The organism is Leucobacter chromiireducens, assembly GCF_003917135.1.
GTDB classification, from domain to species: domain Bacteria; phylum Actinomycetota; class Actinomycetes; order Actinomycetales; family Microbacteriaceae; genus Leucobacter; species Leucobacter chromiireducens_A.
Genome location: NZ_RPDI01000012.1, coordinates 1 through 57,671, shown reverse-complemented (window position 1 = coordinate 57,671; position 57,671 = coordinate 1). Strand labels below are relative to the sequence as shown.

49 protein-coding genes (1 of these 49 running past the window's edge) are annotated in these 57,671 nt (G+C 70.8%); 40 read left to right on the top strand and 9 right to left on the bottom strand.

Annotation, left to right across the window (positions count from 1 at the left end):
* Positions 1-1,196, top strand: partial view of an anthranilate synthase component I family protein gene (locus tag EGM46_RS07675; RefSeq protein ID WP_241156236.1) — the 3' portion only. 241 nt of this gene lie to the left of the window's left edge; 1,196 of the gene's 1,437 nt are visible here — the last part of the coding sequence; its start codon lies off the left edge, out of view; its stop codon occupies positions 1,194-1,196.
* A gap of 86 nt (positions 1,197-1,282) precedes the next feature.
* Entirely contained in the window at positions 1,283-3,805 is a 2,523-nt protein-coding gene (gene leuS / locus EGM46_RS07670; protein WP_125099572.1) for a leucine--tRNA ligase, read from the top strand.
* Positions 3,806-3,887: 82 nt separating this feature from the next.
* Here the strand turns inward: leuS and EGM46_RS07665 are convergent, their stop codons facing one another.
* The 4 genes from EGM46_RS07665 to EGM46_RS07650 all read right to left on the bottom strand — a co-directional run bounded on the left by EGM46_RS07665 (position 3,888) and on the right by EGM46_RS07650 (position 8,138).
* Positions 3,888-4,955, bottom strand: coding sequence for an ABC transporter substrate-binding protein (locus EGM46_RS07665; protein ID WP_125099571.1), 1,068 nt, complete (start codon positions 4,953-4,955; stop codon positions 3,888-3,890).
* Between the two features lie 163 nt (positions 4,956-5,118).
* Positions 5,119-6,156 carry a FecCD family ABC transporter permease gene (locus EGM46_RS07660; protein WP_125099570.1) on the bottom strand — a complete coding sequence of 346 codons (1,038 nt, stop codon included), beginning with the start codon at positions 6,154-6,156 and terminating at the stop codon, positions 5,119-5,121.
* Positions 6,153-7,262 carry an iron chelate uptake ABC transporter family permease subunit gene (locus tag EGM46_RS07655; protein WP_125099569.1) on the bottom strand — a complete coding sequence of 370 codons (1,110 nt, stop codon included), beginning with the start codon at positions 7,260-7,262 and terminating at the stop codon, positions 6,153-6,155. The genes EGM46_RS07660 and EGM46_RS07655 overlap by 4 nt, the downstream gene beginning before the upstream one ends.
* A 69-nt stretch (positions 7,263-7,331) precedes the next feature.
* Positions 7,332-8,138: a helix-turn-helix transcriptional regulator gene (locus tag EGM46_RS07650; RefSeq protein WP_125099568.1), complete on the bottom strand. Its 807-nt coding sequence runs from the start codon at positions 8,136-8,138 to the stop codon at positions 7,332-7,334.
* A gap of 190 nt (positions 8,139-8,328) precedes the next feature.
* Between EGM46_RS07650 and EGM46_RS07645 the strand changes: the two genes are divergently transcribed.
* The 3 genes from EGM46_RS07645 to holA all read left to right on the top strand — a co-directional run bounded on the left by EGM46_RS07645 (position 8,329) and on the right by holA (position 12,898).
* The gene (locus tag EGM46_RS07645) at positions 8,329-9,330 is read left to right on the top strand and encodes a ComEA family DNA-binding protein (RefSeq protein WP_125099567.1); all 1,002 of its coding nucleotides are present in this window, start codon (positions 8,329-8,331) and stop codon (positions 9,328-9,330) included.
* Complete coding sequence (locus tag EGM46_RS07640; protein WP_241156235.1) at positions 9,327-11,819, top strand: ComEC/Rec2 family competence protein; 2,493 nt, start codon at positions 9,327-9,329, stop codon at positions 11,817-11,819. The genes EGM46_RS07645 and EGM46_RS07640 overlap by 4 nt, the downstream gene beginning before the upstream one ends.
* Positions 11,820-11,884: 65 nt before the next feature.
* Positions 11,885-12,898: a DNA polymerase III subunit delta gene (holA, locus tag EGM46_RS07635; RefSeq protein ID WP_125099566.1), complete on the top strand. Its 1,014-nt coding sequence runs from the start codon at positions 11,885-11,887 to the stop codon at positions 12,896-12,898.
* Positions 12,899-13,024: 126 nt separating this feature from the next.
* Here holA and rpsT read toward each other — a convergent pair whose 3' ends face one another.
* Positions 13,025-13,285 (bottom strand): 30S ribosomal protein S20, encoded by a 261-nt coding sequence (gene rpsT / locus EGM46_RS07630; protein ID WP_125099565.1) that lies wholly within the window; start codon positions 13,283-13,285, stop codon positions 13,025-13,027.
* 239 nt (positions 13,286-13,524) lie between these two features.
* Between rpsT and lepA the strand changes: the two genes are divergently transcribed.
* The 12 genes from lepA (at position 13,525) to EGM46_RS07570 (ending at position 25,201) form a co-directional block, all read left to right on the top strand.
* Positions 13,525-15,378, top strand: coding sequence for a translation elongation factor 4 (gene lepA / locus EGM46_RS07625; protein ID WP_125099564.1), 1,854 nt, complete (start codon positions 13,525-13,527; stop codon positions 15,376-15,378).
* Complete coding sequence (locus tag EGM46_RS07620; RefSeq protein ID WP_241156234.1) at positions 15,375-16,364, top strand: DUF1990 family protein; 990 nt, start codon at positions 15,375-15,377, stop codon at positions 16,362-16,364. The genes lepA and EGM46_RS07620 overlap by 4 nt, the downstream gene beginning before the upstream one ends.
* A gap of 21 nt (positions 16,365-16,385) precedes the next feature.
* Positions 16,386-17,612, top strand: coding sequence for a radical SAM family heme chaperone HemW (gene hemW, locus EGM46_RS07615; RefSeq protein ID WP_125099563.1), 1,227 nt, complete (start codon positions 16,386-16,388; stop codon positions 17,610-17,612).
* Between the two features lie 133 nt (positions 17,613-17,745).
* Positions 17,746-18,783 carry a heat-inducible transcriptional repressor HrcA gene (hrcA, locus tag EGM46_RS07610; RefSeq protein WP_125099562.1) on the top strand — a complete coding sequence of 346 codons (1,038 nt, stop codon included), beginning with the start codon at positions 17,746-17,748 and terminating at the stop codon, positions 18,781-18,783.
* A gap of 53 nt (positions 18,784-18,836) precedes the next feature.
* Positions 18,837-19,937: a molecular chaperone DnaJ gene (gene dnaJ, locus EGM46_RS07605; protein WP_125099561.1), complete on the top strand. Its 1,101-nt coding sequence runs from the start codon at positions 18,837-18,839 to the stop codon at positions 19,935-19,937.
* Between the two features lie 3 nt (positions 19,938-19,940).
* Complete coding sequence (locus tag EGM46_RS07600; RefSeq protein WP_125099560.1) at positions 19,941-20,699, top strand: 16S rRNA (uracil(1498)-N(3))-methyltransferase; 759 nt, start codon at positions 19,941-19,943, stop codon at positions 20,697-20,699.
* A gap of 22 nt (positions 20,700-20,721) precedes the next feature.
* On the top strand, positions 20,722-21,072 hold the full coding sequence (locus EGM46_RS07595; protein WP_125099559.1) for an HIT domain-containing protein: 351 nt from the start codon (positions 20,722-20,724) through the stop codon (positions 21,070-21,072).
* 49 nt (positions 21,073-21,121) lie between these two features.
* Positions 21,122-22,117, top strand: coding sequence for a PhoH family protein (locus EGM46_RS07590; protein WP_125099597.1), 996 nt, complete (start codon positions 21,122-21,124; stop codon positions 22,115-22,117).
* Positions 22,114-22,575, top strand: a complete 462-nt coding sequence (gene ybeY / locus EGM46_RS07585; protein ID WP_125099558.1) for an rRNA maturation RNase YbeY — start codon at positions 22,114-22,116, stop codon at positions 22,573-22,575. Before EGM46_RS07590 ends, ybeY begins: the two co-directional genes overlap by 4 nt.
* On the top strand, positions 22,572-23,864 hold the full coding sequence (locus EGM46_RS07580) for a hemolysin family protein (protein WP_125099557.1): 1,293 nt from the start codon (positions 22,572-22,574) through the stop codon (positions 23,862-23,864). Before ybeY ends, EGM46_RS07580 begins: the two co-directional genes overlap by 4 nt.
* Entirely contained in the window at positions 23,861-24,796 is a 936-nt protein-coding gene (gene era, locus EGM46_RS07575) for a GTPase Era (RefSeq protein WP_125099556.1), read from the top strand. Before EGM46_RS07580 ends, era begins: the two co-directional genes overlap by 4 nt.
* Positions 24,797-24,826: 30 nt before the next feature.
* Positions 24,827-25,201 (top strand): DUF5684 domain-containing protein, encoded by a 375-nt coding sequence (locus EGM46_RS07570; RefSeq protein WP_125099555.1) that lies wholly within the window; start codon positions 24,827-24,829, stop codon positions 25,199-25,201.
* Between the two features lie 17 nt (positions 25,202-25,218).
* Here EGM46_RS07570 and EGM46_RS07565 read toward each other — a convergent pair whose 3' ends face one another.
* Positions 25,219-27,051 (bottom strand): DUF2207 family protein, encoded by a 1,833-nt coding sequence (locus tag EGM46_RS07565; protein WP_125099554.1) that lies wholly within the window; start codon positions 27,049-27,051, stop codon positions 25,219-25,221.
* Between the two features lie 193 nt (positions 27,052-27,244).
* On the opposite strand from EGM46_RS07565, the gene leuA reads away from it, so the two are divergent.
* The 7 genes from leuA (at position 27,245) to EGM46_RS07530 (ending at position 36,657) form a co-directional block, all read left to right on the top strand.
* Positions 27,245-29,011, top strand: a complete 1,767-nt coding sequence (leuA, locus tag EGM46_RS07560) for a 2-isopropylmalate synthase (protein WP_125099553.1) — start codon at positions 27,245-27,247, stop codon at positions 29,009-29,011.
* Between the two features lie 123 nt (positions 29,012-29,134).
* The gene (ruvA, locus tag EGM46_RS07555) at positions 29,135-29,770 is read left to right on the top strand and encodes a Holliday junction branch migration protein RuvA (RefSeq protein ID WP_125099552.1); all 636 of its coding nucleotides are present in this window, start codon (positions 29,135-29,137) and stop codon (positions 29,768-29,770) included.
* Positions 29,767-30,759 (top strand): Holliday junction branch migration DNA helicase RuvB, encoded by a 993-nt coding sequence (ruvB, locus tag EGM46_RS07550; RefSeq protein ID WP_125099551.1) that lies wholly within the window; start codon positions 29,767-29,769, stop codon positions 30,757-30,759. The genes ruvA and ruvB overlap by 4 nt, the downstream gene beginning before the upstream one ends.
* Positions 30,760-30,871: 112 nt before the next feature.
* Positions 30,872-31,369: a preprotein translocase subunit YajC gene (yajC, locus tag EGM46_RS07545; RefSeq protein WP_125099550.1), complete on the top strand. Its 498-nt coding sequence runs from the start codon at positions 30,872-30,874 to the stop codon at positions 31,367-31,369.
* A 74-nt stretch (positions 31,370-31,443) separates the two neighbouring features.
* A complete protein-coding gene (gene secD, locus EGM46_RS07540) occupies positions 31,444-33,255 on the top strand; it encodes a protein translocase subunit SecD (protein ID WP_125099549.1) in 1,812 nt (603 codons plus the stop codon).
* 1 nt (position 33,256) lies between these two features.
* Positions 33,257-34,330 carry a protein translocase subunit SecF gene (secF, locus tag EGM46_RS07535; protein ID WP_125099548.1) on the top strand — a complete coding sequence of 358 codons (1,074 nt, stop codon included), beginning with the start codon at positions 33,257-33,259 and terminating at the stop codon, positions 34,328-34,330.
* 77 nt (positions 34,331-34,407) lie between these two features.
* Positions 34,408-36,657, top strand: coding sequence for a RelA/SpoT family protein (locus tag EGM46_RS07530; RefSeq protein WP_125099547.1), 2,250 nt, complete (start codon positions 34,408-34,410; stop codon positions 36,655-36,657).
* 72 nt (positions 36,658-36,729) lie between these two features.
* On the opposite strand, the gene EGM46_RS07525 is transcribed toward EGM46_RS07530, so the two are convergent.
* The gene (locus tag EGM46_RS07525) at positions 36,730-37,323 is read right to left on the bottom strand and encodes a hypothetical protein (protein ID WP_125099546.1); all 594 of its coding nucleotides are present in this window, start codon (positions 37,321-37,323) and stop codon (positions 36,730-36,732) included.
* Positions 37,324-37,502: 179 nt separating this feature from the next.
* Positions 37,503-38,738 (bottom strand): DUF349 domain-containing protein, encoded by a 1,236-nt coding sequence (locus EGM46_RS07520; RefSeq protein ID WP_241156233.1) that lies wholly within the window; start codon positions 38,736-38,738, stop codon positions 37,503-37,505.
* Positions 38,739-38,969: 231 nt separating this feature from the next.
* Here EGM46_RS07520 and EGM46_RS07515 point away from each other — a divergent pair, with 231 nt between their 5' ends.
* From EGM46_RS07515 to EGM46_RS07440, 16 genes are all read left to right on the top strand, one after another.
* Entirely contained in the window at positions 38,970-40,298 is a 1,329-nt protein-coding gene (locus EGM46_RS07515) for a replication-associated recombination protein A (RefSeq protein WP_125099596.1), read from the top strand.
* Positions 40,299-40,584: 286 nt separating this feature from the next.
* Entirely contained in the window at positions 40,585-41,214 is a 630-nt protein-coding gene (gene rpsD / locus EGM46_RS07510; protein WP_125099544.1) for a 30S ribosomal protein S4, read from the top strand.
* 181 nt (positions 41,215-41,395) lie between these two features.
* Positions 41,396-41,617 (top strand): hypothetical protein, encoded by a 222-nt coding sequence (locus tag EGM46_RS07505; protein WP_125099543.1) that lies wholly within the window; start codon positions 41,396-41,398, stop codon positions 41,615-41,617.
* Positions 41,618-41,687: 70 nt separating this feature from the next.
* Positions 41,688-44,342, top strand: coding sequence for an alanine--tRNA ligase (alaS, locus tag EGM46_RS07500; RefSeq protein ID WP_125099542.1), 2,655 nt, complete (start codon positions 41,688-41,690; stop codon positions 44,340-44,342).
* Positions 44,343-44,347: 5 nt separating this feature from the next.
* Positions 44,348-44,845, top strand: coding sequence for a Holliday junction resolvase RuvX (gene ruvX / locus EGM46_RS07495; RefSeq protein ID WP_125099541.1), 498 nt, complete (start codon positions 44,348-44,350; stop codon positions 44,843-44,845).
* Complete coding sequence (mltG, locus tag EGM46_RS07490; protein WP_125099540.1) at positions 44,842-45,939, top strand: endolytic transglycosylase MltG; 1,098 nt, start codon at positions 44,842-44,844, stop codon at positions 45,937-45,939. The genes ruvX and mltG overlap by 4 nt, the downstream gene beginning before the upstream one ends.
* A complete protein-coding gene (locus EGM46_RS07485) occupies positions 45,940-46,785 on the top strand; it encodes a shikimate dehydrogenase family protein (RefSeq protein ID WP_125099539.1) in 846 nt (281 codons plus the stop codon). It begins immediately after the preceding gene.
* Between the two features lie 5 nt (positions 46,786-46,790).
* Entirely contained in the window at positions 46,791-47,987 is a 1,197-nt protein-coding gene (gene aroC, locus EGM46_RS07480) for a chorismate synthase (RefSeq protein ID WP_125099538.1), read from the top strand.
* The gene (locus EGM46_RS07475) at positions 47,984-48,739 is read left to right on the top strand and encodes a shikimate kinase (protein WP_125099537.1); all 756 of its coding nucleotides are present in this window, start codon (positions 47,984-47,986) and stop codon (positions 48,737-48,739) included. The genes aroC and EGM46_RS07475 overlap by 4 nt, the downstream gene beginning before the upstream one ends.
* Positions 48,736-49,848, top strand: coding sequence for a 3-dehydroquinate synthase (gene aroB, locus EGM46_RS07470; RefSeq protein WP_125099536.1), 1,113 nt, complete (start codon positions 48,736-48,738; stop codon positions 49,846-49,848). The genes EGM46_RS07475 and aroB overlap by 4 nt, the downstream gene beginning before the upstream one ends.
* Positions 49,849-50,176: 328 nt before the next feature.
* Positions 50,177-51,223, top strand: a complete 1,047-nt coding sequence (locus tag EGM46_RS07465) for an ABC transporter substrate-binding protein (RefSeq protein ID WP_125099535.1) — start codon at positions 50,177-50,179, stop codon at positions 51,221-51,223.
* Entirely contained in the window at positions 51,220-51,984 is a 765-nt protein-coding gene (locus EGM46_RS07460; protein ID WP_125099534.1) for an ABC transporter ATP-binding protein, read from the top strand. Before EGM46_RS07465 ends, EGM46_RS07460 begins: the two co-directional genes overlap by 4 nt.
* Complete coding sequence (locus EGM46_RS07455; protein ID WP_125099533.1) at positions 51,981-52,808, top strand: ABC transporter permease; 828 nt, start codon at positions 51,981-51,983, stop codon at positions 52,806-52,808. The genes EGM46_RS07460 and EGM46_RS07455 overlap by 4 nt, the downstream gene beginning before the upstream one ends.
* On the top strand, positions 52,793-53,845 hold the full coding sequence (locus EGM46_RS07450; protein ID WP_125099532.1) for an Ldh family oxidoreductase: 1,053 nt from the start codon (positions 52,793-52,795) through the stop codon (positions 53,843-53,845). The genes EGM46_RS07455 and EGM46_RS07450 overlap by 16 nt, the downstream gene beginning before the upstream one ends.
* Positions 53,842-55,299 carry an acyl-CoA thioesterase/bile acid-CoA:amino acid N-acyltransferase family protein gene (locus tag EGM46_RS07445; protein WP_125099531.1) on the top strand — a complete coding sequence of 486 codons (1,458 nt, stop codon included), beginning with the start codon at positions 53,842-53,844 and terminating at the stop codon, positions 55,297-55,299. The genes EGM46_RS07450 and EGM46_RS07445 overlap by 4 nt, the downstream gene beginning before the upstream one ends.
* The gene (locus EGM46_RS07440) at positions 55,299-56,171 is read left to right on the top strand and encodes a DUF1684 domain-containing protein (protein WP_125099530.1); all 873 of its coding nucleotides are present in this window, start codon (positions 55,299-55,301) and stop codon (positions 56,169-56,171) included. Before EGM46_RS07445 ends, EGM46_RS07440 begins: the two co-directional genes overlap by 1 nt.
* A gap of 301 nt (positions 56,172-56,472) precedes the next feature.
* Here EGM46_RS07440 and EGM46_RS07435 read toward each other — a convergent pair.
* A partial coding sequence (locus EGM46_RS07435; protein WP_125099529.1) for an ATP-binding protein occupies positions 56,473-57,671 on the bottom strand: 1,199 nt, incomplete at its 5' end.

The following is a 57,671-nucleotide window of genomic DNA, read 5'->3' as shown; positions in this document are numbered from 1 at the left end:
CAGCTCGGGATCGCTCCGCCGCCGCGTCGGCTCCCAGCGTGGGCTTTCACTCGGGCTGGGTGGCGGCGCTCGGCTACGAGTTCGGGGAGGCGCTGCTCGGCCTCGACCCGACGCCCGACGATGTCGCCGCGGCCCTCGCGCTGCGCGCCGACGTCGTGGTCGCGGTGTCGGGTGAGCGCGGCGAACTCCGTGCGGCGCGCGACGCGCACATCGACGCGTGGCTCGCGGAGCACGGCGGTCTCCTCGCCGGGGCGTCGGCCGGCTGCGATCCCGAGCCCGGCAGCGATCCCGAGCCCGGCGGCGATCCCGCGCGAGCACCAGTGCCAACCGCGCCACCCGTGCCGCCCGCCTGGCGCCATGACGACGGCGCATACGCGGCAGCGGTTGACGCGTGCAAGGCCGCGATTCGCGATGGCGAGGCGTACGTACTGTGCCTCACGGACACGCTCACCGCGACGACGCGCGCCGATCCGCTCGACCTCTTCCTGGAACTCCGCGCGCGCGGCGGGGCGCTGCGCGGCGGACTCATCGTGACGCCGGGCCGGGCGCTCGTGAGCGCGAGTCCCGAGCGGTTCCTCAGCATTCGCGGGAGCCGCATCGACACCCATCCGATCAAGGGCACCAGGCCGCGCGGCGGCACCCCGGCCGAGGACGAGCGGCTCGCGGCAGAGCTGCGCGCGGACCCCAAGGAGCGCGCGGAGAACCTGATGATCGTCGACCTCATGCGCAACGACCTGTCACGGGTGTGTGCGCCGGGAAGCGTCGCGGTGACCGGGTTTCTGCGGGTCGAGACCCACCAGCACGTGCACCAGCTCGTGAGCACCGTGTCGGGGGAGCTGCGCCAGGGGGAGGGGGCCGCGTCGGCGATCGCCGCGTGCTTCCCCGGCGGCTCGATGACCGGGGCGCCCAAGCGCCGGGCGATTGAGCTGCTGCGCGAGTTCGAGGCAGGACCGCGCGGCCTGTACGCCGGCTGCTTCGGTTGGCTCGATCGGGGCGGCGATGTGGAGCTCGCGATGACGATCCGCGGGGTGGAGCTGCGCGGCGCCGGCGACACGCGCACGGCGCGGATCGGCGCGGGCGGCGGGATCACGGCCGACTCGCGCCCGTCCGCGGAGCTCGCCGAGAAGCACCTGAAGGCCGCGTCGCTCGTGCGCGCGCTCGACGCCGTGAGCGCACTCGACGCCGCGGGCGCGTGAGCGCCGGGGATCCTGATCGAACGCGGTATCCTGGAGGGTATGTGTCGCGCCGACGTGCGACGAGCCGAACCAAGATCGAGGTGTGTGTGACCGAGCAGCAGGGCCGTGATGCCGAGGGCTACGACTTTCAGGCGATTCAGGATCGCTGGCTTCCCGTCTGGGACGAGCTGAAACCGTTCGAGGTGGGCTCGGGGGACGCCGAGCGCCCCAAGAAGTACGTGCTCGACATGTTCCCGTACCCCTCGGGTGATCTGCACATGGGGCACGCCGAGGCGTTCTGCTTCGGTGACGTGCTCGCGCGCTTCTGGCGCGGCCAGGGCTACGAGGTGCTGCACCCGATCGGCTGGGACTCGTTCGGCCTGCCCGCGGAGAACGCGGCGATCAAGCGCGGCGTTGATCCCCGCGAGTGGACCTACGCGAACATCGCGCAGCAGAAGGCGAGCTTCCGCCTGTACGCGCCGTCGTTCGACTGGAGCCGGGTGCTGCACACGAGCGACCCGCAGTACTACCGCTGGAACCAGTGGCTGTTCCTCAAGATGTACGAGAAGGGCCTCGCGTACCGGAAGGCGAGCTGGGTCAATTGGGATCCGGTAGACCAGACGGTGCTCGCGAACGAGCAGGTGCTCGCGGACGGCACGTCGGAGCGCTCCGGCGCGATCGTGGTGAAGAAGAAGCTCACCCAGTGGTACTTCCGCATCACCGATTACGCGGATCGCCTGCTCGACGATCTCGACCAGCTCGAGGGCAAGTGGCCGACCAAGGTGCTGAACATGCAGCGCAACTGGATCGGGCGCTCGCGCGGTGCCGAGGTGGAGTTCGAGATCGAGGGCCGCGCGGAGAAGGTGCCCGTCTTCACGACGCGTCCCGACACGCTGCACGGCGCGACCTTCATGGTGGTCGCCCCGGACGCGGACCTGGCCGCCGAACTCGTCGCCGAGGCCGACGCCGAGGTGCGCATGCAGTTCCAGGCATATCTTGAGCAGACCCAGAAGCAGACCGAGATCGAGCGCCAGAGCACGGAGCGCGAGAAGACCGGTGTGTTCCTCGGCCGATACGCGGTCAACCCGGTGAACGGCGAGCGCATTCCCGTCTGGGCATCCGACTACGTGCTCGCCGACTACGGCCACGGCGCGATCATGGCGGTGCCAGCGCACGATCAGCGCGACCTCGACTTCGCGCGCAAGTTCGACCTCGCCGTGCGTGTGGTCGTCGACGTGCGCGACGCCGACGGTGCGCCGCTGCCCGACCCCGCCGAGTCCGGCGTCGCCACCGCGGGCGAGGGCGTGCTCGTCAACTCCGCCGAGCTCGATGGACTCGGCAAGACCGAGGCGATCGCGAAGGCCATCGAGGTGCTGGAGGCGCGCGGCACCGGCCGCGCCGCGACGACGTACCGCCTGCGCGACTGGCTGATCTCGCGCCAGCGCTACTGGGGCACCCCGATCCCGATCCTGCACGGCGCCGACGGCGAGATGCGCCCGGTCGCGCAGGATCAGCTGCCCGTCGAGCTCCCCGCTTCCGAGGGCCTCGACCTGAAGCCGAAGGGCTCCTCGCCGCTCGGCGCGGCGACCGAGTGGGCCACCGTGGTGGACCCGGAGACCGGCGAGAGCTGGACCCGGGATCCCGACACGATGGACACGTTCGTCGACAGCTCGTGGTACTTCCTCCGCTTCCTGTCGGCAAACGATGACACGCAGGCGTTCGATCCCGAGCTTGCGCGCACCTGGGGCCCGATCGATCAGTACGCTGGCGGCGTCGAGCACGCGATCCTGCACCTGCTCTACTCGCGCTTCATCACGAAGGTGCTGCACGACCTCGGCTACCTGGACTTCGAGGAGCCCTTCACCTCGCTCCTCAACCAGGGCATGGTGCTGCAGGACGGCGCGAAGATGTCGAAGTCGAAGGGCAACCTCGTGGAGTTCGCGAGCGAGCTGCAGGCGCACGGCGCCGACGCGCTGCGCGTCACGCTCGCGTTCGCCGGCCCGCCGGAGGACGACATCGACTGGGCCGATGTGTCGGTGCAGGGCTCCGCGAAGTTCCTCGCGCGCGCCTGGCGCATCGCCGACGACGTTGAGCGCTCGGGTGCGCCCGTCGGCGCCGACTTCGCCGCGGGCGACGCGGGCCTCCGCCGCGCGACGCACCACCTGCTGGCCGACGCGCCCACCCTCATCGAGGGGTACAAGTTCAACGTCGTGGTCGCACGCCTCATGGAGCAGGTCAACGTGACGCGCAAGGCGATCGACTCGGGCGCCGGCGTCTCGGATCCGGCGGTGCGCGAGTCGGCGCAGGTGATTGCGCAGATCCTCTCGCTGTTCGCACCGTTCGCCGCTGAGGACATGTGGGCGAAGCTCGGGCACGAGGCGACGGTCGCGCTCGCGACCTGGCCGAAGGCCGATCCCGCGCTGCTGGTGGAGAACGAGGTGACCATGGTGGTGCAGGTCGACGGCAAGGTGCGCGATCGCCTCACGCTGCCGGCGACGGTCACCGAGGCCGAGGCCGAGGCCGCCGCCCGAGCATCGGCGAGCGTGCAGCGCGCGATCGGCGACCGCACCGTGGTGCACACGGTGGTGCGCGTCCCGAAGATCGTGAGCATCGCGACGAAGCCGGCGTAGGCCGCCGCCTCATACGCGAAGACCCCCGGGAGGAATCCCGGGGGTCTTCGCGTATTGGGGTCTGCGCGTGTTAGGGCGTGCGTTACTCGTTCGGGAACGCCTCGATCGCGTCGGCGACGCCGTTCACGAAGCTCGTGTACGTGAGCGCGAAGCCGAAGCGCTCGGCCAGGTTCCCCTCGATCCAGTTGCCGCTCTCAACAGCGGGGACGCGCTTGAGCAGCGGGTCGAGGGAAGCGTCGCGCTCTGCCTTGAAGACGATCGCGAGATCGGCGTCACCGAGCGCGCTCACCGCGTTCTCGTAGCTGAGGGTGCGTCCCTCGCCCGAGGCGTGGAGCGGCGCGGAGTCGATCTGCTCGTTCTCCAGGATGCGGAAACCGAGCGCCGGCAGCACCACCTGGTAGATCGAGTCGTCGGAGATCACCGTGAAGTTGTCGACGGGCGCGTGGATCACGGTTGCGGTCTTCCCCGCAGCGTAGTCGCCGATGCGCTCGCGGGCCGAGTCGACGGCCGCCTCGTAGTCCGCGATCGCGGCCTCGGCCTGGTCGGCGCGGCCCAGCTGCGCAAGCTGTTCGGTCATCGCGACGAACGGCTCGTCGATGGAGGCGCCGGCAACGTCAATGCCGTCGTTCACCGCGAGCACCGGAGCGATCTCGCCGAGCTTGAAGTCCTCGCCCTCGTAGTAGTCCCACCAGCCGGTGCCGACCACGATGAGGTCGGGCTTGTAGGCTGCGATCTCCTCCCGGTTCAGGTCGAACGCAGAGTTCTTGAGGTGCGCGGTGTCGGCGTCGACGAGCGGGGAGAGCGGGCTGTCGGTGCCGTACGCGGTCGCCACGATCGGGTACTCCGCGAGCAGCGCAAGCTCGAGCCCCGCGCGGCTATCGAGCACCACCACCCGCTCGGGATCGGCGGGAAGCGTCGCCTCATAGCCCTCGTAGGAGAACTCGATCGTGCCGTTCTGCCCGGCTGCTGACGAGTCGCCCCCGGCGGTCTCGCCCGCTGCGGTCTCGGCCGCTGGCGTATCGGCCGCTGGTGCCCCGGCGCAGCCGGCGAGGAGGCTGAGGGCGGCGAGGGTGGCGGCGCCCGCAGTGGCGAGGCGGCGCGCGCCGCGGCGCGCGGGTGCGTGAGTGAGTCGGTCGGAGAGGGAGAGCATTCGGGTCCTCGCGTTCTGGTGCGCCGGTGCGGCGCACGGGGTGCTGATGTGCCGGCGGAATCCGCCGCCTGATTCCACGCTAGGAGCGGTGTCGTGCGCCTGGCGGACGATGGAGTTCGCGTTTGGGACGCGCCGGAGCCCGAGATGCGCCGGCGCCTGAACCCTAGAAACGCCGGCGCGCCTCGCGCACGAGCAGCCACAGGAGGTACGCGCCGCCGAACACCACGGTGACGGTGCCCACCGGCAGCATCGCCGGGAATGCGGTGAGCGCCGCGAAGTCGGACGCCGCGAGGAGCGCGGCGCCCATGAGCGCGGAGACGGGGATCGATACGCCGGGGCTGCGTGCGACGCGGCGCGCGAGCTGCGGCGCCGCGAGCGCGACGAACGCGATCGGCCCGGCCGCCGCCGTGACGACCGCGATGAGGGCAACGGAGACGAGCATGAGGAGCAGGCGCGTGCGGGTGACGTGCACGCCGAGCGCCTGCGCCGCGTCGTCGCCGAGCTCCAGCTGGCGCAGCGGCCGGGCGAGCAGCAGCGCGATCCCGAGCAGCACGAGGATGAGCACGCTCCCGGCGCCGGCCTGCTGCCACGTCGTGCCGTTGAGGGAGCCAGCGCCCCAGACGGCGGCGACGATCGCGGTCTCGAGGTCGGCGGTGAGCGTCAGCCAGGTGTTCAGCGAGCTGAGCATCGCTGAGACGGCGATGCCGACCACGATGAGGCGGAAGCCCTGCATCCCGCCGCGGAAGGCGAGCAGCGACACGAGCGCGGCGGCCGCGAGGCCCCCGACGAGCGCGCCAGCCGCGACCGCGAGGTAGCCGCCGCCGAGCACGATGATAACGATGAGTGCGCCCGTGTACGCGCCGGCGGAGAAGCCGAGGATGTCGGGGCTCGCGAGCGGGTTGCGGGTGAGCGACTGGAACACCGCGCCGCTGGCACCGAGCGCGGCGCCACAGACAAGGGCCGCGAGCACGCGGGGGAGCCGCCACTCGAGCACCACGGTGCGAGTGAAGTCCTCCCCGGCCCCGGTGAGCGCGCCCCACACCTCCGCGAGCGAGAGCGGCAGCTCGCCAACGGCGAGGCCGAGCACCGCGAGGCACACGCAGACCGCGAGCAACGCGGCGCCGACGGCGACCGCTCGTGCGTCGACCCGGAACGCCACGCGACGGCCCGCCACACGCCAGTAGGTGCGCCCCGCGCTCACAGCCCGCTCGCTCGCTTGCGGCGGATCAGAACGATCAGCACCGGCGCACCGAAGAACGCGGTGACGATGCCGACCGGGATCTCGGCCGGGCGCATGATGAGCCGCCCGGCGATGTCGGAGACGAGGAGCAGGATCGGCGCGAGCACGACGGTGTACGCCATGATCCAGCGCTGGTCCGGGCCCACGATCCAGCGTGCGACGTGCGGCACCATGAGCCCGACGAAGCCGATCGGCCCTGCGATCGCGGTGGCGCCGCCCGCGAGGAGCGTCACGGCGATCACGACGAGCACTCGTGTGCGCAGCACTCGCGCGCCGAGCGCCGCAGCGAGCTCCTCGCCGAGCGCGATCGCGTTGAGCTGGCGGGTCGCGCCGAGCGCGACAGCGATCCCGATCGCGAGGAAGGGGACGATGGGCCAGATCTGTGTCAGCTCGCGGCCGAGCACCGATCCGGCGCCCCAGTTGCGCATCGCGTCGAACGCCTGCGGGTCGAGCAGCATCATGACGCTCGTGAGGCCGCTGAGCACCGCGCCGAGTGCGACGCCGGCGAGCACCAGGCGCAGCGGATCCGCGCCGCCGCGTCCCACCGCACCGATCGCGGAGACGGCGAGCGTGACGAGCAGTGCGCCGCCGAATGCGAACCACATGGTGGCGGAGAGCGTGCGCGCGCCGAACCCCCCGATGCCGATGGCCACGGCGAATGCTGCGCCGGCGTTCACCCCCAGGATCCCGGGGTCCGCGAGCGGGTTGCGGGTGAGCGCCTGAATGAGCGCGCCCGCGACGCCGAGCGCGGCCCCAACCAGGATCGCGACAACGGTGCGCGGCAGGCGCAGCTCGCGGATCACGTGGTGGGCCTCGAGGTCGGCCGGAGCGGTGAGCGCCTCCCAGACGGTTGCGACCCCGATCCCGCGCGCACCGATCAGGATGCTGAGGAGCGCGGCGGCGAGCAGCACGGCGACCGCGAGGCCGAGCCCGGCGGAGCGCGTCGCGGCCCCGCCGGGGATCCCGCGCAGGTGGGGCCTGCTGGCCGCCGCGGAGGCTGGGGGAGCAGGGGCCGCGGCTGGGGGAGCTGGGGCTGGTGCAGGTGCGTGAGCGGCGGAAGGGGGCACGATCTCGACGCTACCGACGGCCGGGTGCCGCCCGCGGACAGACGGTGTCGTGTTCAGGACAGCGCGGGATCAAGCGCGTCCGGCGTACTCGCCAGGCGTGGTGCCGACGGTCCGTCGAAACGCGGTGACGAACGCGCTCGGCGTGCGGTAGCCCACCTCGCGCGCGACGGCCTTCACGCTCATGCCGCGCGCGAGGTGTCCGAGCGCCGCGCGCATGCGAACGAGCCGCCGCCACTGCGCGAAGCTGAGCGCCACCTCGGCGGCGAACACGCGGGTGAGCGTGCGGGTGGTCATGTTGAGCAGCGATGCCCACTGGTCGAGCGTGCGGTCGTCTGCCGGATCGTGCAGGATCATCTCGACGAGCATGGCGAGGCGGGGATCGTTCGGGATCGGGACGTCGAGTTCGACGGCGTCCGTCGCCTCCAGCAGGTCGACGCAGACCCGCTGGGCGCGCACGCGCTGCTCCACGCTCATGTGCGCGTGCTTGAGGTGGATGAGGAGCTCGCGGACCGCTGGCGCGAGGCGCACCGCCTGCGGGCGCTGCCACGCCGGGCCCCAACCGGCGGTCGCGAAGTACGTTGCGCGCACCGCCGTGCGATCACGCGTCTGCCCCTCGTGCTCGATGCCAGCGGGGATCCAGAGCCCGATGCCCGGGGTCACGGTCCAGTGGCTCCCGGCGACGAACATGGTCGCGACGCCGCGCTCGGTCCAGAGGAGTTCGTGTTCGGGGTGGTGGTGCGGCGGCCAGCTCAGGGGGCGGTCGGGCTCGTGCACGCTCGTCGTGAGGAGGAACGGGTGGACGACGCTGTGCTCCGGCCCGTGGCTGGGCGGGAGGACGGGCGTGTCGAGCGTCGGGTGTGGGGCGAGGGAGAGCATGGCGACCTTTACGATGGCTGGGTGAGTCTTACCTTACTTTAGTCTGATGTTTCGGAGTGTTGGGGGTTCCGGCTTGCGGACAGGGGCGAGGGGTGCTCACAGCTGCGCGCCACGTGGGTGCTCTCCACAGATTTGCGTGCCCGCTCGAATCCGGGATCACGGCCCGCGTGGGAGCGCCTATCGTTGGCGCATGTCGCACCGCATCGTAGACCCGGCCTCCGAACTGGACGCCGACCCTGGCTCCGACCGGGGCACTGGCCGGGACGCCGACAGAGCCGACGAGCCGTGGCGCGGAGCGGCGCCCCGAACCGAGCGTCCGGTGGTCTGGCCACCGGAGCGCGTGCTCACGCGGCTACGCGCGGTGTCCGAGCCGGTCTCCCCGCTGGCTGCCGAGCTGGCTGCCGAGCCGAATGGCGACCCCGTGCCGTGGCGGCTCGCGCAAGCGGGTGATGAGGCGCGCCCCACGCTGCGTTGGGATCCCGAGCTGCCCCTCGGCGCACGCCTGCTCCGCGCGCTGCGCGCCCCTCTGTGGGCCGGCGTCGCGGTGTTCCTGGCGGCCGTGCTGATCGCGATCGGGATCGCCGCCGTGCAGTTGAGTGGCGGCGAGGTGTCGGCTGGGGCTGGTGCGGTGTCGGTTGGCGACGGCGCGGACTCGGCTGGCGACGGTGCTGCGGTCGAGGGCGGCGGTGAGTTCGACGCGGATGCGGGGGCTGGCGAGGAGACCGGGTCCGGGACGCTCTGGGTGCATGTGGTTGGCGAGGTGCAGCGGCCCGGCCTCGTCGAGCTGCGTGCGGAGTCCCGGGTCGCGGATGGCATCGCCGCCGCGGGTGGGGCCACCGACGCCGCGGCTCTCGCCGGAGTCAATCTCGCCCGCCGCCTCGAGGACGGCGAGCAGCTCCGGGTGCCCACCGCGGACGAGGCGGCGGAGGCTGAGGCCGGTGGCGACTCCGTCGGCGCGGGTGGAGCGGGCCAGGGGAGCGGTGCCCCGTCGGGCGCTGGGGCTGCCGTGCGGCTCAGCACGGCGGATGCTGCCGCGCTCGAAACCCTGCCTCGCATCGGACCGGGCCTCGCCGCACGCATCCTCGAGTGGCGAGCAGCGAACGGCGACTTCTCGAGCATCGAGCAACTCGCCGAGGTTCCCGGGATCGGCGAGAAGACGCTCGCAGGGCTGCGCGATCATGTGGTGCCATGAGACCCGGGGAATGGCGAGTGCTCGGACCTGCGCTCCTCGCCTGGCTCGGCTGCGCGGTGGCGCTCTCGACCCCGGGAGTCGGAGTCTGGCTCGGCTGGGGAGGTGCCGCGCTCGGCGGGCTCGTGCTCGGGCTCGCGGTGGTCGCCCGGGCGCGGGGCGGGCGGCACAGCGAGGGGGCCGCGACGCGCGGGGACCCTGGCGCGCGGCCCCGGGGGCTGGAGACAGGGCCCCGCATGCCCGTCTGGCGCAGCCTCGCCGCGCCGGCGCTCATCGCCTCCGCGTGCCTGCTCCTCCTCGGTGGGCGCATCACAGCGGGAGAGACGGCGCGTGCTGAGGTGCTCGCCGTCGATCACGCCGCGCAGCTGCACGTGCAGCTCACCAGCTTCGTGGGCACCGGCGCGAGCGGCCAGCGGTGGGCCGCAGCGGAGATCGCCACGCGCGCGGGTGCTGCGCCCCTGCTGCTCTGGTGCGGTGAGCCTGCGGCGCCCTGTGGCGGGCCAGCGTGGGCGCCGGGAGCGCGCTTTCAGATCAGCGGGACGCTTGTTCCGCTCGCGCCGGAGGCCTCCGCGGCAGCCGGTATCCGCGTGGCGGCCGCTAAACCGCTGCGACCTGCGCCCAGCCCAGAGCTGCGTGCCGCAGCGCTTCGCGAGCGCCTGCGGGAAGAGGCGGCCGCGATCCCGGCGGCAGCGCTCGTCCCCGGGCTCGCCGTCGGGGACACTGAGCTGATGCCGGACACCCTGGCCGGCCAGATGCGGGTGAGCGGGCTCACCCACCTCGTCGCCGTTTCAGGTGCGAACTGCGCGCTCGTAACCGGAGCGATCGGCTGGGCGGCGGCCTGGCTCCGCGCCGGTCGCCGAACGCGTATCGTCGTCCAGGCGGCGGCGCTCGCCGGGTTCGTCACGGTGGTGGGGCCGGAACCGAGCGTCTATCGAGCCGCGGTCATGGCGGCGGTGATCCTGCTGTCACGCTTCGGCGGCCGCCGATCGGTCGCGCTCCCGGCACTCGGCGTTGCGATCCTGCTGCTCCTCATCCGGGACCCGTGGCAGGCCGTGCACCCCGGGTTCGTGCTCTCCGTCGTGGCAACGCTCGCAATCCTGATCGCCGCGGCACCAGTGGCCGGCCAACTCCGGCGCCGGCTGCGAGTCCCCGCGTGGCTTGCGCTGCCGGTCAGCATCGCGTTGGTTGCCCAGCTCGCGTGCGCGCCGTTTCTCGTGCTCCTGCAGCCCGGACTGTCGACCGTCAGCGTGCTCGCGAACGTGCTCGCGGCGCCGGCGGCGCCGCTCGGTACGGGGCTTGGCCTGCTCGCGCTCACCCTCCTCCCGCTCTGCGCCTCGGCCGGGCGATTCGTGCTGCGCGTGGCCGCTCTCCCGGCGAGCTGGCTCAGCGCGACCGCGGAGGTGACGGCTGGGCTCCCGTTCGCGCAGCTGCCGTGGCCGGAGGGTTGGCCAGGCGCGGCGCTCCTCGCCGCGTGCGAGGTGGTACTCGGGCTCGGTGTTTGGGCGGGGGTGCGCTCGGCGGTGCGACAACCGCGCCGGCGAGCGCCGTGGCTGGTCGCACGACCGCCGAGCCCGTGCGCGCGGCGCGGCGCGGCTGCCCTGCTCGGGCTCGGCATCAGCGCGCTCCTCGGACCGACGCTGCTCGCACCAGCCGTGACCCGATTCGGCGTGCCGCAGGACTGGAGCGTGGTCGCCTGCGATGTCGGTCAGGGAGACGCCATCCTGCTGCGCAACCCCGGCACCCCGCGCGAGGTGATGCTGGTGGACACCGGGGAGGACGGGGCTGCGCTTCGCACCTGCCTTGATCGCTTCGGTGTCCGCTCGATCAGGTGGTTGGTGCTGAGTCACGATCACCAGGATCACACCGGTGCGCTCAGCGAACTGGGTGGGCGCGTGCAGCGCGCCCTCATCGCGCCGAGCAACCGGGTGGACGGTGCGGATCGTGCGCTCCTCAGGGAGCTCGCAGCGGAACGGATTCCCGCCACGGTCGTGCAGCGCGGCGACGCCGGCGGGGCCGCCCTGCCGTGGCAGGTGCTCGGGCCGCCCCGGGATCGGGTGCCGCCCGACGCGAACGGCGCGAGTGTCGTGCTGCGGGTGCAGGCCGGAGCGCTCAGCGTGCTGCTGCCCGGAGACACTGGGCACGAATCTCAGCGCGAGTTTCTCGAGCAAGGGACGCGCCAGCCAGTTCGTGGCGCGAGCTGTGACGGGCTGATCGCGGGAGCCGCGCGCGTCGACGTGCTGAAGGTGGCGCACCACGGCTCACGGGACCAGCACCCGTGCATGGCGGCGGCGGTCGGCGCGCGGGTGGCGCTCGTCTCCGCCGGGGTCGGCAATCGGTACGGGCACCCGGCAAACGACACCCTGGCTCAGCTCGCCGCCGCTGGCACCGCGGTTTCCCGCACCGACACGCACGGTACGCTCGCGCTCAGCGGGACACCGGGGCGCATCCGCGTTTGGGCCGAGTTCCCCGACGGCAAGTCCGAGCGGCGTTGAGTGGGTGTGCGCCGAGCTGGCCGGTGCGGGGCACGAGTGTCGGTGGGCCCGGATAGGCTTATCGGGTGGCAGCAGCACGAACTACCTCAGCGAAGGCCCCGCAGCTCGACTGGTCGGAGGCGCGCCCGGCGCCGCTCGTTCTGATCAGCGGCCCCGAGGCGTTTCTCGCTGATCGCGCGGGTCAGGCCATCCGTGCGCAGTTGCGCGACGCGCACCCCGAGCTGGAGGTGCACGACATCGATGCGGCGAGCTACGCGTCGGGGGAGCTCTTCACCGTGGCCAGCCCGTCGCTGTTCGCCGAACCGCGACTCATCCGGGTCGACTCCGTGGAGAAGTGCTCCGACGCGTTCATTGCGGACGCGAAGCGGTACGCCGCCGAGCCGGCGGACGACACCGTCGTGGTGCTGCGGCACTCCGGCGGCCAGCGCGGCAAGGCTCTCCTCGACCTGTTGCGCAAGGGGACCGGGGGTGCCGTCGAGATCGCCTGCCCCGAGGTGAAGAAGGACGCCGACCGGCTTGCGTTCGTGCAGGCGGAGTTCCGTCGGCTCGGCGCCCAGGCGACGCCCGGCGCATCGCGCATGCTCGCGGCTGCCTACTCCGGCGGGATCGGCGAGCTCGCCGGGGCCTGCGCGCAGCTCGTTTCCGACGTGGGTGCCCGCATCGGCGAGGACGAGGTGAACCGTGCGACCGAGGGGCGGGTCGAAACCAACGCCTTCCGCGTCGCCGACGCGGCGACCGCTGGCCGCGGCGCGGACGCTCTGGTGCTGCTGCGGCAGGCACTCTCCACGGGCACCGATCCCATCCCGCTGCTCGCCGCCCTCAACATGAAGGTGCGCGCGCTGGCGCGAGTCTACGGCGCCTCAGGCGGCAGCGGTCAGCTCGCGAAGGAGCTCGGGATGGCGCCCTGGCAGGTGGAGCGCGCCCAGCGCGAGGTCCGAGGCTGGCGCGAGGCCGATCTCGCCCGCTGCATCGACCAGGCCGCGGAGACCGAGTGGCTCCTCAAAGGGGGCACCCGCGACCCCGAGTACGCGCTCGAGAAGTTCGTGCTGCTCGTCGCGCGCCGCGGCCGCGCCCGCTGAGCCGCGCCGGGCGATCGGCCACGCGTCGCGTCCGCCCCGTGCACGCGCACGCGCACGCTGGCACGCAAAAAGGGCCCCGCCGAAGCGGAGCCCCTCGCGACCCGTGCGGGTCAGAAAGCCGAAAGCCTAGAGCGCAGCAACCTTGGACGCGAGCGCCGACTTGCGGTTCGCGGCCTGGTTCTTGTGGATGACGCCCTTCGACACAGCCTTGTCGAGCTTGCGGCTCGCGGCCTGCAGCTTCTCCTCGGCGAGAGCCTTGTCGCCAGCGGCGATGGCGGTGCGGGTCGCACGCACGGCGGTGCGGAGCTCGCTCTTGTACGCCTTGTTGCGCTCGGTCGCCTTCAGGTTGGTCTTGATGCGCTTGATCTGCGACTTGATGTTTGCCACGTTGTGGTGTGTCCTTATCCGGTACGGGTGAAACAGATGGATCCGCGCGGCGAGAGAGGGCACCTTGCGGGTTGTGTGGTGTGAGCCACACGCAAGCCAAGAATCAACTCTAGCAGACGCGGGCCGTCGCCGGAACGCCGCAGTGCCGGGTGTGTCACCACGCCGCCCAACCGGGCCTCCGGGGAGACACGAGCGCCGGATAGCCACTCGGCGCCCTCGCCGTGCGATAATGGCTCACAATGTCTCCACGCAGCGTCAACCCCCCAGTCCCGGCGTCGACCGACCCCGCGCGCATCCGCAACTTCTGCATCATCGCGCACATCGATCACGGCAAGTCGACGCTTGCCGACCGCATGCTGCAGGTCACGGGCACCGTCCCTGACCGGGAGATGCGGGCCCAGTACCTCGATCGAATGGACATCGAGCGTGAGCGTGGCATCACCATCAAGTCGCAGGCGGTGCGCATGCACTGGGACGCCGACGGCGGCTCATACGCCCTCAACATGATCGATACGCCGGGACACGTCGACTTCAGCTACGAGGTCTCTCGGTCGCTCGCCGCGTGCGAGGGCGCGATCCTACTCGTCGACGCGGCGCAGGGCATCGAGGCGCAGACGCTGGCAAACCTGTACCTCGCGATGGAGAACGATCTCGAGATCATCCCGGTGCTCAACAAGATCGATCTGCCGGCGGCTGACCCGGAGCGCGTGTCGCGCGAGATCGCAGATCTGATCGGCGGCGACCCCGAGGACATCCTGAAGGTGTCGGGCAAGACCGGCGCCGGGGTCGAGGAACTGCTGGATCGCGTGGTTGAGCGCATCCCCGCGCCCGTTGGTGACGCCGACGCTCCGGCGCGCGCGATGATCTTCGACTCCGTGTACGACTCCTACCGCGGCGTGGTGACCTACGTGCGCATGGTCGACGGCAAGCTCAGCCCGCGCGAGAAGATCCAGATGATGTCGAACGGCTCCGACCTTGAGGCGCTCGAGATCGGCGTCTCGTCTCCCGAGCCGACGCCGACCAAGGGGCTCGCGGTCGGCGAGGTGGGCTACCTCATCACCGGCGTGAAGGACGTGCGCCAGTCGAAGGTGGGCGACACGGTCACCACGAAGCGGAATCCCGCGACCGAGGCGCTGCCCGGTTATACGGACCCGAAGCCCATGGTGTTCTCGGGCCTCTACCCCCTCGACGGCAGCGACTACCCGATCCTGCGCGAGGCGCTCGACAAGCTGAAGCTCGAGGACGCGGCGCTGCAGTTCGAGCCGGAGACCTCGGTGGCGCTCGGCTTCGGGTTCCGGTGCGGCTTCCTCGGCCTGCTGCACCTCGAGATCATTTCGGAGCGCCTGCGGCGCGAATTCGATCTGGATCTCATCGCGACCGCGCCGAGCGTGGTCTACCAGGTGGTCACCGACGACGGCAAGGAAGTGACCGTCACGAACCCGTCGGAGTACCCCGACGGCAAGATCTCGAGCGTGCGCGAGCCCGTGGTGAAGACCGCGATCCTCGCCCCGAAGGACTACGTCGGCGCGATCATGGAGCTCTGCCAGAGTCGTCGCGGCAGCCTGCTCGGCATGGAGTACCTCGGTGAGCGCGTCGAGCTGCGCTACAGCATCCCCCTCGGCGAGATCGTGTTCGACTTCTTCGACCACCTGAAGAGCCGCACGCAGGGCTACGCGAGCCTCGACTACGAGCCCATGGGTGATCAGGAAGCCGATCTCGTGAAGGTCGACATCCTCCTGCAGGGCGACAAGGTCGACGCGTTCAGCGCGATCGTCCACCGAGACAACGCCTACCACTACGGCACGATGATGGCGGAGCGGCTGCGGAAGCTGATCCCGCGCCAGCAGTTCGAGGTGCCGATTCAGGCGGCCATCGGCGCGCGCGTGATCGCCCGTGAGACGATTCGTGCGATCCGCAAGGACGTGCTCGCCAAGTGCTACGGCGGCGACATCAGCCGCAAGCGCAAGCTGCTCGAGAAGCAGAAGGAAGGCAAGAAGCGCATGAAGATGGTGGGTCGCGTTGAGGTCCCGCAGGAGGCCTTCATTGCCGCGCTGTCCGGCGACGTGGAGGGCAAGGAGCAGGCGAAGCGATGAGCGCTGGGAACGGCTCCCGGCGCGCAAGCCACGTCGACATGCCCGTCGCCTACGCGGCGGTCGGTGCGTCACGCGCCCCCGATCTGCTGAGGTTTCCGCCGGACGGCAGCACGCCATACCAGGAGGAGTTGCGGCTCGGCAGCGGGCAGGAGCGCTTCCTGCTCGCGTCCAGCTTGCTGATGACGTGGGGCGCGCAGCGCGGTTCTGGCGCGACCGTGCACGAGAACGAGCGCGGCACGGGCTCCGCCTATCAGGGCCCGCAGTTTGATCGCGACGGCGTGCCGCAGGCCGTCACCGAAACCGAGGAGCACTTCGGCCCGAACGGCGAGCCCTTCGTCGTGGCCGGCACGCGCGCGACGCTGATCGTGCCGGGCAACGAGGATCGCGAGGTGCTCGTGATCTACACGATCACCGAGGCGCGCGTGATCGGCTTCGCGTGGGGCACGAGCGACGAGCGCGGCGCTGTTGGGGAGCAGCTGTTCACGGTCGAGCTGCGCGACGACGACACGGTGTGGGCGGTGGCCCGTGGCTTCCTCGCGGCGCCGAAGGGCGGGCTGTTCGGGCTCCGAGCGCGAGCTGAGGTGCGCGGCGCGGTCGCCGCGGTGCGCGCGCAGCTCGCCGCGCTCCTGCCCGGTGCGCAGGCGACGGCGACGCTCGGAGCGGATGACGCGGACGCAGCAGGCGAGGTCTCAGTAAGCGAGGCCCCAGCAGCGGCCGAAGCCGACGCAGCGGCCGAGCCCGCGAGCACGCCCGTGCCCGCCTGGGAGGAAGCCCCGGTCACCGCAGTGATCGAGCTTCCCGAGGAGAGCGAGCCCGAGCAGGAGCCGGCCCCGGACGCCGAGCCCGAGCCAGCCCAGGATTCTGAGCAGGCCCATGACGCCGAGCCCGGCCAGGCCGCAGACCCCGATCCCGCGCCCCCCGCCGATCCCGCACCGGCCACGGCCAACACGCACCAGCGGCGGCCGAGCTCGTCGCGGTCGGCGTGATCCAGAGCGGCGGGACAGCCAGTGCCTAGCGTCCTTCCCGACGGGGATCCGGCGCCCGAGGACGGCCTGCTCCCCGCGAGCGTGGTCGTCGGTGCCGCGGAGCGCCGCTTCGGCGTGTACGTCCACGTGCCGTACTGCCGGGTGCGCTGCGGCTACTGCGACTTCAACACGTACACCGCGAGCGAGCTCGGCGGCACCCGGCGCGACGAGTATGCCGAGCAGGTGCAGTGGGAGCTCGGCTTCGGCGCGCGCGTCTTGCGCGAGTCCGGGCTGCCGGAGCGCCAGGTGTCGACCGTCTTCTTCGGTGGCGGTACGCCGACGCTCCTGCCAGCATCGGATCTGACGGCGATGCTCGGCACGATCCGAGCGGAGTGGGGGATCGCACCCGGCGCCGAGGTGACCACGGAGGCGAACCCCGACTCGGTGGATCTCGCCTACCTGCGCGAGCTCGCCGCGGCCGGGTTCACCCGCGTGAGCGTCGGTATGCAGTCGGCGGTGCCGCACGTGCTGCGCACCCTCGATCGCACGCACACGCCCGAGCGCGTGCCGCAGGTGGTGGCGTGGGCGAAGGAGGCCGGCCTGCAGGTGAGCGTCGACCTCATTTACGGCACGCCGGGGGAGTCGCTCGCGGACTGGGAGCGCTCGCTCGATGCCGCGCTCGCCTGCGAGCCGGATCACGTCTCGGCGTATGCCCTGATCGTCGAAGCCGGGACGAAGCTTGCCGCGCAGATCAAGCGCGGCGAGGTGGCCGAGCCCGACGAGGACCTGCACGCGGAGATGTACGAGCTCGCTGAGGCGCGCTTCGCCGCAGCCGGCCTCAGCTGGTACGAGATCAGCAACTGGTCGCGCTCCGAGGACACCCGGTCGCGGCACAATCTCTCGTACTGGACCGGCGAGGACTGGTGGGCGGCGGGTCCCGGCGCGCACAGCCACGTCGGCGGCGTGCGGTGGTGGAACGTCAAGCACCCTGGCGCATACGCGAGCCGGGTGCACGCCGAGGTGTCGCCGGCGCATGCCCGCGAGACGCTCACGCCCGAGGCGCGGCGGGAGGAGCGTGTGCTGCTCGAGACCCGGATCGCCGCGGGCCTCGCCACCGACACGCTGACGGCTGAGGAGCGGCGCGCGGTGCCGCTGCTCATCGCCGATGGCCTGATCGACGGACGCGCCGCCATCGGCGGCAGGGTCGTGCCGACGCTCCGTGGGCGGCTCCTCGCCGACACCGTGGTGCACCGCCTCCTCGGGGGCTAACGGTTCGGCGCGGCGCGCGGCGACGCGCTGGTTCGCTGTGAGCGAGGCTGGCCGCGCTCTAACCTCGCTGCGCTAGACTTGGCACTCAGGGTTTGGGAGTGCCAACCCGAGCGGATGCGGTGAGGAGTGGGTGGTGGTTTCTGAGCGCAGCCTGGCCGTGCTTCACGCCATTGTGAGCGACTACGTCTCGTCGAACGAGCCGGTGGGGTCGAAGGCGATCGTGGATCGGCACCAGTTCGGCGTGTCCGCCGCGACGATTCGCAACGACATGGCGCTGCTCGAGGACGACGAGCTGATCGCGCAGCCGCACACCTCATCGGGCCGAGTGCCCACCGACAAGGGCTACCGCCTCTACGTCGACACGCTCGCGAAAGTGCGCCCGCTGACCGCGGCGCAGCGCACCGCGATCGAGCGCTTCCTCGGGGAGTCGAGTGATCTGCACGACGTCATGGCGCGTACGGTGCGGCTGCTCGCGCAGCTCACCAACCAGGTCGCCGTCGCGCAGTACCCCTCGCTCCGCCGCACGGTGGTGCGTCACATCGACCTCGTGGCGATCGCCGAGGACCGCGTACTCTGCGTGCTGATTCTCGGCAGCGGGGTCGTCGAGCAGCAGATCGCCTGGCTGCCCGCCGCGCAGGTCACCGAGGCCTGGGTGCACGGTCTCCGCGGCCGCATCGCGACCGCCGCGGTCGGCAGCGATGTCGCCGCGGCTGCCGCAGCGATCTCCGGCCTAGCTGAGCGGGTGGACGACTGGTCGACCCCGGCGGAGGCCGAGCTCGTGCGACGCGTGCTCGAGGTCGTCGAGACCCAGCTGCGCGCGAACCGCACCGAGCGGATCGCCGTCGCCGGGGCCGCGAACCTGTCGCGGCCGGGGGAGTTCGAGGGTTCGCTCCCCGTGGTGCTCGAGGCGATCGAGGAGCAGGTGACGCTGCTCAGGCTCTTCGACGAGCTCGTGCAGGACGGCCGGGAGGTCGCAGCATCGATCGGCCGGGAGAACCGGGCGTACGGGCTCTCCGCGGCGTCGGTCATCGCCTCGAACTACGAGGAGGAGGGCGCTTCGGTCTCGAAGATCGGCGTGCTCGGTCCACTCCGCATGGACTACGCGGGCAACATTTCCGCGGTGCGCGCGGTCGCGCGCTACCTGACACGATTTTTGGGGGAGGAGCGGTAGTCTGTTCGGCTTCCGCCCGCTCATAAACGCAACACACTTGAGGAGTATCACCCGTGGCTGACCACTACGAGACGCTGGGCGTATCACGCGAGGCGACGCCGGAAGAGATCAAGAAGGCGTATCGCCGGCTCGCGCGCGAGCTGCACCCGGATGTGAACCCGAGCGATGACGCCGCTGAGCGGTTCAAGGGCGTCACCCACGCCTACGACGTGCTGAGCGATCCCGAGCAGCGTCAGCGCTACGACATGGGCGGCGGCCAGGCCGGCGCGAACGGCTTCGGCGACATCTTCGAGACCTTCTTCGGCGGGGGCTTCGGCGGCGGCGGACAGCGTGGGCCGCGATCCCGCGCCGAGCGCGGCGACGACGCGATGATCCGCGTCGATGTCTCGCTAGAGGACGTGATCTTCGGCGTGCAGCGCGAGGTCACGATCAACACCGCGGTGCTCTGCTCGGTGTGTCAGGGCAGCTGCACGCAGCCGGGCACCCACCCCGTGACCTGCGACGTGTGCGGCGGTCAGGGCCAGGTGCAGCGCCAGGTGCGCTCGCTGTTCGGCAACGTGATGACGATGCACCCGTGCGGCAGCTGCCAGGGCTACGGCACCGTGATTGAGCACCCGTGCGTCGAGTGCGCGGGGAAGGGGCGCGTGCGCGAGCGCCGCACCCTGAACGTCGACGTGCCCTCCGGCATCGACACGGGCACGCGGCTGCAGATGCGCGGCGGCGGCGAGGTCGGCCCGGGCGGCGGCCCGAACGGCGACCTGTTCATCGAGTTCCGCGTGATGCACCACGACATCTTCAGCCGCGACGGCAACGATCTGCTCTGCACCATGCAGGTCTCCATGGCCGACGCGATCCTCGGCGCCGAGGCGTCGCTTGAGGGGCTCGACGGCACCGTCGAGACCGAGGTGACCGCCGGCATCCAGTCCGGCGACGTGATCACGGTGCGCGGGCGCGGGATCCAGGGGCTGCGCAGCACCACGCGCGGCGACCTGAAGATCGCGGTGCAGGTCCAGACGCCGCAGAAGCTGTCCGGGCGAGAGAAGGATCTGGTGCGCCAGTTCGCCGCACTCCGCAAGGAGGAGCCGCCGCACCTTGGCGAGTTCCATCAGGGGTTCTTCGGGAAGATTCGAGACCGCTTCTTCCGGCAGGGCTAGCGCGTGGCGAACCTCTACCTCGCCGAGGAGCTCCCGGCCACCGCGTTCGCGCCCGGGGCCACCGTCGAGATCGGCGGCGATGAGGCGCACCACGCCGTGCGCGTGAGCCGGCTCCGTGCTGGCGAGCGCATCCTCGTCGGCAACGGGGCAGGCGCGCTCGCCGAGGGCGAAGCGATCCTGGTCGAGAAGCAGCGGTTCGTCGTGCGGATCGAGTCGGTCACGGAGCAGGCGCCGCCCGCGCCGCGCCTGACCCTCGTGCAGGCGCTCGCGAAGGGCGACCGGGCGGAGCGTGCCGTCGAGCAGGCCACCGAGTTCGGGGTCGACGCGATCACCCCGTGGGGTGCCGAGCGCTCGGTCTCGCGGTGGTCGGGTGCGGAGAAAGCGGAGCGCGGTGCGGCGAAGTGGCGGCGCATCGCCCGCGAGGCCGCGAAGCAGTCGCTGCGCCCCTGGCTCCCCGAGGTGAACGAGCCGATCGGGATCGCGGAGCTCGCCGCAGCGGCCGCGCGCGCGGACACCGCGGTACTGCTGCTCCACCCGCGCGGGGAGCTGGCGCTCAGCGCGTGGGCGCCAGACGCCGACATCGCCGCGCTCGCAGAGATCCGGATCGTGATCGGGCCGGAGGGCGGGTTCAGCGACGCCGAACTCGACACGCTCGAGGGGGCCGGGGCGACGATCCTCGTGCTTGGCGAGACGGTGCTGCGCACGTCGAGCGCTGGGCCCGCAGCGCTTGCGGTGCTGAACGCCGCGCTGGGTCGCTGGTGAGTGCTGGCGTAGAATGAAGCGCATGGCAGCAGACACGGTATTCGGCAAGATCGTCTCCGGTGAGATCCCCGCTGAGATCCTCGCGGAGACCGAGCGAGTGATCGCGTTCCCGGACATGCACCCGCAGGCGCCGGTGCATATCCTGGTCGTCCCCAAGACCACGGCCTACGATAACGTGGTTGAGCTCGCGGCAGCCGAGCCCGAGACGCTCGCGGAAATGGTCGCCGTCGCGAAGCAGCTCGCCTCAGAGCACGCGAACGGCGAGTTCCGCCTGGTATTCAACAGTGGGGCTTCCGCCGGGCAGACGGTGTTCCACGTGCACGCGCACGTGCTCGCCGGCGGCATGGAGGAGGGGTCACTCGGTGCCGGCTGAATCACCTGATTCGGCGTCACCACAGGCCCAGCTCCAGCGCACGCTGCTCATGCGCGGCGTCGACCTCGCGTCCTTCCTCGGACACCGCGATCAGCTGATTCGCGACCTGGAGGCCCAGCACCCCACGGTGACGTTCCACTCGCGCGACGAGGTACTGACGCTGCGCGGTCCGGCCCCCGAGGTGCGCGCGGCCGAGGCCGTGGTCCGTGAGGTCCTCGAGATCGCCCGCCGCAGCGGCCCCGTGTCGCGCAACGATGTGAGAGAGGTCACGCGAATGGTCCAGGAGGGCAGCGGCGCAACGGCGGCGCAGGTGCTCAGCGAGCCCATCCTGTCCGTGCGTGGCAACTCGATCCGCCCGCAGACGCGCGGCCAGCGCGCCTACGTCGACGCGATCGACGCGAACACCATCGTGTTCGGGATCGGGCCGGCGGGCACCGGCAAGACGTACCTCGCGATGGCGAAGGCCGTGCAGGCGCTGCAGCGGCGCGAGGTGGCGAAGATCATCCTCACGCGGCCGGCGGTCGAGGCCGGCGAGCGGCTCGGCTACCTCCCCGGCAGCCTCGAGGACAAGATCGACCCGTACCTTCGCCCGCTGTTCGACGCGATCGGCTCGATGATGGACGCCGAACTCGTGCCGAAACTCCTCGCGAGCGGCACGATCGAGGTGGCGCCGCTCGCCTACATGCGCGGGCGCACGCTCAACGAGGCGTTCGTGATCCTCGACGAGGCGCAGAACACCACGCCGGAGCAGATGAAGATGTTCCTCACGCGGCTCGGCTACGGCTCGAAGATGGTCGTCACGGGCGACATCACCCAGGTCGACCTGCCGGCGAAGGCGAGCGGACTGCGCGTGGTCAACTCGATCCTGCGCGGCGTCGACGACATCCACTTCGCCGAGCTCGGCGCCGACGACATCGTGCGCCACAGCCTGGTCGGCCGCATCGTCGACGCGTACACCGCGTTCGATGAGCGTCGGGCAGCGGAGCGCACGGCCGCAGCGCGGCCCACCACAGCACACGAGAATGCCGAGGAGGCAGAGGCATGAGTGTCGAGATCAACAACGAGTCGGGCGTGCAGGTCGAGGAAGCACGGATGCAGCGGCTCGCGGCGTTCGTGCTCGAGTCGATGCACGTGCACCCGGACACCGAGCTCGGGGTGGTGCTGGTCGACGAGGCGTCGATCGAGCAGCTGCACGTGCAGTGGATGGACGAGCCAGGGCCAACCGACGTGCTGAGCTTCCCGATGGACGAGCTGCGGCCAGGCCGCGTTGACGCGCAGACGCCAGCCGGCCTGCTCGGCGACATCGTGATCTGCCCGCAGGTTGCCGAGGCGCAGGCCGAGGCCGCTGGGCACGACCTCGCGCAGGAGATCTCGGTGCTCCTCACGCACGGCATGCTCCACCTGCTCGGCTTCGATCACGCGACGCCGGACGAGGAAGCTGAGATGTTCGGGCTGCAGCGCGACCTGCTGCTGTCCTTCGCCATGCGCGAGCGTTCTCGATGAGCCCAGCGCTCGTCGCACTGCTGCTCGGGGCCGCGGCGATCCTGCTCGCGAGCGGCGGCCTGCTCGCCGCGGCCGACGCGGCGCTCGGGGTGCGCTCGCGCGCCGAGCTGCTCGCGCTCGCGGAGGCCTCACCGCGCACCGGCGCCGCGATCCAGGCGATCGCCGAGGACGAGGGCCGCCACGCGAACTCGCTGAGCTTCGCGCGCGTGTTCGCGGAGACGCTCTCCGCGGTGCTCATCACGCTCGTGCTCGCGTACTCGCTCGATGAGCTGTGGCTCGAGCTCGTGCTCGCCACGCTCGTCATGACGGCGCTCACGTTCGTGCTGGTCGGGTCGAGCCCCCGCACGGTCGGCACGCACCACCCCGATCAGGTGATCCGCTTCGCGGCCCCGACGATCCGAGGGATCACGGTGATTCTCGGCCCCATCGCGGTCGGCCTGAAGCGCTTCGGCGACCGGGTGACGCCTGGTCGGGGCGCCGGCAGCTCGCGGATCCGCGACGAGCAGCAGCTGCTCTCGATGGTGGATCAGGCCGCCGAGCAGGAGCTCCTCGAAGCCGACGATCGGGAGTACATCCACTCGATCATGGAGTTCGGCGACACGCTCGTGCGCGAGGTGATGGTGCCGCGCATCGACATGGTGACGCTCGAGAGCACCGCGACGGTGAGCGAGGCGCTCGACACCGTGATCGCCTCGCGGCACTCCCGCGTCCCCGTGATCTCCGGCGACGTCGATGACGTGGTCGGCATCGCCTACCTGCGCGACCTCAGCGGCTTCCACCTGCGCCGCACCGAGGAGGCGCTCGCCTCGCCGGTCACCCGTGTGATGAAGCCGGCGGTCTTCGTGCCGGAGACGCAGCGCGCCGACAAACTGCTCCGCCAGATGCAGCAGGAGGCGAACCACCTCGCGCTCGTCGTCGACGAGTACGGCGGCATCTCGGGCCTCGTCACGCTCGAGGACCTCATCGAGGAGCTGCTCGGCGAGATCAGCGACGAGTACGACCGCGACGTGCCCGAGGCCGCCAAGCAGGCGGACGGCTCCTTCCTCGTGAGCGCCAGGCTCCCGGTCGACGACCTGGGCGAGCTCTTCGGCATCGAGCTCGACGACGATGAGGTCGACACCGTCGGCGGCCTGTTCGCGAAGACGCTCGGCCGGCTGCCCGAGGAGGGGGACACCGTGTCGATTGCGGGCATCGGTCTCACCGCCGCAGCACTTGAACGTCGACGGCAGCGCCTGCTGGCCGTTGAAGCCCGCTGGCTGGGCGAACCCGATTCGGAGGACGAAGTATGACCGATCAGCACGCCACCGCCGCGGATGGCGCCGAGCACCGGGCAGGCTTCGTCTCGTTTGTCGGGCGCCCGAACGTCGGCAAGTCGACGCTCACGAACGCGCTCGTCGGCGAGAAGATTGCGATCACGAGCCCGAAGCCGCAGACCACGCGGCGCGCCATCCGCGGCATCGCGCACCGCGCCGACGGGCAGCTGATCATCGTGGACACGCCGGGCATCCACCGGCCACGGACGCTGCTCGGTGAGCGCCTGAACGCGCTCGTCGAGGCCACCCTCGGCGACGTCGATGTCATCGGTTTCTGCGTCCCAGCCACCGAGAAGCTGGGCCCGGGGGACCGCTTCATCAACGAGCGGCTCGACGACTTCCCCCGCGCCAAGAAGGTGGCAATCCTCACGAAGGTCGATGAGGCGTCGCAGACCGAGATCATCGACCAGCTCACGCGGCTCGGCGAGCTGCGCGAGTGGGACGCCGTGGTGCCGATCTCCGCGATCACGCGTGAGCAGCTCGACGTGCTCTCCGACGTGCTGCTCGGGCTGATGCCGCTCTCGCCCCCGCTCTACGACGCCGCTGAGACGACCGAGGAGACCGAGGACGACCGGATCGCCGAGCTCATCCGCGAGGCAGCGCTCGAGGGGGTCCGCGATGAGCTGCCGCACTCGCTCGCCGCGACCGTCGACGACCGTGTGGAACGTGAGCCGTCCGAGGACGGCGCGCCCGGGCTGCTCGAGATCTACGCCTCGCTCTACGTCGAGCGCGACAGCCAGAAGGGCATCGTCATCGGCAAGGGTGGATCCCGGCTGCGCCATGTCGGCGAGACGGCGCGGCGCGAGATCGAGGCGCTCCTCGGGCGCAAGGTCTACCTCTCGCTGCGCGTGAAGGTGCTGAAGGAGTGGCAGCGGGATCCGAAGGCGCTCGGTAGGCTCGGGTTCTAGCGCCCCCATCGGGGCGCGGGGAAGGGAACGATGGACGACATCACCACACAGGCTGACCTCACCGCACTGGGAACCGTTGGCGGCTTCGCCGCGCTCGCCTGGTACCTGCTGTCCGCGATCGCGCTCTGGCGCGTGTTCTCGAAGGCGGGCTACGCGGGCATTCTCGCGCTGATCCCGATCGTGAACCTGTTCATCCTCGTGAAGGTCGCCGGCTACTCGGCGTGGATGACGCTGCTCTTCATCGTGCCGATCGTCGGCTTCATCTTCTCCATCTTCGTCGCGCTCCGTATGGGCGAGCGATTCGGGAAGGGCGCGGTGTTCGCGATCTTCCTGCTGTGGATCCTGAACCCGCTCGGGTACTTCATCATCGGGCTCGGCCGCGCGCAGTACCGGCCGCGCGCGTAGCGCGGGAGGCCGCGCCGCTAGCGGCCACCCGCGAAGCCGCCGCCGCCGCCACCGCCGGCGAAGCCGCCGCCGCTCGAGCCACCCGCGCTGCTCGACGACGTGCTCGTCGCGTTCGCGAGCGACGTGGTGAGCTGCGTGATCGAGCGGTCGAAGTTCCCGAACCCGGCGCTCAGCGCCCCCGGGTACCAGAGCGGGAGGTAAGCGGGATCCTGCGCGTAGCGCGTCGCGAGCGCCGTGCCCCACTCCTTCTCGAGGCCGAACAGCATGGCGTAGGGCAGCAGCCGTTCGTACAGCTCGATGACCTCGGCCCCGTCGATGGTGCGCCGCTCCGCGGTCGACGCCGCCTGCAGCATCTTGATGCGGTCGGCCTCGGCGACGCGGATGAACTCGCGAACACCGAGCAGGTGGTTCCGCGCGGCGGCGCCGGTGTGCGTGAGCACGCGGTGCCGGATCAGGCCCAGCACGCCGAGCCCGACGCAGAGCACCGCGAGCAGCGCGGCGATGACCGGCGTGACCGAGAGCCGGCTCGTCATGCCGAGCACCATGAAGACGATGAGCGCGGCGGCAATCGCGAGGCTCAGCCAGCCCATCACGCTGGCGAAGCGGCTGCGCACCTTCTCCTGGTAGCCGCGGGCGAGCGCCGCCTCCGGCCCGCGCGCGGTCAGCGTCGTCATCCGCTCGGCGAACTTCGCGCTCTCCTTCGGGACCGCGACGAGCGTGCCGACCGGCTTCCCCTGGAACACGGCGTCGATCGCGGCGGCGTCGAGCGGGTCGCCAGCGCGCTCGGGCGCGAGCAGCCGGAAGCCGAGCTTGGGCCGCTTGCGCGCGGTGCCGTCGGCGCGCGGGACCTCCTCGATGCGCGTCGCCCCGAGCAGCGCGAGGTGCACGAGCTCCGCTGGCGCCGCCGGCCGCGTCGTGCCGGCGAGCGGTGCGGCGAGGAGCGGCGGCAGCTCCGCCGGCACCTCGTACTGCGCGACCACCGGGCGTGTGCCGCGCCGCGTGCGTGCCTGGCGCACCACGCCGACGGCGCCGGCCCCGCCGGCGAGAAGCCCGACGCCGCCGACGATGAGCGGCAGGGTGTCGAGCGCGAAGTTCGGCAGGCGGGTGTCCGGTTGCGTGACCGTTCCTGGTTGCATGCCGATCGCGACGCTCACTCCCTCGTTCGGGGCGAGCGGGATCGGCGCGATGGCAACCGTTGCGGGATCGGAGCCGGGCGCGCTCGTGACCGTACACTCGGACGTTGCACCGTGCGTGCCGACGTAGCAGCGGGACTGCCCGGTGAGGCTCGCAGCGAGCGCGGGGGAGAACCCGACCTCCGCGGAGAACGCGGCGATGGGCTGCGCGCGCGTGAAGGGGACGAGATCCCAGTAGAACTCGTCGGCACGCCCATCGTCGCGCGGCAGCACCACGTCGTCGAGCGTGTAGCTGATCACGTACTCCTGCGCGCCGTGCACGTACGCGTCGTCGCCCGTGAGGACCGCGAGGAAGTCATCGCCCGAGTCCGAGCTCACGGTGTCCAGCTCGAACGGCACCGCGGCGCCCGTCCCGTCCGTGACAGTCACATCGCGCGGGTTCGTTCGTGCGCCCTCGTAGACGTCCGGGATGCCGCGGACCATGCCACGGTTCTGGTCGACGCTCGGAAACACGGCGGTGATGTGCTCCGTGATGCGCGCGATCGCGCGGCCGTCCTCGCGCGTATCGAGTGCCACCTCGACGTGCCAGCGGTCGTAGCTGAACGCTTCGAGATCCGGATCGCTGCTCGCGACCGCCGCCGACGCCCCCGCTGACGCGAGCCCGAGTGCGGTGAGGAGCGTGAGCAGGGGGAGAACGAAGCGCCTGAGGAGTGCCATGCCTCCCAGCCTACGCAGCCGCGACGCGCTCACGTCGCGACGGATCCGGTGCGGCGCGCGTGATAAGGTGGTCGCATGCTGTTCGGCTCGCTTCTCCTTAGCTGCCGCGACGAGTCCTAATTCTCAGGCCTTCCTCGTCGCGGCGTTCGTGTTTGGCTGAGCGATATGAGAACTTGACGAGAAAGACGAGCCCATGAAGAACACGCAGCAGCCCTCTGGCATGCCGATCCATCGCTACCGCCCCTTCCACGAGATCATTCCCGTCGAACTGCCGGATCGCACCTGGCCGACGAAGCGGATCACCGAGGCGCCCCGCTGGTGCGCCGTTGACCTGCGCGACGGCAACCAGGCGCTCATCGATCCCATGAGTCCCGAGCGCAAGCGGATCATGTTCGATCTGCTCGTGAAGATGGGCTACAAGGAGATCGAGGTCGGCTTCCCCTCGGCGAGCCAGACCGACTTCGACTTCGTGCGCCAGCTCATCGAGGACGGCGCGATCCCCGATGACGTGACGATCCAGGTACTCACGCAGGCGCGCGAGCACCTCATCACCCGCACCTACGAGTCGCTGATCGGCGCGAAGCAGGCGATCGTGCACCTCTACAACTCGACCTCGATCCTGCAGCGCGACGTGGTGTTCCGCTCCGATCGCGAGGGCATCAAGCAGATCGCCGTCGAGGGCGCGAAGCTGTGCAAGGCGGCGGAGTCAATCTGCCCCGACGTCGACGTCTACTACGAGTACTCGCCTGAGTCGTACACGGGCACCGAGCTGGAGTACGCGGCCGAGGTCTGCAACGCGGTGCTCGAGGTCTTCGAGGCGACGCCGGAGCGCAAGGTCATCATCAACCTGCCGGCGACGGTCGAGATGGCGACGCCGAACGTCTACGCCGACTCGATCGAGTGGATGGGTCGCAACCTGAACCACCGCGAGAACGTGATCATCTCGCTGCACCCGCACAACGACCGCGGCACGGCCGTCGCCGCGGCGGAGCTCGGCTACCTGGCCGGCGCCGACCGCATCGAGGGCTGCCTCTTCGGCAATGGGGAGCGCACCGGCAACGTCGACCTCGTCGCGCTGGGCATCAACATGTTCACGCAGGGCATCGACCCGATGATTGACTTCTCGCGGCTCGACGAGGTGCGCCGCACCGCCGAGTATTGCAACCAGCTCCGCGTCCCCGAGCGCAGCCCGTGGGCCGGCGACCTCGTGTACACCGCATTCTCCGGTTCGCACCAGGACGCCATCAAGAAGGGCTTCGAGCGGATGGCGCAGGACGCCGAGGCGGCCGGCGTGTCGCCCGATGACATCGAGTGGGCCGTGCCGTACCTGCCGGTCGACCCGAAGGATCTCGGCCGTTCGTACGAGGCAGTGATCCGGGTGAACTCGCAGTCCGGTAAGGGCGGGGTCGCGTACCTGCTGAAGACCGACCACCACCTGGACCTGCCGCGCCGCCTGCAGATCGAGTTCAGCTCGGTGGTGCAGAACGTCACCGACAGCGAGGGCGGTGAGGTGTCGAGCGACGCGATCTGGCGTATCTTCCAGGACGAGTACCTGCCGACGAACGGTGAGGGTGCCGAGCGCTGGGGTCGCTATGAGATCTTCCGCACCTCGGCGACGAGCGCAGGCGATGGGGTGACCGAACTCGTCGTCGACTACCGCGACGGCGACGAGGCGAAGCAGGCGACTGCGCGGGGCAATGGCCCGGTCGACGCCTTCATCTCGGCGCTCACCGAGGACGGCCACGCGGTGACGCTCTTCGACTACGTCGAGCACGCGATGAGCTCCGGCGGCGACGCGGTGGCCGCGGCGTACGTCGACCTCGAGGTCGACGGCCAGCGCCTCTGGGGCGTCGGCATCGACCCCGACACGAGCCGCGCGACCCTGAAGGCGATCATCTCCTCGGTGAACCGCGCGGTGCGGAGCGCCGAGCAGCGCGAGGTCGCGCCGAGCGCGGCCTAGCGCGCAGGGCGCAGCCGAGCGCGCCCCGCACGCGGGCCCGCCACCCCGGGTATTCGTACTTTTGTTCGAATGATCCGGTGTGGCGGGCCCGCTGCCGTGTCGGCACCCCATAGGGTGGGCGATGTGATTGCTTCGATTCAGGGACCGGTGCTGACCTCGGGCGCCGGCTGGGCGGTTGTTGGCTTGGGTGGGCTCGGCGTGCGCGTCGAAGTGCCGAGCGGCCGCGTGTCCCAGCTGCAGCCCGGTGACGTCGTGTCGCTGCACACCTCACTGGTGGTGCGCGAAGACTCCCTCACCCTGTTCGGCTTCGCCTCCGAGCCGGAGCTCGCGGTGTTCGGGCACCTGATCGCGGTGTCCGGCGTCGGCCCGCGGAGCGCGCTCGGGGTGCTCTCGGGGCTCTCGCCCGCTGAGATCGCGCGCGCCGTTTCCGCGGAGGACGAGAAACCTTTCCGCAAGGTGTCGGGGATCGGGCCGAAGACCGCGAAGCTGATCGTCGTGTCGCTCGCTGGCAAGCTCGACGCGCTCGAACTCGGCGCGGTGGACGCCCCGGCCGCCAGTGCTCCGGGCGACGGCGCCGCCGAGGCGGTTGCCGAGGGCCTTGTCGGCCTCGGCTGGAGCCAGAACGACGCCGAGGGCGCCGTCGCCGACGCGCTCTCCGCCGGTGCGCCTGAGGAGCACGCCGGCCTGCTGCGCGCGGCGCTCGCGCTGCTCCAGGCCGGCCGTCCCGGATCCCGCGCTGCGAGTGGGGCCGCCCGATGACGGGTGAGCTGTCGGCGCAGGCCACGCCCTCCGAGCAGGGGTACGAGGGCGCGCTGCGCCCCGCAACCCTCGCCGAGTTCGTTGGCCAGGCGAAGGTGCGCAGTCAGCTCTCGCTCCTCCTGAACGCGGCCACGCTGCAGCAGCGCACCCCGGACCACATCCTGCTCGCCGGCCCGCCCGGGCTCGGCAAGACCACGCTCTCGATGATCGTCGCCGCCGAGCTCGACAAGCCGCTGCACCAGACGTCGGGCCCGGCGATCCAGCACGCTGGCGACCTCGCTGCGGTCCTCTCCGCGCTCACGCCCGGTGAGGTGCTCTTCATCGATGAGATCCACCGCATGGCGCGCAGCGCCGAGGAGATGCTCTATCTCGCGATGGAGGACTTCAAGGTCGACATCATGGTGGGGAAGGGCGCCGGCGCGACGTCGGTGCCGCTCGAGCTCGCGCCGTTCACGCTCGTCGGGGCGACCACGCGCTCGGGCCTCCTGCCCAACCCGCTGCGCGACCGCTTCGGCTTCACCGCGCACCTCGAGTTCTACGCCGACGAGGAGCTCGCGAGCGTCGTGCGCCGCGCGGCTGGCCTGCTCGGCTTCGAGCTCTCGGATCGGGGGATCGACGAGATCGCGAGCCGCTCGCGCGGCACCCCGCGTATCGCGAACCGCCTGCTGCGGCGCGTGCGCGACTACGCGCTCGTCCACGGGACGCCGGGCGACACCGCGTCGGTGCAGGCGGCGCTTGCGCTCTACGACGTCGACGAGCACGGACTCGACCGGCTCGACCGCGAGGTGTTGCGTGCCATTGTCGAACGATTCGGTGGGGGGCCGGTCGGGCTGTCGACGCTCGCCGTGTCGGTCGGCGAGGAGGCCGAAACGATCGAGGCGGTCGTCGAGCCGTTCCTCGTGCGCACCGGGCTGGTGACCCGTTCGCCGCGCGGGCGCATCGCGACCCGGCTGGGGTGGGAGCACGTGGGGCTCGTTCCGCCGAGCTGAAACACCACATTTGTGCGAAATCCCACACTCCGCACAGCGTGTGGGCGATAGACTCGCAAGGATTGTGCCGTCTGCACCCGCGCGGGCACGCCCACGAAAGGACCACCCTCCGATGGACCCGATTACCATTCTGATGTTCGCGCTGATCGCGCTGCTGATCTTCTTCATGTTCCGCAATGGGAAGAAGCGCCAGCAGGCGATGCAGGAACTGCAGAACGGGCTCCGTCCTGGCGCTGAGGTGATGCTCCAGTCCGGCATCTTCGGCACCGTCGAGTCCGTTGATGAGGAAGACAACAAGGTCGTGGTGCGCAGCGGCACTTCGACACTCGTAGCGCACCGCAACGCGATCGCGCAGATCATCACGCCGTCCGAGGCTCCCGCTGAGGAGCAGACGAGCACGCTCGCACCCGACGACGATCCCGAGTTCGGCGAGCGCATCGCGAACGCGAACGGCGAGACTGCCGCGGCTGCGGCGGAGACCACCGAGGCGCAGGAGCTGCCCGAGGTCACCGACGCTGCGGCGGGGGAGCCTCAGGCGCCCGCGACCGAGGGCGATTCTGACCGTCCGGACACCGACCAGCAGGGTGGCGAGCAGACCCCCAAGGCCTAATCGCCTCGGGTCGTGCCGCCCGGCCGGGGGATTCCCCGGCCGTTTCACCCCAGCACTGAGAGAAAGCAGTCGTTTTGGCGTCCACTCCAGCCGTCCGGGGAGCCCGTCGCTCCCTGGTCTTCCTATTGGTCCTCCTCGTGGGCCTCGCGGGTCTGATCACCTATGGTGTGTTCCGAAGCGATGCGACGTGGACGCCGAAACTCGCTCTCGATCTGCAGGGCGGTACGCAGATTCTGCTCGCCGCGGAGCAGACCGACGGCGCGACGGTCAGCGGCGAGCAGCTGCAGCAGGCCGTGTCGATCATTCGCCAGCGCGTCGACGCGGCCGGGGTCTCCGAGGCGGAGATCACCACGCAGGGCAATCAGCACATCTCCGTGTCGATTCCCGGCAAGGCCGATGAGGCAACGCTCGCGCGCATCGAGGCGTCGGCGAAGCTCGACTTCCGTCCGGTGCTCGCCACCGGGATTGGGATCGACCTCACGCAGCAGCCGGCCCCCGAGCCGAAGACGGACGAGGACGGCAACCCGGTCGAGCTGACCGAGGCGGAGAAGGCGGCTGAAGAGACTCGTCAGCAGGCCATCGCGGCCGCGGAGGAGGCGCGCGCTGCCGCGGACGCGCTCACCCCAGAGGATCTGGTGCCCGAGACGGAGCCAGAGAACGCCGGGGACCTCGCATGGATCACCCCGGGTCTGCAGACCAAGTTCGACGCGTTCACCTGCCAGTCGGAGGCGGCGCTCGAGACCGGAAACGCCGATCCCGCTGTCCCGCTCATCACCTGCGACGAGACAGGCACGCAGAAGTACATCCTCGGTCCGGTCGAGCTGAAGGGCGACGTCATCACCGACGCCTCCGCCCAGATGGCCACCAACCAGAGCGGCGCCACCACGGGCGGCTGGGTCGTTCAGATCACGATGAACGCCAAGGGTACCGAGGTCTTCGGCAAGATCAGCACCCGCCTCTACGGTGCGCCGAGCCCGCAGGATCAGTTCGCGTTCGTGCTCGACGGGCGGGTCCTCTCCGCCCCGCAGATGCAGGGCCAGATCCTCGACGGCCGCCCCTCGATCAGCGGCGACTTCACTCAGGAGTCGGCGCAGGCGCTGGCCGACCAGCTGAAGTTCGGCGCACTGCCCATCGACTTCACGGTGCAGAGCCAGGAGGACATCTCTGCGACGCTCGGCGCGAGCCAGCTCGGCTACGGCCTGCTCGCCGGCCTGATCGGCCTGCTCCTCGTCGTGATCTACTCGCTCTTCCAGTACCGCGCGCTCGGCTCGCTGACGATCGCGTCGCTCGCGATCGCGGGTGTGCTGACCTACCTGCTGCTCACCTTCTTCTCGTGGCGTCAGGGGTACCGTCTCTCGCTCGCCGGCGTGGCCGGCATCATCGTGGCCGTCGGCTTCACCGCCGACTCGTTCATCGTCTACTTCGAGCGCATCCGCGATGCGCTGCGCGACGGTTTCTCGATCGAGCGCGCCGTTGAGCACGGCTGGAAGCGTGCCTTCCGCACCGTGCTCGCGTCCGATGGCGTGAACTTCCTCGCCGCGGTGATCCTCTTCATCCTGGCCGTCGGCAACGTGAAGGGCTTCGCGTTCACGCTCGGCCTCACGACGCTCGTCGACGTGATCGTCGTTGCGCTCTTCACCCACCCGATGATGACGCTGCTCGCGCGGACGCGCTTCTACCAGGGCGGGCACCCGTTCTCGGGCCTCGACCCGAAGCGTCTGGGTGCCGTGTATCGCGGCCGTGCCCAGTTCCGCGAGCCGGTCATCGCGAGCAAGGGCGCAGGCAAGAAGGTGGCACGCAGCCAGAAGGAAGCGGAACGCCGTCAGACGATCGCGGAGCGCAAGGCGGCCGAGGCCGCTGGCGCTACCGCCGGAAAGGAGAGCTGAGATGGCTCGCTCATTCTCGGAGTTCGGCAACGCGCTCTACACCGGCGAGAAGTCGATTGACTTCGTCGGCCGCCGCAAGCGGTGGTACGCGATCTCGATCGTGCTCATCATTCTGTCCATCGTCGGCCCGATGCTCCGCGGCGGATTCAGCTTCGGCATCGAGTTCACCGGCGGCAGCCAGTTCCAGGTGCACCTGAGTCAGGGCGAGGAGCGCGATCCGAAGGTCGCCGAGCGCGCCGTCGCTGAGGTGCTGCCGCAGAGCACGCCGCGTGTCAGCCTGCTCGGTCCCACCGACATTCGCGTGCAGACCGAGGCCCTCGAGGACGCCGAGAACCGGGCCGTCACGGCAGCGCTCGCGAAGGCGTACGATGTCGAGGAGCAGGAGGTCACGTACTCCTACATCGGCCCGGCCTGGGGTCAGGACATCACGCGGCAGGCGGTGATCGCGCTCATCGTGTTCATCCTGTTCGCGGCGCTCGTGATGGCGATCTACTTCCGCACGTGGAAGATGTCGCTCGCGGCGATTCTCGCGCTGCTCCACGACCTCGTCATCACCGCGGGCATCTACGGGATCTCGGGCTTCGAGATCACGCCGGCGGCGATGATCGGCTTCCTCACGATCCTCGGATACTCGCTATACGACACCGTCGTGGTGTTCGACAAGATCCGAGAGAACACGATGCCGGGCGAGCTCAACGACCGTCGCACATTCGGCGAGGCCGTAAACCTCGGTGTGAATCAGACGCTCGTGCGCTCCATCAACACCTCGGTGGTTGCGCTGCTGCCGGTCGGCTCGATTCTCTTCATCGGCGCGTTCATGCTGGGCGCCGGCACGCTGCGCGACATCTCGCTCGCGCTGTTCATCGGCATCCTCGTCGGCGCGTACTCGACGATCTTCATCGCGGCCCCGGCCTACGCCCACCTCCGCGAGGGCGAGACCGAGATCAAGCGACACGACGCCCGCGTGCGTCGCGCGCGCGGCGAGGACGCAGGCGGTACGGCGACCGCGAAGGACGCCGGGGACGCCGCAGCGGAGCTCGCCGAGGAGGCGGACCAGCCGTCCACATCGAAGTAGCACGCTCGGCGCGGGCGCCCAGTTCGTCGGAATGGGCGCCCGTGGTGTAGCGTTCAAACATTCGAGGAGGAGGCAGGGTGGTAACGAGTGATGTAACGCATGGCGGCACGACCGCACTGCGCCGACTTGTGCCTCGGATCTTCTCCCGCGGCAGCGCGCCGGGTGCGGTTGATCAGCTGGTTCGCACGGTGCGCGGGAATTATCCTCGCGCCGACCTTTCGGTGATCGAGCGCGCGTATACGACGGCTGAGCGCGCGCATCGTGGCCAGAAGCGGCGCTCGGGCGAGCCGTACATCACTCACCCCATCGCGGTGGCCCAGATCCTCGCCGAGCTGGGCGTCGCGCCGGTTGCGATCGCCGCGGCGCTGCTGCACGACACGGTCGAGGACACCGACTACACCCTGACGCAGCTCACCGAGGACTTCGGTGAGGAGATCGCCATGCTGGTGGACGGCGTGACGAAGCTCGACAAGGTCAAGTACGGGGACTCGGCGCAGGCGGAGACCGTGCGCAAGATGGTCGTCGCCATGGCGAAGGACATCCGCGTGCTGGTGATCAAGCTCGCCGACCGGCTGCACAACGCTCGCACCTGGGGGTTCGTCTCTGGCGACTCGGCGAAGCGCAAGGCGCAGGAGACGCTCGAGATCTACGCCCCGCTGGCGCACCGCCTCGGCATCCAGTCGATCAAGGCCGAGCTCGAGGATCTCTCCTTCGCCGTGCTGAAGCCGAAGCTCTACGCGGAGATCGAGAACCTCATCTCGCAGCGCAACCCGCAGCGCGATGAGCTCGTCGGTGTGGTCATCAGTTCCATTGAGGCTGATCTGCGGGAGGCCCGCATCCGCGGTGAGGTGACCGGCCGACCCAAGGAGCTGTACTCGATCTACCAGAAGATGATCGTCCGTGGTCGCGACTTCGACGACATCTACGACCTGGTGGGCATCCGCGTGCTCGTGCAGTCCATCCGCGACTGCTACGCGGTGCTCGGCGCCGTGCACGCGCGGTGGACCCCGATTCCTGGGCGATTCAAGGACTACATCGCCACCCCGAAGTTCAACCTGTATCAGTCGCTGCACACCACCGTGATCGGCCCCGACGGCCGCGCCGTGGAGATCCAGATCCGCACGGTGGAGATGCACCAGCGTGCCGAGTACGGCGTTGCCGCGCACTGGAAGTACAAGCAGCGTCAGGCACCGGGCGCTGCCCCCTCCTCGAACGACATGGCGTGGCTCGCGCACATCTCGGACTGGCAGGCGGAGACCGAGGATCCCAGCGAGTTCCTCGACGCGCTGCGCTTCGAGATCGGTGCGAAGGAAGTGTACGTCTTCACGCCGAAGGGTCGGGTCGTCGGACTGCCAGCGGGCGGCACCACCGTCGACTTCGCCTACGCGGTGCACACCGAGGTGGGGCACCGGACGATGGGCGCGCGCGTGAACGGCCGCCTGGTGCCCCTCGAGACCGCGCTGCAGAACGGCGACGTGGTCGAGGTGTTCACCTCGAAGGACCCGAACGCTGGCCCGAACAAGAACTGGCTGACGTTCGTCAAGAGCAAGCGCGCCCAGAACAAGATTCGGCAGTGGTTCACCAAGGAGCGCCGCGAGGAGGCGGCGGAGACCGGCAAGGCGGAGATCGCGAAAGCGCTGCGCAAGCAGGGCCTGCCGCTGCACCGCGTGATGAACTCGGAGGGGCTGCAGCAGGTCGCGCTGCAGCTGCGCTACGCGGATGTGACCGCGCTGTACGCCGCGGTGGGTGCGAACCACGTGTCCGCCCAGTCGGTGGTCGAGAAGGTCACCGCGCTGGTGCTCGACGAGCAGAGCTCCACGGAGCCGGCCATCGCGACCGTGCCGATCATCGACGCGCCGCGCCCACAGCGGCCGACGGACTCGAGCGGCGTGGTGGTGAAGGGTGCGTCGGACGTGCTCGCGAAGCTGGCGAAGTGCTGCACCCCGGTGCCCGGCGACGAAATTCAGGGCTTCGTGACGAAGGGGCAGGGCGTCTCGGTGCACCGGGTCGACTGCCACAACTTCCAGAACCTGCGGAGCCAGCAGGATCGCGTCGTCGAGGTGGAGTGGGCGCCGACCTCGAAGAGCGTGTTCCTCGTGCAGATCCAGGTGGAGGCGCTCGACCGCTCCGGCCTGCTCTCCGACGTGACGCGCACGCTGTCCGAGCACCATGTCAATATCCTCTCTGCGTCGGTGAATACGTCGAGCTCGCGCCTCGCGATCAGTCGTTTCGTGTTTGAGATGGCGAACGCAACGCACCTGGATCACGTGCTGAACGCGGTGCGGCGCATCGACGGCGTCTACGACGTGTATCGGATCACGAACTAGCCTGCTGGCGTTGCGCGGCAGCCGTGCCAGCGGCAGCCGTGCTCGCCGCGGTGGCCATCACTGGGGCAGCCGTCAGAGCCCGGCGAGCCGGTCGAGCGCCCGGAGGCGGTACGGTGCCGGGCCGGCGGACAATGCCTCGGGGACACGGTGCGCGCTCGCCCCGTGGTGCGCAGCGAGCACGCGACAGGCGAGGCGCGCCTCACGCGTGAGCGCCGCGGGGAGCCGGAGCAGGTCAGCGACGGTGCGTGTGGGTGAGGTGACCCTCGCGGCCCCGAGCCGCACGCCGTCCCCGTCGGCGACGCCGAGCTGACGCTGCCGCGTCGACACCCCGTGCTCGTCTCGCGTGCCCGCGCGCTCGCCCGACGCGAACTCCAGCGGCACGCCAGGGGAGTGCGCGGCACCCCACACCCACGCCGCGGTGAGGAGGACGGCCGTGCGCGGCTGGGTGAGCCACGGCGCGAGCGCGGCGGCACGCACCCGCGCGGTGTCTGGCCAGCCGACGCCGCGCACCCCGGGACCGCAGCGCACGAGCGTGCCGCGGAGCAACTCCGCGCTGCGCACGGCCTGCGGCAGCTGATCGATGCGCGGCATGCCGCGCGCGAGTGCGGGCGGCGCGCTGAGCGCGGGTGGGCTGCCGAGTCCGAGTGGTGCGCTGAGTGCAGGCATGGAACCAGCATGGGCCCGCGTCGCGCGCTCCGAGGCTCGAACCTCGCATCTGTGCACAACTTCCCGCAGCTGCCGCTGCCTCGCCAGCCTGTGAGCAACGACGAACGCCCCGCGGAGCAAGGAAGCTCCGCGGGGCGTTCAGTCGGACGGGGGCGCTGCGGACAGCGCCCCGCGAGGCGCTAGTCGCCGATTGCGGCGAGCCAGGACTGCTGGGTCGCGAGCTTCTCCTCGGCGGCCTGCTTCGCCTTCGCGTCGCCGGCGGCCTCGGCGGCCGCAACCTCGGCGGTCAGCTCGGCGATCGATTCCTCCAGCTGGCCGCGCAGGCCCTCGCTGCGAGCCTTCGTCTCCGGGTTCGTCTTGCGCCAGTGCTCGTCCTCGAGCTGCTTGACGTGATCCTCGATCTTCCGCAGACGACCCTCGATGTCGCGAAGCGCCTCGCGGGGCACGCGACCGACCTCGTCCCAGCGCAGCTGGATCGCGGTCAGCTGCTTGCGCGCAGCGGTGTGATCCGACACCTGCAGGATCGGCTCGGCCTCGCCGAGGATCTCCTGCTTCTGGGTCAGGTTCGCCGCGTACTCCTCGTTGGTCTGTGCCGCCTCGGCCGCCTTCGCCTGGTACAGCACATCGCCCGCCGCCTTGAAGCGCGCCCACAGCTGATCGTCGATCTTGCGGCTCGCGCGTCCGGCGGCCTTCCAATCGTCGAGGAGCCCACGGTACGCGGGAATGCCGTCGACGCCCTTCGGGGCGAGCGCCTCGGCGGCGGCGATGATCCGCTCCTTGCGCTGCTTCACGTCCTTGTTCGTCGCGTCCATCTGCGCGAAGTGCGCGCGGCGGGCCGTATCGAACGACTGACGAGCGGAGCGGAAGCGCTTCCACAGCGCGTCGGCCTGCGCCTTGGGGATCTGGGGGCCGCTGCGCTGGGCCGACTGCCAATCGGTGAACAGCTGCTCGAACGCCTGGCTGGTGTCCTTCCAGCGGATCGAGGCCTCGGGCTGCGCGGCGAGGCGCTCGGCCTCAGCTGCGATCGCCTCGCGCTTCGCGACGGCTTCCTGGCGGGCGGCCTCGCGCTCAGCCTGCTGCTTCTCGCTGAGCGCAGCGGTCTTCGTGACGAGGGCCTCGACGCGTGCGCGGAGGGCCGCGATGTCGCCGACCGCGGCCGGCTCGACGAGCTGCTCCTGCAGCTTCGCGACCGAATCGGCGGCGGATCCGTCGGCGGTGCCGCGCGCGATGCGTGCCTCGAGCAGGCTCACCTGACCCTCGAGGTCCGCGAACTTGCGCGTGAAGTAGGCGAGCGCCTCTTCGGGGGTGCCATCGGGGTACGATCCGACTGCTCGCTCGCCCTCACCCTCCCGCACATATACGGTCCGGTCGTCGTCGACTCGTCCCCAGGGCGTTTCGTTGGTCGCTTCGCTCACGGTTCTGCTCACTTGTCGGGTGTGGGGGCCGGCCGTGCCGACCATACGGAATAGACTCCTCCACTATGCCACAGCGGGAGCGCTGATGCCCCCTGACTCCCGCGGTTTTCGGGCCGTGCGTGCCCCCGGCTGGCCGCAGCTCCCGGTGCCCCGGGTGTCGGTGGCGCCCAGTAGCATGGACTCGTGGACACCCCAGCCATCCCAGCAGCTACCGCGCCGCTCGCGGTGCGGATGCGCCCGCGCTCGCTCGACGAGGTCGTCGGCCAGCGGCACCTGCTGCACCCGGGCTCCCCGCTCCGTGTGCTCGCGGCCGACACGGAGGGCGGCGGGGGAGCCGTCTCGGTGATCCTGTGGGGGCCGCCTGGCACGGGCAAGACCACGCTGGCGCAGGCGATCGCGCACTCCAGCGGCCGCCGCTTCGTCGAGCTCTCCGCGATCACCGCTGGCGTGAAGGACGTACGGACGGTCATGGAGCGCGCGCTCAACGACCGCGACCTGTACGGGATCGCGACCGTGCTCTTCCTCGACGAGATTCATCGCTTCACGAAGGCGCAGCAGGACGCACTGCTCCCCGGCGTCGAGAACGGCTGGGTCACCCTCGTCGCCGCCACGACCGAGAACCCCTCGTTCTCGGTGATCAGCCCGCTGCTCTCTCGCTCACTGCTGCTCACACTCGAGCCGCTCGACGACGGCGATCTGCGCCTCCTGCTGGAGCGCGCGCTCGCGGAACCGCACGGCCTAGCAGGCACGGTCGCGATCGAGCCGGAGGCGCTCGATGCGCTCGTGCAGCTCGCATCGGGGGACGCGCGCCGCGCGCTCACCGGCCTCGAAGCGGCTGCCGCGTCGGCGATCGCGCTGGAGCCTGCGGAGGATCAGCCGACAGCCGAGACCGCGAGCGACGAGCCCGGCACCTCGCCCCGCCCGGTGATCACGCCCGATGTGGTCTCCGCCGCGGTGAACCGTGCGCTGCTCCGCTACGACCGAAACGGCGATCAGCACTACGACGTCACGAGCGCGTTCATCAAGTCGATGCGCGGCTCCGATCCCGATGCGGCGATTCACTACCTCGCGCGCATGATCGAGGCGGGGGAGGATCCGCGCTTCATTGCACGGCGCCTCATCGTGCACGCCGCGGAGGACGTCGGCATGGCCGATCCGCGCGCACTCCAGGTCGCGGTCGCCGCCGCGGAGGCGGCGCAGCTCATCGGACTGCCCGAGGCCAGGATCCCGCTCGCCGAGGCCACGATCTACATCGCGACAGCGCCGAAGTCGAACGCGGTGATCTCGGCGATCGACACGGCGATCGCCGACGTCAAGGCCGGGCGCTTCGGCGTGGTCCCGCTCCACCTCCGCGACGCGCACTACCCCGGCGCGAAGCGCATGGGGCACGGGAAGGGCTACCGGTACCCGCACGCCGACCCGCGCGGGGTGTCGACGCAGCAGTACCTCCCTGACGAGCTCCGCGATCGCGTCTACTACTCGCCGACCACGCACGGCAACGAGCGAGAACTCGGCGAGCGCCTGGAAAAACTGCGCAGGATCACCCGCGCTGACCCGTAGCCGCCGCGCGGCGGCGCCACGAGCGGCAGCGCCACCAGCCCTGGCGTGCTAAGCTAGACGCTGGCCAACACTGGACCCGACGCTGGCTGCGCACGGGCCCTTGTGGCAGTCGCCCTGTAGCCGGGTTTCTGCGCTGGTCGTTCCCTCACCGAAAACGGTGTGCTGCGTCGCGTGCATTGCGGATCCCCTGCGGATCGTGAATGCGGGCGCAGCGTGGCCGAGAGAACACGCGCCGCACAGCTTGTCCTGTGCGCGCACATTACCCAGAACACCCGAAAGGACCAACGTGTCGACTACGTCGCGTACCCGTTCCAAGACCCGCCTGTCCCGCTCGCTCGGGATCGCGCTCACGCCGAAGGCAGCGCGCTACCTCGAGAAGCGCCCCTACGGCCCCGGCCAGCACGGCCGCACCAAGCGCAAGAGCGACAGCGACTACGCGGTCCGTCTGCGCGAGAAGCAGCGTCTCCGGGCCCAGTACGGCATCCGTGAGAAGCAGCTCGTCATCGCGTTCAAGGAAGCTCGTCGCCAGGACGGCCTGACCGGTGAGAACCTCGTTGAGCTGCTCGAGATGCGTCTCGACGCGCTCGTGCTGCGTGCCGGCTTCGCCCGCACCACCGCGCAGGCTCGCCAGATGGTCGTGCACCGCCACATCCTCGTCGACGGCAAGATCGTCGACCGCCCCTCCTTCCGCGTGAAGCCGGGTCAGCTCATCCACGTCAAGGAGCGCTCCGAGGGCACCGAGCCCTTCCAGGTCGCCGCTGCCGGTGGCCACGCCGAGGTGCTGCCCCCCGTCCCGGGCTACCTCGAGGTCGAGCTCGACAAGCTCCAGGCGCGCCTCGTGCGTCGCCCGAAGCGCGCTGAGGTCCCCGTGACCTGTGAAGTGCAGCTCGTGGTCGAGTACTACTCGGGCCGCTAAGTCGCAGATTCTGCGCAGTGCCGCCACAGGGGCGTCGGAGAAATCCGGCGCCCCTGTGGCGTTTCCCGGCCTGCGCGCTGACTGTGGATATCCGGCGCGCGGATTGGGGAACCCGCTAAGCTTGACCGTGTTTTCCGGCGCGGCTCCCACCGCGTTCGTTCGCCGACAGGAGGAATGAGACATGCGCAAGCTGATGTGGCTGCTGGGCGGCGTGGTGCTGGGCTTCGTCGCGGCACACTTCGTCAACCAGAACCCCGAGGGTCGACGCTTCTTCGACCGTGTCAATCGCGGGATGAATGAGTTCAGCCGTGCCTTCGCGAGCGGCTACGAGGCCGAGGTCGATGAGACGGAGCTCGGCGAAGATCTCGAGGACGCACTGCGGGATCTCCGCGACAAGAACTGACTGGTGCACCGCCGGTGCACCACCGGCGCCATGCACGCACGACACGCCCCACCACCAGAAAGACTCACGGATGCAGACCGCTGAAATCCACCGCCGTTGGCTCAACTTCTTCGAGCAGCGGGGACACACCGTCGTCCCCTCAGCCTCGCTCGTGAGCGATGATCCGAGCCTGATGTTCACGGTCGCTGGCATGGTGCCGTTCGTGCCGTACCTCTCCGGCCTGGTTCCCGCCCCGTACGAGCGGGCGACCAGCGTGCAGAAGTGCATCAGGACGAACGACATCGAGGAGGTCGGGCGCACGCCGCGCCACGGCACCTTCTTCCAGATGTGCGGCAACTTCTCCTTCGGTGACTACTTCAAGGAGGGCGCGATCAAGTTCGCGTGGGAGCTGCTCACCACGCCCGAGGCCGATGGCGGTCTCGGCTTCGAGGCGAAGGATCTGTGGGTCACGGTCTACGAGGAGGACGAGGAGGCCATCGCGCTGTGGCGCGAGCACTCCACCCTCCCCGAGGAGCGCATCCAGCGCCTCGGCAAGGACACGAACTACTGGTCGACCGGGCAGCCAGGGCCGGCCGGCCCCTGCTCGGAGATCTTCTACGACCTCGGCCCCGAGCACGGCATCGACGGCGGCCCGGCCACCGATGACGACCGCTACGTCGAGATCTGGAACCTCGTCTTCATGCAGTACGAGGTCGCGGACGTGCGGTCAAAGACCGATTTCACGATTCTCGGTGAGCTGCCGAAGAAGAACATCGACACGGGCATGGGCCTGGAGCGCGTCGCGTTCATCAAGCAGGGCGTGCAGAACATGTACGAGATCGATCAGGTGCGCCCCGTGCTGGATCGCGCGGCCGAGCTGACCGGCAAGACGTACGGCGCTGATCACGCCGACGACGTGCGCCTGCGCGTCATCGCCGACCACGTGCGCAGTGGGCTCATGCTCATCGCGGACGGGGTCACGCCGTCGAACGAGGGCCGCGGCTACATCCTCCGGCGTCTGCTGCGCCGCGTGATCCTCTCGATGCGCCTGCTCGGCTTCGACGGCGCGAGCTTCGCGGAACTCTTCCCGGTGTCGCGCGACGCGATGCAGGACGCGTACCCGGCCGTTGCCAGGGATTTCGACTTCATCTCGCGTGCGGCGTACGCCGAGGAGAAGACCTTCCTGCGCACGCTCGCATCGGGGATCCAGATCCTGGACACCGCGGTGGACACCGCGAAGGCCGGTGCGGTCGCCGTGCCGGGCGATACGGCGTTCCTGCTGCACGACACGCACGGCTTCCCGATCGAGCTGACGTTGGAGATCGCCGAGGAGGCGGGTGTCGCCGTCGACCGCGCCGTGTTCACCGAGCTGATGCAGGAGCAGCGCGACCGCGCGAAGGCGGATGCGAAGGCCAAGAAGGGCCAGCGCGCCGACCTGTCGGTGTACAAGGAGCTGCGCGGCCTGGGCGAGACCCTGTTCACGGGCTACGACGAGCTCGTGCACGAGAGCCGCGTGCTCGGCATCGTCGTGGACGGCGTCCCGGTGCGCGAGGCCCACGAGGGGCAGATCGCCGAGCTCGTGCTCTCGGAGACCTCCCTCTGGGCAGAATCCGGCGGCCAGGACTCCGATCAGGGCGTCATCGTCGGCGACGGTTTCGAGGCCGAGGTCCTCGACGTGCAGAAGCCGGTGCCCGGGCTCATCGTGCACACGGTGAAGGTCGGCCTCGGCACGATCGGGATCGATCAGCGCGCCCAGACCCGCGTCGACGCCGACTACCGGCGCGGGGCGACACAGGCACACTCCGCGACGCACATCGTGCACGCCGCGCTCCGCGACGTGCTCGGCGCCGGGGCGCACCAGGCCGGCTCGTACAACAAGGCCGGCTACATGCGCCTCGACTTCACCCACTCGGAGGCGCTCAGCCCCGCGACGAAGTCCGAGATCGAGGAGATCTCGAACCTCGCGATCCGCGCGAACCACGAGGTCGTCACCCGGGAGATGGGGATCGACGAGGCGAAGGCCATGGGCGCGATGGCGCTCTTCGGTGAGAAGTACGGCGACCGCGTCCGTGTCGTCGATATCGGCGGCCCGTGGTCGCGCGAGCTCTGCGCGGGCACGCACGTGTCGCGCTCGGCGGAGGTCGGCATGATCAACCTGGTCTCGGAGAGCTCGGTCGGCTCGACGAACCGGCGCGTCGAGTCGCTCGTCGGGCTCGAAGCGTTCCAGAGCTTCGCCGCCGAGCGCGCGATCGTGCAGCAGCTCGCGAGCGGCCTGCGCGTGCCCCGCACCGAGCTCGTCGGCCGCGTGCAGGATCTCGGCGCTCAGCTGAAGGCCGCGGAGAAGAAGATCGCGGCGTTCGAGGCCGAGCGCCTCGCGCAGCGCGTGCCCGAGCTCATTGCCGGCGCGGAGCAGATCGGCAGCGTACGCGCCGTGCTCCACTCCCTCGGCTCGGTCGGCTCCGCCGACGACGTGCGCGGCCTCGCAATCCAGGTGCGCGACCGGCTCGCGGCCGACGCCGCGGTCGTCGTCCTCGCGGGGGAGGCCGGCGGCAAGCCGGTCGTCATCGCGGCGACCACCGAGGGCGCGCGGAGCGCCGGGGTGCGCGCAGGCGACCTCGCGAAGCTCGGCGCGCAGGTGCTCGGCGGCGGGGGCGGCGGCAAGCCTGACCTCGCGCAGGGCGGTGGCGCCGATCCCGCGCAGATCGACGCCGCGCTGACCGCCATCCGCGGCCGACTCGCGGAGTAGCCGGCGTGCGAAGCGGAGTGCGGCTGGGCATCGACGTCGGCAAGGCGCGCATCGGCGTGGCCCGCTCGGACCTGCACGGCATGCTCGCCACGCCGGTCGAGACGGTCGCGCGAGCCGCGGACGGTGACGCCGACCTGGAGCGCATCGCCGAGCTGGTCGCCGAGCTCGCCGCGTTCGAGGTGATCGTCGGCCTGCCGCTCAACATGCGCGGCGAGCGAACGCTGTCCACCGACGACGCCGTCGCGTTCGCCGAGCGGCTCGCGCTGCGGCTCGGCGCCGTCGACGTGCCCGTGCGGCTCGTCGACGAGCGGCTGTCGACCGTCTCCGCGCAGGGGCAGTTGCGGCAGGCGGGCAAGAAGACCAAACAGAGCCGCTCGATCATCGATCAGGCGGCAGCGGTGGTGATCCTCCAGCACGCGCTCGACACCGAGCGCGCGCAGGGCACCGCGCCAGGGAGCCCGGTCGAGGTGGCCGGTGCGAATGCGAAGGAGCTAGACGGATGAACGCACGAGCACGTGAGCGCTCATCGGGCCGCGGGAAGCGCATCGCGATCTCCCTGATCGTGACCGCGGTGCTGCTCGGCGGCCTCGCCGCGGCCGGCGCCTACCTCTGGTCGCAGTACGGCGCGCAGGTCTCCCAAGCGCTCGGGTGGACGTCGAACGACTACGAGGGGCCTGGCGAGGGCGACACGATCATCGTCATCACCGAGGGTGAGATCGGCGAGGATGTCGCGAGCTCGCTCGCGGAGGCCGGCGTCGTGAAGACGTCCGAGGCGTTCTACCAGCTGCTGCTCGACCAGGATCCCGCCGTGGAATTCCAGCCTGGCTCGTACCGGATGAAGCTGCAGATGAGCTCCGCTGCCGCGCTCGCGGCGCTGCAGGATCCCGAGAACCGGATGAACTTCACCGCGATGATTCCGGAGGGCAAGACCGTCGAGCAGACGATCGAGCTCATCTCCGCCGGCGCGGACATTCCGCTCGCCGAGCTGCAGGATGCCATCGCCGATCCCGCGGCGTTCGGGATCCCCGCCGGCGTCGACAGCCTCGAGGGGTGGCTCTTCCCCGCCACCTACGAGTTCGAGGCGGACACCACGGGCGTGGAGGCGATCCAGCGCCTCGTCGATCAGCAGAAGCTCGTGCTCGACGAGGCCGGCGTCGCCGAGGCGGATCGAGAGCGCGTGCTCACGATCGCGGCCATGGTGCAGAAGGAGGGCGGTCGGATCGAGGACTTCGGCAAGGTCTCCCGTGTGATCGCGAACCGACTCGCCGACGACATGCTGCTGCAGATGGACTCGACCGCGCAGTACGGCATGGGCCAGCACGACGACGGCTCCGTCTGGTCGACCAACGAGGCGCTCGCCGACGACAACCCCTGGAACACGTACGTGCACAAGGGGCTGCCGAAGGGGCCGATCGCGAACCCGGGGCGCGACGCGATCAACGCGGCCATCAACCCCGAGCCGGGCGACTGGATCTACTTCGTCGCGATCAACCTGGACACGCGCGAGTCGGCGTTCAGCGTGACGCAGGAGGAGCACGACGCCTCCGTCGCGAAGCTGAACGAGTGGTGCGCGGCGAACCCGGGGAAGGGGTGCTAAATGCCTGATCAGCTGGCCGTGCTCGGCTGGCCCATCGGGCATTCCCTCTCGCCGGCCATTCACCGGGCCGCGTACGAGGTACTCGGCGTCGACTGGCGCTACTCCGCGGTGCGCTGCGGCACCGCGGAGCTCGCGCCATTCCTCGCCGGCCGCGGCGCCGAGTGGCGCGGGCTCTCGCTCACGATGCCGCTGAAGGAGGAAGCGCACCGCCTCGCCGCCTCCCTCGATCCGGTCGCGCGCGACAGCGGCGTCGTGAACACGCTGCGCCGCCGCGCGGATGGCGGCTGGGACGGGTTCAACACCGACGTCGCTGGCCTCGCGCGCGCCATCTCGGCGGCCTCGCTCGACGCCGGTCGGACCCTCGTCATCGGCACCGGGGCGACCGCGATCTCCGCGGTGCTCGCCGCGCGGCAGCTCGGCGGGGCGGAGCTGCTCGTCGTTGGTCGCCGGCTCGACGCCGCTGCGGCGCTCGCCGAGCGCTTCGACGGCACCGGCGGGATGAGCTGTGCGGCGATGGCGCTCACCGATCCCGATCTGCCCGCGTGGACGCCGAGCCTCATCATCTCGACACTCCCGGGCCCGGCCGGCGCCGCACTCGAACTCCCGAGCGCGCTCACGGCGTCGCCCCTCTTCGATGTCGCCTACGATCCCTGGCCGTCGCCCCTCGCACAGCGCTGGGGCGCGAGCGGGGGACGCGCGTTCCCCGGCACCGACATGCTCGTCGAGCAGGCGATCGTGCAGATCCGGATCTTCCGCGGGGGAGACCCTGCCACGCCGCTTCCCGCGGAATCGGCGGTGCGGGCGGCCATGCGCGCTGCGGCGGCGCCCCACGGTGTGGGAGGATAGTGGGTATGCTGCGTTGGCTTACCGCTGGAGAGTCCCACGGACCCGAACTGATCGCTGTTCTTGAGGGGCTGCCAGCTGGCGTGCCCATCTCGCTCGACGAGATTCGCGCAGACCTCGCGCGCCGCAAGCTGGGCTACGGCCGCGGCTCGCGCATGAAGTTCGAGCAGGACGAGCTCAACGTCTCCGGTGGCGTGGTGCAGGGCGTCTCCATCGGCGGGCCCGTCGCCATCCGCATCGGCAACACCGAGTGGCCGAAGTGGGCCGAGGTGATGAGCGCCGAGCCGACCGAGCTCTCCGAGAAGTCGCGCGGCCGCGGCGCCCCGCTCACCCGCCCGCGCCCCGGGCACGCGGACCTCGCCGGCATGCAGAAGTACGGCTTCGACGAGGCGCGTCCGGTGCTGGAGCGCGCAAGCGCCCGCGAGACCGCCGCACGCGTCGCGCTCGGCGCGGTCGCACGCGCCTTCCTCGCGGAGCTCGGCATCGGACTCGTCAGCCACACCGTCTCGCTCGGCACCATCGAGGCGCCCGCGGGCGGCAAGCTGCCCCGCCCCGAGGACACCGCTGCGCTCGATGCCGACCCGCTGCGCTGCTTCGACGCGGCGACGAGCGCCCGCATGGTGGCCGAGGTCGACGACACGAAGAAGTCCGGCGACACGATCGGCGGCATCGTCGAGGTGCTCGCCTACGGGCTGCCGCCCGGGCTCGGCTCCTACGTGCACTGGGACCGGCGTCTCGACTCGCGCCTCGCTGGCGCCCTGATGGGCATCCAGGCGATCAAGGCGGTCGAGGTCGGCGATGGCTTCGAGACGACCCGCCGCCGCGGCTCCGCCGCGCACGATGAGCTGCACATCGCGGACGGCCAGATCGCCCGCGAGACCGGCCGCGCCGGCGGCATCGAGGGCGGCATGACCACCGGCCAGGTGCTGCGCGTGCGCGCGGGGATGAAACCGATCGCCACGGTGCCGCACGCGCTCCCGACCATCGACGTCGCCACCGGTGAGGAGGCGAAGGCCCACCACCAGCGCTCCGACGTGTCCGCAGTGCCGGCAGCCGGTGTCGTCGCCGAGGCGATGGTCGCACTCGTGCTCGCGGACGCGGTGACCGAGAAGTTCGGCGGCGACAGCGTCGCGGAGACGAAGCGCAACCTCGAGTCGTATCTCGCCGCGATCCCCGAGCGCTTGTCGACCGCCATCGAATCGTGACCGGGAAGCGCCGGGCCGGACGCCCGGTCGGGCCACCGACCGCCGCGCCGAAGCCGGCACCGCCGAGCACACCTGAGCTGCAGCATCCGCACGAGCAGGAGGCCGCGCAGACGCCGGCGGCCGCGCAACGGAGCAAGAACGCCTCCCGGAACCGTCGCCGTCGGCGGCGACGCGGCGGGGTGCGGCTGCCCGATCGCGCGGTCGTGTTCGTCGGCCCGATGGCCGCGGGAAAGACGAGCCTCGGCAAGCGAGTCGCCCGCGAGCTCGGCGTGCCCTTCGTTGACACCGACGCGGTGTTCGTGCGCCAGCACGGGGCCATCACCGAGTTCTTCGCCGAGCACGGCGAGCCCGAGTTCCGCCGCATCGAGGCGGACGTGATCGCGCAGGAACTCGCGCATCCCGGCGGGCGCATCGTCGCGCTCGGCGGCGGCGCGGTCCTCACCGAACGCACCCGTGAGCTGCTTGCGTCCTACCCGGTCGTGCTGCTCATGACCACGCAGGAGGCAGTGCTCCGCACGGCGAACCTCGCCCGCCGGCCGCTGCTCCGCGACGACCCGGAAGCGTGGGGCAGGATCCTCGAGGAGCGCCGCCCCCTCTACGACGAGGTTTCCGACGTGATGTACCGCACCGACCGTGCGACCAAGGAGCAACTCGCGCGCCGCGTCGCGCAGTGGGCGCGCAGCTTCGGCAAGAAGCGCGGCCCGATCCCCGGCAGCGGCGAGCCGACGCCACCGACAAGGAGTGAAGCATGACCACGCAGGACCAGCCCGCCACCGGCGCACCTTCCCCGTTCACGGAGATCCAGGTCACGGGGGACTCCGAGTACACGATCACGATCGGTCGCGGCGCGCTCGCCCGAGTGCCCGAGGTGCTCGGCGACCGGGTGGCGAAGGTGCTCATCATCCACACGCCGACGGTCGGGAAGATCGCGAGCGAGCTGCGCGACGCGCTCGAGGGCCGCTACACGCAGGTGCTCCTCGCCGAGGTGCCTGACGCCGAGTCGGCGAAGCGCGTCGAGGTTGCGGCGTTCTGCTGGCAGATCCTCGGCCAGTCGGACTTCACGCGCACCGACGCGATCATCGGGCTTGGCGGCGGCGCGGTGACCGATCTCGCCGGCTTCGTTGCGGGGACCTGGCTGCGCGGCGTGCGGCTCGTGCAGATCCCCACGAGCGTGCTCGGCATGGTCGACGCCGCGGTCGGCGGCAAGACGGGAATCAACACCAACGAGGGGAAGAACCTCGTCGGCACGTTTACCGCACCCGCCGGTGTGATCTGCGACATCGACCTCGTCGACACGCTGCCGCGCAACGAGATCCTCGCCGGCTTCGCCGAGGTGGCGAAGTGCGGCTTCATCGCCGAGCCTGAGATTCTCGACATCATCGAGGCCGACGTTGACCGCGCGACCGACCCGCAGACGGCGGAGTTCCAGCGGCTCATCGAGCTGGCGGTCGGCGTGAAGGCGCGCGTGGTGTCCGAGGACTTCCGCGAGGGCGGGCTGCGCGAGATCCTGAACTACGGGCACACGCTCGGGCACGCGATCGAGCACGCGGAGCGCTACCAGTGGCGGCACGGCGTGGCGATCTCGATCGGCATGATGTATGCGGCCGAGCTCGGCCGCATGGCCGGCGCGCTCTCGGACGCCGCGGTCGACCGGCACCGGCGCATCCTGTCGTCGCTGACGCTGCCGCTCACGTACCCGGCTGGCCGCTGGGCCGGGCTGCTCGCGACGATGCAGCGGGACAAGAAGGCGCGCGCGGGTATGCTCCGCTTCATCGTGCTCGACGAGATCGGGAAGCCGCGCGTGCTCGCCGGCGTCGACGACTCGATGCTCCAGTTCGCCTACCAGGAGATCGCGAACTAGCTGGGGAGGGGCGCTCGGGAGCGCTCGCGGAGCGCCCCTGATTCGCGCTGCGCGCCCGCGGCACCCGCTGCGCGCCCGCGGCACCCGCTGCGCGCCCCCAAACCACGCGGAGAAATCTGGGATCTCGGGCGTTTTCGCGCGAAAGCGCCCGAGCTTTCGAATTTCTCCGGCGCGTTGGTGGTGCGCGGGCGGACTCACTGGCGAGGCCGGGCGCGGGCGAGGTATGACCAAATGTGACGCCGATGCCCCCACGCAGCATGCGCGGAACGATAGATTTGCGGAGTGCGCGGCGATGGGCCGCGCCGAGTCTTGACCCGGGAGCCCACACATGAGCCTTCGCCGCCGAATCGCCGGAGGCATCGCCCTCCTTGCCGGAGCCGCACTCCTGACGAGCTGCGCATCGTCCGCTGAGCCGGGGGCCGGGAGCGGGGATCCCGCCGACGCGCCGAAGATCACCTTCCTGTACTCGCCGTACGCCGATTACGCCCCGTTCTTCATCGCCGAAGAGAAGGGCTACTTCGAGGACGCCGGCGTGGACGTCGAGCTGATCTCGAAGAGCGGCAGCTCGGGGGAGACCTACCAGCAGGTGAGCATGGGCGGCATCGTCGCCGGCGGTGCGACCTGGGGTGCCGGCCTCTTCAACGCGACGAAGGCTGGCGCGTCGATCTCCGTCGTCGCGAGCGTCTCGCGCATCCCCGAGGAGGGGAAGAACCCCGCACCGCTCATGGCCTCGGAGCAGTCGGGCATCACCGACGTGTCGGAGCTGAAGGGGAAGAAGATCGGCGTCCCCGGGACCGGCGGATTCGGCGTCTACTCCGTGTACCTCGCACTCGAGACCGCGGGGATCAGCCTCGACGACGTCGAGCTCGTGAACCTCTCGCCGGGCGACATCCCGCCGGCGCTCGCCAACGGCTCGATCGACGCGAGCTGGACGATCGAACCCATCTCCTCCGCCATCACGGCGCAGGGTCTCGGCCACGAGATCCTCGACGTGAGCTACCAGGCCGGCGTTGAGCTCGGCGCGCTCGCCTTCAACAGCGAGTACGTCGACAAGTACCCCGAGGCGGTGACCGCGTTCACCGCCGCCTACCTCCGCGCGGTGCAGGAGCTCGAGGACGGCGGCTGGAAGGATCCGGCTGACCAGGCGATCATCGCCGAGTACACCGATCTGCCGGTCGAGACGCTCACCGAGATCGGGCTCACGGTGCAGGATCCCGAGGGCGCGATCGACTGGGAGGATGTTGCGCGGCAGGAGCAGTTCTTCCGCGATCGTGACACGCTCGAGTTCACCGGCGACTCGCGGATCCAGGACATCTTCCGCGAGGACATCCTCGACGCCGCTGTGACGCAGGCCGCGGAGGCGTCCGCCAAGTGAGCGGGATCTCGTTCCAACACCTGTGGAAGGCATTCCCGAACGCGGAGTCGCGTGACGAACTGCTGGTCGCGGTGCAGGACGTGTCGCTCGACATCGCCCCGGGGGAGTTCGTCTGCGTGCTTGGTCCATCGGGCTGCGGCAAGAGCACGCTGCTGCGCGTTGCCGCCGGTCTCGACAGCCCGAGTTCCGGCAGCGTGAAGACGCAGAGCCGGCCCTCAGTCGTGTTCCAGGAGCACGGGATCTTCCCGTGGCTCACGATCGCCGAGAACGTCGCGTACCCGCTGAAGCTGCGCGGCGTGCCGCGTGCCGAGCGGCGTGCGCGCGTCGACGAGCTGCTGGAACTCGTCGGCCTTCGCGACTTCGCGAGCTACTACCCGGCGCAGATCTCCGGCGGCATGCGCCAGCGCACCTCCGTTGCGCGCGCCCTCGCGGACGACGGCGACGTGCTGCTCATGGACGAGCCGTTCGGCGCGCTCGATGAGCAGACCCGCGTGGTGCTGCAACAGGAGCTGCTGCGCATCTGGGAGCAGACGTCGAAGGCGGTGCTGTTCATCACGCACTCGGTCGATGAGGCGCTGACGCTCGCGGACCGCGTGGTGGTCATGTCGCATCGCCCAGGCAGGATCATTGCCGAGCTCGAGATCCCGTTCGGCCGCCCCCGCGACATCAAGGAACTGCGCCGCGATCCGCGCTACGGCGAGATCACGGTCAAGCTGTGGGATCTGCTGGAGCAGCAGCCCGAGGAGGAGTCGGCGGCATGAGCGATCGCACCGCACCCGAAATCCCCGCGGAGATCGAGCGCGAGCTGCGCTCCGCCGTCGCCGCGGAGCGTGGCTCCCCGTGGATCCGACGCATCGGACCGTACACGCCGCTCATGCTGCTCGTCGTGTGGGAGGTGCTGAGCCGCGCCGGTCTGCTCGACGCGCGCTTCTTCCCGGCGCCGAGCTCGATCGCCACGACGTTCGTGACGATGCTGCTCGACGGTGTGCTGATCGAGCACGCGGCGATGACCCTGTCGCGCATCGCGATCGGCTTCGTGCTGGGCGCGGTGCCGGGTGTGCTGCTCGGCGTGCTGCTCGGCTCCGTGCGGCCGCTGCGCCAGCTCCTTGAGCCCATCTTCGCGAGCCTCCTACCGATCCCGAAGGTGGCGATCTTCCCGCTCCTGCTGCTGATCTTCGGCCTCGGCGAGACCAGCAAGTACGTGATCGTCGCGATCGGCGTGTTCTTCTACCTGTTCTTCAACACGATGAGCGGGGTGATGCAGACGCCGCCGCTGTTCACCGATGTCGCGAAGGCCAACGGCGCGACGCGCGTGCAGCGCTGGTTCACCGTCTCGTTCCCGTACGCCCTGCCCTCCATCTTCACCGGCATGAAGCTCGCGACGGGCGGCGCGTTCGTGATCATCGCAGCTTCGGAGTTCGTCGGCTCGCAGAGCGGCCTCGGCTACCTCATTTGGAGCTCATGGTCCACGTTCGCGGTGTCCAAGATGTACGTCGGGATCGTGACGATCTCGGTGCTTGGCTACGCGGCAACGGCGCTTGAGGGCTTCATTGAGCGCCGACTGGTGCCGTGGGTGAAGTACTAGTGACGACCGAGGCGCGCGCCGAGACCACCCTGGGCGAACTCGGGGCGGAGCTCGGCCGCGCGCTCGCGCCATACGCCCCGGCCGCTCGCGCCACGCACGGCGATGTCGCGCGCGCCGCGCGCTGGCTCGCCGAGGCTGAACTTCTCGGCCTCCGCGGCTTCGGCGTCGGCATGCTCGTGAAGGATCTGCGCAGGATCGGCCCGCCCGTGTCGGCCCCGGCCGCACGCGAGCAGGCGACGGCAGCGCCGGGCCCCACGCCCACCCCGCCGGACCCCATCGGATCGGTCGACGCCGCTGGCGTGCCAGGCCCACTGACCCTCGCGGTGGCCGTGGCCCGCGCGACGGCGGCAGCGTCCGCGCACGGCATCGGCCTCGTCGGCGTGCGTGGGGTCGGCGCGCTCGGGGTGCTCGGCCTCGCGGCGCGCGACATCGCGCTCACCGGCCAGATCGCGCTCATCGCCGCGCAGGCGCCCGCGATCGTCGCGCCGTGGGGGAGCAGCAGCCCGGCGATCGGCACCAATCCGATCGCGATCGCTGCGCCGCGGCACGCCGCAGACGGGGAGAGCGGACCCCCGCTCGTCGCCGACTTCGCGACCGCGCCCCTGACGCTCGCCGAGCTCCGCGCACGCGCGGCCAGCGGGGAAGCGCTGCCGCCGGGAGCCGCGGTCGACGCGGACGGCGCGGCAACGCTCGATGCCGCGCGGGTCGCCGCGATCCTGCCCGAGAGCCTCGTCGGCTCGCTCGGTGGACTCCTCGTCGAGCTCCTGGCTGGCGTCGCGGTCGGTGGTCGTGATCCGGGGCCTGACGCCGCAGGGCGCGGCGCGCTGATCCTCGCCTTCGATCCCGCGCGAGCAGGCGGCGCGCACGCCGCCGCGGACGCCGCGCGCCTCGCCGCCGACTGGGTGGGCGCCGGCGGGCACCTTCCCGCGCGGTTCGACCGGCTCGCGGACGCCCGGGATCCGGCGACCCCACTCGCGGTCGACGCCGATGCGCTCGCTGCACTACGGGCCGCCGCCGCGACGGAGCCGCCCCGATGACCGCCGAACTGCGGCTGCGTGTGAACCCGGCCAGCGGACTCCTCTCCGAGCGCCGCACCATCACCGTCTCGGGCGCCGTGCCCGGCTCGCTCGTTGCGCTGCGCGCAGAGACGCAGCGGGGGGCGGAGCGCTGGGCCGCTGAGGCGACGTTCCTCGCGGACGCGGACGGCGCGGTGGACCTCGACGCCGCCGCTCCGGTGTCCGGCGACTACCGGGTGGCCGACGCGATGGGCCTGTTCTGGGCGCAGACACGGGACACCTCGCACGGCGGCGGCGTGGAGCCACAGGATGTCACGGCGCCGATTGAGACGCGCCTCACCGCCCGGCTCGTTGCGGGCACCGGCGCGTATGCCCTGCATGGGGGAGATGCAGGGTCCAGCTCCGGCTCCTGGGGCCCCTCTGACACGCGGCCGGTAGCGACCGGCCAGGAGCGCGCCCAGGTGCTCGTGCAGCAGCACCTGCTCGCGCCAGGGGTGCTCCGCGCCGAGGTGCGCACGGACGGCCTCGTCGGCACGCTGTTTCGCCCGGCCGGCGCTGGCCCGTTCCCCACGATCATCGTGATGAACGGCTCCGGCGGCGGGATCAACGAGGCGCGCGCTGCGCTCTACGCCGCCGCGGGAATCCAGGCCTTCGCGCTCGGCTACTTCCGCGCACCCGGGCTCTCGCACTACATCTCGCGGACGCCGCTGGAGTACTTCGAGCGCGCGATCGCGTACGCGAGTGAGACGCTCGATCCGCTCGGCGGCGCGCCGATCGTGAGCGGGCAGTCGCGCGGGGGCGAGCTCACCCTGCTGCTCGCCGCGCGCTATCCCGAACGGATCCTCGGTGCGGTCGCGTTCGTGCCCGGCGCGTTCGTGTTCGGCGCGCAGGGTGCCGCCGACCCGGCGGAGGGCTGGAGCGGGCCGAGTTGGACCGCGGGCGGCGCACCGCTACCGCACCTCTGGCACGACAATGCCGGCGTGAGCTGGCAGCCGTGGGGCGGCGACGCGCCGCCAACGAGGCACGGCGACATCTACGTCGACGGCCTCCAGGATCGGGCGCTCGCCGAGCAGACCAGGATCCCCATCGAGCGCTTCTCCGGCCCCGTGCTCTGCGTGTCGGGGCGTGACGATCGCGCCTGGCCGTCGAGCTTTGCCTCCCAGCTCGCCCTCGACGCGCTCGCGCGGAGCGGCCACCTCGCCGAGCGGCTGCACCTCGACTACACGGATGCCGGCCACGGCATCACGATCCCGCACCTGCCGGCCACTGAGATCGCGCGCACCCACCCCGTCTCCGGGGTGCCCTACTCGAACGGCGGCACGCCGCGCGGCAACGCGCACGCGAGCGCCGACTCGTTTGCCAGGGTGTGCGAGTTCGTGCACCGCACCGCGCGCGCCGCCGCAGCCGCGGACCAGCCGGGCGACGCGCCGGCACCCAACGCTTTCCCCCACCCGACGGACACAGAGGAGAACTGATGCCTACGAACGAGCATCTTGCCGGCCAGTGGCGCGAGTGGCGCCACACTCGCGTCGCGGAGCTGACGCGCCCATACGGCTGGACCGCGCTGGTGGCCCAGTTCTGGCTGCACGAGGGCGCGACGGGTGTGGTGCTCGATGGGTTGCCTGGCACCTGGGCCGTGACCGACGGCCGCGTGATCTTCACGCCGCCGGCCGATGGGCCGAACCTGTCCGTGGCTGGCGAGTACCCGAGCGCGCCGATCGAGATTCCGACGGGGCGCAACCAGACGTACGGGCACGGGGGCAGCGTGCCCGTGTACTTTGGTGACCGGGAGGTCGAGACCGTTCCGCGCACGAACGACGCGGGCGAGCGGATTCTCGGTGTCCGCGTGCGCGATCCGCACCTGTCGGTGTCGGCCGAGGAGATCGGGCTCACCGCGTTCGACTACGATCCGGCCTGGCGGATCCCGGCGGTGTTCACCCCGAGCGCGCGCAACGACGTTGAGGCGGTGACCGTCGAGACGGGCGTGCGCGAGACGACGACCCAGATCGGAACGCTCGCGTTCACCCACGACGGGGCGGACTACGAGGTGGTGCTCATCGGCAAGGACGCCGCGCACGGCGTGCAGCCGGTCGCGCACATTCGGGATCGCACGAGCGGGCCCGTGAGCTACGGCGCCGGTCGCGTGATCGAGCTGCAGTTCTCGGAGGACGGCGCTGGGCGCATCGATTTCATCGACTTCAACTATGCGCACGCCCTGCCGTGCGCGGTGACGAACTTCGTCACCTGCCCGCTGCCGCCCAGGCAGAACACGCTCGACCTCGAGGTGCTCGCCGGCGAGAAGAAGCCAGCGAACGACGTGGCGCGCGTGCTCACCTACGAGCAGTAGTTCCCGGGTGGGGCTGGCGGGGCGCGGGCCGGCTGGGCCCGGCCCGGCCCGGCCCGGCTGGCCCGCCCCGCCCAACCCCCGAATTGGTGCGAGTCTGATCCGCTCCGGCGCCCGAATAGCGGATCAAACCCGTACCAAACTGGACTGGTTCGCCCCGGCGGCCGCACGGCCCGCCCCACCCCGGATTTTGGTGCGAGTCTGATCCGCTCCGGCACCCCAATAGCGGATTAGACCCCAACAAAATTTGGGGTGGACCGGGTGAGCCGGGTGGACCGGGTGGGCCCGGGCTGTGGGGGACGGGCTAAGCCCGGTCGGCGCCCAGCACGAAACCCTGGCCCTCCAGGATCAGCGCGAGCACCCGCCGGTCCTCGCGGTGCATGACGCCCTCGACGAAGCGCGTGAGCGCGCCCTCGAGCGTCACCGATCCCGCGCTTGCCGTCACCTTCTGCACCATGGCGACGAGCGTGCGCGGGGCGAGCACGGACTCCTCGAGACCCGGCCTGCCGTCGATCTCGCGCTCGGTGCTCACGTAGTCGCCGAAACCGCCGGACACCGCGCCTGCGAACACCTGCTGGCTGATGAACGCGGCGCGCGCGAGCCGCACGAGTTCCTCGGCGCGCCACTCGCGGGGGAGCACGCCGTCGGCGTCGACCGCGGCAGCGGCGGCGATCAGGCCGTTCTCCACCGGGAAGTCCTCGAAGCGCACCCCGGTGTCCGGATAGTGCACCCGGTAGCTGTTCGCCCCGAAGCGGTTCACGAGCTCGGAGCTCAGCCGGTCGACGCCCCGGTAGCGGTGCGGCGTCTGCTCGTTCGCCGTCGCGAGGATCGCGAAGCCCGGCGCGACGCGCACCTCGCGGCCAGCGTCCTCCTGCACCCGGAGCGTGTCGCCCGGCCGCAGCTGCAGGATCCGGTTGAGGCGCTTCAGGAACTCGGCGGGCATCGCGTTCACCTCGTCGAGGACCACGGCGCGCCCCTCCTGCATCGCGCGCAGCAGCGGACCCGGGGTGAACACGCTCACCGTCGCGCCGCCCTCGGCGCGGAGCTCGTGCGTGCCGATCACCTGCGCGGAGGAGATGTCGCCGTAGCCGGACACCAGCTCGGGATCGCTGCCGGTCGTGACGCGTGCGAGGTGCTCAGCGAGCGCGGTCTTCGCGCCACCGGTCTCGCCGAGCAGCAGCACCGGGTCGCCGCGCAGGAGCGCCGGCGTCGCCTCCGCGATGATGCCGCGCATCTGCCCCGTGAGGAGGAGGCCTGCGCGGAGCTGTGCGCGCGCCTCGCGGAGCCGGAGCGTCCCGAGCGCCTCGAGGATCCCGGCGCGCTCCGCTGACGTGCCGGGCTGTGCGCCGGGGTGCTGCGCACCAGCCGCGGCGCTGCCGGCATGCTCTGTCGCGGAGCTCCCGGCTTGCCCCGCCGCGGAGCTCCCGCCCGCCGCCTCCGCGCGGAGCGCCGCGATCCTGCTCCGTTCGCGCTCGGTGAGGCTGCGGTGCTGCGCGATGGCGC

Excerpts from the sequence above, each read along its gene's own strand:
- EGM46_RS07665 (WP_125099571.1), bottom strand. The coding sequence starts at position 4,955 with ATGCTCTCCCTCTCCGACCGACTCACTCACGCACCCGCGCGCCGCGGC.
- EGM46_RS07650 (WP_125099568.1), bottom strand. The coding sequence starts at position 8,138 with ATGCTCTCCCTCGCCCCACACCCGACGCTCGACACGCCCGTCCTCCCG.
- EGM46_RS07645 (WP_125099567.1), top strand. The coding sequence starts at position 8,329 with ATGTCGCACCGCATCGTAGACCCGGCCTCCGAACTGGACGCCGACCCT.
- EGM46_RS07640 (WP_241156235.1), top strand. The coding sequence starts at position 9,327 with ATGAGACCCGGGGAATGGCGAGTGCTCGGACCTGCGCTCCTCGCCTGG.
- lepA (WP_125099564.1), top strand. The coding sequence starts at position 13,525 with ATGTCTCCACGCAGCGTCAACCCCCCAGTCCCGGCGTCGACCGACCCC.
- EGM46_RS07620 (WP_241156234.1), top strand. The coding sequence starts at position 15,375 with ATGAGCGCTGGGAACGGCTCCCGGCGCGCAAGCCACGTCGACATGCCC.
- EGM46_RS07595 (WP_125099559.1), top strand. The coding sequence starts at position 20,722 with ATGGCAGCAGACACGGTATTCGGCAAGATCGTCTCCGGTGAGATCCCC.
- EGM46_RS07590 (WP_125099597.1), top strand. The coding sequence starts at position 21,122 with ATGCGCGGCGTCGACCTCGCGTCCTTCCTCGGACACCGCGATCAGCTG.
- ybeY (WP_125099558.1), top strand. The coding sequence starts at position 22,114 with ATGAGTGTCGAGATCAACAACGAGTCGGGCGTGCAGGTCGAGGAAGCA.
- EGM46_RS07580 (WP_125099557.1), top strand. The coding sequence starts at position 22,572 with ATGAGCCCAGCGCTCGTCGCACTGCTGCTCGGGGCCGCGGCGATCCTG.
- era (WP_125099556.1), top strand. The coding sequence starts at position 23,861 with ATGACCGATCAGCACGCCACCGCCGCGGATGGCGCCGAGCACCGGGCA.
- EGM46_RS07570 (WP_125099555.1), top strand. The coding sequence starts at position 24,827 with ATGGACGACATCACCACACAGGCTGACCTCACCGCACTGGGAACCGTT.
- EGM46_RS07565 (WP_125099554.1), bottom strand. The coding sequence starts at position 27,051 with ATGGCACTCCTCAGGCGCTTCGTTCTCCCCCTGCTCACGCTCCTCACC.
- leuA (WP_125099553.1), top strand. The coding sequence starts at position 27,245 with ATGAAGAACACGCAGCAGCCCTCTGGCATGCCGATCCATCGCTACCGC.
- ruvB (WP_125099551.1), top strand. The coding sequence starts at position 29,767 with ATGACGGGTGAGCTGTCGGCGCAGGCCACGCCCTCCGAGCAGGGGTAC.
- yajC (WP_125099550.1), top strand. The coding sequence starts at position 30,872 with ATGGACCCGATTACCATTCTGATGTTCGCGCTGATCGCGCTGCTGATC.
- secF (WP_125099548.1), top strand. The coding sequence starts at position 33,257 with ATGGCTCGCTCATTCTCGGAGTTCGGCAACGCGCTCTACACCGGCGAG.
- EGM46_RS07525 (WP_125099546.1), bottom strand. The coding sequence starts at position 37,323 with ATGCCTGCACTCAGCGCACCACTCGGACTCGGCAGCCCACCCGCGCTC.
- EGM46_RS07515 (WP_125099596.1), top strand. The coding sequence starts at position 38,970 with ATGCGCCCGCGCTCGCTCGACGAGGTCGTCGGCCAGCGGCACCTGCTG.
- EGM46_RS07505 (WP_125099543.1), top strand. The coding sequence starts at position 41,396 with ATGCGCAAGCTGATGTGGCTGCTGGGCGGCGTGGTGCTGGGCTTCGTC.
- alaS (WP_125099542.1), top strand. The coding sequence starts at position 41,688 with ATGCAGACCGCTGAAATCCACCGCCGTTGGCTCAACTTCTTCGAGCAG.
- mltG (WP_125099540.1), top strand. The coding sequence starts at position 44,842 with ATGAACGCACGAGCACGTGAGCGCTCATCGGGCCGCGGGAAGCGCATC.
- EGM46_RS07485 (WP_125099539.1), top strand. The coding sequence starts at position 45,940 with ATGCCTGATCAGCTGGCCGTGCTCGGCTGGCCCATCGGGCATTCCCTC.
- aroC (WP_125099538.1), top strand. The coding sequence starts at position 46,791 with ATGCTGCGTTGGCTTACCGCTGGAGAGTCCCACGGACCCGAACTGATC.
- aroB (WP_125099536.1), top strand. The coding sequence starts at position 48,736 with ATGACCACGCAGGACCAGCCCGCCACCGGCGCACCTTCCCCGTTCACG.
- EGM46_RS07465 (WP_125099535.1), top strand. The coding sequence starts at position 50,177 with ATGAGCCTTCGCCGCCGAATCGCCGGAGGCATCGCCCTCCTTGCCGGA.
- EGM46_RS07455 (WP_125099533.1), top strand. The coding sequence starts at position 51,981 with ATGAGCGATCGCACCGCACCCGAAATCCCCGCGGAGATCGAGCGCGAG.
- EGM46_RS07445 (WP_125099531.1), top strand. The coding sequence starts at position 53,842 with ATGACCGCCGAACTGCGGCTGCGTGTGAACCCGGCCAGCGGACTCCTC.
- EGM46_RS07440 (WP_125099530.1), top strand. The coding sequence starts at position 55,299 with ATGCCTACGAACGAGCATCTTGCCGGCCAGTGGCGCGAGTGGCGCCAC.